Origin of the sequence: Psychrobacter sp. T6-4 (assembly GCF_052258425.1) — a bacterium.
Classification (GTDB): Bacteria; Pseudomonadota; Gammaproteobacteria; order Pseudomonadales; family Moraxellaceae; genus Psychrobacter.
Genome location: NZ_JBQQEZ010000004.1, coordinates 1 through 57,671, shown reverse-complemented (window position 1 = coordinate 57,671; position 57,671 = coordinate 1). Strand labels below are relative to the sequence as shown.

The following is a 57,671-nucleotide window of genomic DNA, read 5'->3' as shown; positions in this document are numbered from 1 at the left end:
CAGTGTCTGATTATCATTGCTTGTGGTGACAAGAGCGATATTTAGACAAATGGATTAGCAATTTTACTGGTTTATGGCAAACAAGGATGTGACTCATAGAGCAATCAAAACTATGAAACATTTAGCGTCTACCTCTGCATAGCATATGGGGTATAGCGCAAACTTAAGTTGGTGAGCAATGGCCCAATCACAGCTAAGTCTCAATCTAGACATCAAGCACGATGCAAGCCTTAGCGACTTTTCAGGTCCAGGTTGGATGTCAATTATCGATGCAGTACGGCAGTTGCATGTCGGTCTGATCGGGCAGCTGTATCTGTTTGGTAGTCCTGCTACTGGCAAGTCGCATCTGCTCTCCGCCATTTGTGAGTCGTTCATTGATATGGACAAATCTGCAATTTGCTTATCTTTAAACGAGCTGATTCATACCGATGTCAATGTACTGTCCTCTTTGGAGAATTTCGATGTCATTGCTATTGATGATCTAGAGGTGTTAGAGCAAAGCCGTCAGTGGCAAGAGGCACTATTTCATCTGATCAATCGTAGCCGTGAAGGACAGCGTCAGCTATTATTTGCAGCCAATAAGCCTGCAAGCGAGCTACCCTTTGAGCTCAGAGACTTGCTGACGCGATTGGCACAAGCGCCGACTTTCAAGGTACCTGATGGGCAAAACATATCGGATCGCCAAGCGCTATTGCAGTCCATTCTTCGTCGCCGCGGCTGGCAGTTTGATGAGCGTATACTCCATCATTTACTAAGCGAAGGCCCGCATCGTATCGGCGCGTTAATAGAGGTCTTGGTTTACATACAGCCCATGTTCTCAAATCTGGGTCGTAGTAATATATCAAAAGCGGTCATCAGTGATGCGCTGCGTACTATCGATGAGCAGACATTAGCCGCTGAGCTTGCTGATATCACTCAAGAGACGCAAACAGACAACCAAATTGCCAATCAAGATCAACATACTATGCCGCTAGATTTTTAATAGATTTAGGCTTTTTGAGTTGATGACATCTATTGTCATTGAATTTAAAGAGGTGGCATTTCACCCTTTTAACCCTTTATAGGACATATTATGACTCTCTCGACAGCCTTACTCAAAAAGCTAGCTGTAGGTACCTTAATCGCGGGCGTAAGCTCAGTATCTATGCTCTCGCACGCAGCAGTGACTTTACTTGTTGATGACAATATCAAAGTTACCGCAATCAACGGTCAAGAGATCAAGCAAAGCGTGTTTCAGCCTTTAACCAAGTCATTTACTCTACAACCTGGTCAGCATGCTATTACCGCCAAATACGATCGTCTGTACAAGCTGCCACGTGACGAGCATGACTATTTACGTTCAGGTAATGTCAGTGTTACGGCAAATCTAGCAGACAACCAGACGTATCGCCTCACTATGCCTAACCAGCCAGAAGAGTATACAGCTGCAAAGGAATATGCTGAGCGTCCAACGCTCGCGGTACAGCAAAACAATACGATTATTGCCAGTCAGCAAAGCATGAGCGGCAATCAAGGTGGAATATTTTCAGGGATAGGCAAAGCATTGGGCGGCGTCTTTGGTGGTAGTGGTGATGCAGAATTACAAAACCAGCAAGCCATAGCAGCTCTAGGCCAGCCTTCTGCTGCACCTGTGGCAGCGACGCGCAATACCACTAATACAAACGCAGTGGTAACGACTGCTCCAGCTGCAACGCTTAGACCAACTACGAGTACCTTAGATAACTTTATGCAAGTATGGTTACAAGCGACGCCAAGCGAGCGTGAAAAGATACGCCAGTGGATACAGCAATAAATTAACACCATTAGACGAAAAAAAGCACCTAGTATACTAGGTGCTCTTTTAAATGACGCTTTAGCTATCAAGTACAGCTTATTTGGCTAAAAACGCATTATACATCCAAATGAGTTTTTCTTGTTGTTGTACGTACTCATCGAGCAAGTCAGCAGTACCTTGGTCATCACTTTGCGCGGCTATTGCAGACACTTCGCGCTGCTCTTCAATAAGTGCTTGCAAACCAGTAACGACGCCTTGTACACAAGCGTTACCATCATGAACGTTTTTGTCCTCATTAATGCTAGCGTGCTGTGCAAAATCGCTATAGGCATGAAGTGGCGTTTTGCCTAGCGTTAAAATACGTTCAGCGATTTCGTCAATTTCAACTTGCAAGTTGGTATAAAGTTCTTCAAATTTTTCGTGTAAAGAGAAAAAGTGCTCGCCTTTAACGTTCCAATGATAACCACGAACATTAATATAAAAGACGTGATAGCTCGATAGTAAGTTGTTTAACTTGGCGACAATCTCACTCATATCTGCTTTTTCTAGACCGATTTGATTCGTTGTATTATTACTCATAATATTGTCCTTGTAATTGAGTGTTAATTTGCACAGCAAGAAATTTGGGATCTACTTCATATCTTTGCTATACAAGTTAGTTTTTACGATAAAAGTAAATAGGTTTAGCCTCTTAATGACTTCTACTATAGCAAGTAAACATCAATAAGTTAAATTGAATAAACTCACGTACACGATATGTTTTATAAAATTACAGTGCCATAAGTGTTAATATTACAGGCTTTTTATTTTGGCAGTTGTATATTTGCAGTTTGCAAACCGCGAATAGGCACTACCTCTTGCAGATGTTGGCGTACCGTATCAATAGGAAATTTTTCTGCCTTTAGGCGTTTGGGTATGATTTGGCTGCCTTGCTGACCCTTAAGCTCAAACATCATAATCAGATAATCATCCGTCTCATCCCAGCTCTTAATTGCGCTCCATGGAACAACCGCTTGCTGGGTCGAGCCTGCGCGCATTTGCATACCGCGCATTTGCGGGTTTTGCATCAGATTTGGCTGACTGACAGGCATCGCCATTACCAGGCCATGTTTTTGTACCCCAAGTTTCATCTGACGCATCTCATCAGGCATCTCTTGCTCAGCCACTTGTTTATCAAACTGCTTTTTGACGTACCATTTAAACCCAAGGGTACGAACCAGCATATAGATAGCGACTGAAACCAGCATAAGCCAAAAGATAATCGTTGAATAACCCGTCAAAAACACTAATCCTGCGAGTGCTAAGATGACTACAACTGCCATGATGATCCACTCTTTTGTCTTAAAGCTTGAGAGACCAAAAGAGGGGCTAGCACTGGCAAATAGCTCGTACTGTGCTTGATGGAATTCGGCCTCGGTCATGTTTAAGGCGATAGGTTGCAGCGTGTAGGGGTACAAAGCCATAAAAGTTTCTCAGATGCTTGATGGTTGGATGCTTGGGTTTGAGGGCTTGGCAACTAAAAGTGTGATGGTTAGATGACTCATTATCAGACATCTAAGCTTACGCGCCAAGCTTTGATGCGCTTATCTTACCGAAAAGCGCTCCTAAAAGAAACAGATTAGCTTATCTATAGTCAAAACGTGGTCAAATCTGTCATGGCTTGGTATCATAGCAGCTGTTTTTTATTTTTTGACATTCCTCTTTTACCACTTTTAGCGTTACAGGCACCCCTTATGATTGATCCAAAACTCTTACGCGGCGATTTGAGCGATTTACAACAGCAGCTGGCCACTCGTGGCTACGAGCTTGATATGGAGTTCTGGCAAACCATCGAAAATGAGCGTAAATCGCTACAAGTCAAAACCGAAGAGTTGCAATCGCGCCGTAATGCGGGTGCTAAGCAAGTAGGCGCGCTAAAGAAATCAGGCGAAGATGCCAGTAGTCTACTCAGTGAGATGCAAAGCGTTAGCGGTGAGATTAAGGCAGCCGAAGACGAGCTGCGCACCTTACAAGAACGCATTACCCAAGCGGCGCTACAAATCCCTAATCTGCCAGCTAGCGATGTGCCCGCGGGTACCTCAGAAGACGATAACGTCGAAGTACGCCAGTGGGGAGAACCGCGCCAGTTTGACTTTGACGTAAAAGACCATACGCATATCGGTGAGACGCTCGGTATGCTTGATTTTGAAGCCGCTGCCAAGATTACGGGTAGCCGCTTCAATGTACTAAAAGGTCAGCTAGCACAGCTGCATCGCGCGCTGATTCAATTTATGCTCAATACCCATACGATGAAGTACGGTTACACTGAGACTTATGTGCCTTATATTGTCAACAGTGAGAGCTTAAAAGGCACAGGTCAGTTGCCTAAGTTTGAAGATGATTTGTTTAAACTGACCAATCATACCAATAACGAAGATACGGACTTTTACTTGATTCCAACGGCGGAAGTACCGATGACCAATTTGGTACGCGGCGAGCGTTTGGATATCAAAGAGCTACCATTGAAGTTCACCGCGCATACGCCTTGTTTTCGTAGTGAAGCGGGCTCACATGGTCGTGATACCCGTGGTCTAATACGCCAGCATCAATTTGAAAAGGTCGAAATGGTCAATATTGCTACAAGTGAGCAGTCCGATAGCTTGCTAGAGGCGATGACCGAGCAAGCAGAATATATCTTACAGCAGCTAAATCTGCCTTATCGTACCATGCTGCTCTGTACCGGTGATATGGGATTCTCTGCGCAAAAGACTTATGACATCGAAGTGTGGTTGCCAAGCCAAGAGACATACCGTGAGATCTCTAGCTGCTCAAACTGTGGCGATTTTCAAGCACGCCGCATGGGTACCCGCGTCAAAGACGGTAAGCAAACCAGTCTTGCGCATACGCTTAATGGCTCAGGTCTAGCGGTCGGTCGTACTTTACTTGCGGTTATGGAGAACCATCAAAACGCCGATGGTAGCATCACCATTCCAGAAGTGCTGCGTCCGTTTATGGGCGGGGTTGAGACTATTTCGATTTAAAAACTCTTTTCATTTGAATACATACGCATAAGCCACACCATTTTTTGGCGTGGCTTATAGCTATTATGGTAACATTGCAGCTAAATTTTATACCTTATTTCTGAGTCTATCTCTTTATCCTCCATACTTCTTATTTGAATATTAGGACCCGCTATGCCCACCCCAATTAACGAACGCAAACTTGCCAATGCTATCCGTGTACTCTCATTTGATGCGGTGCAAAAAGCCAATTCTGGACACCCAGGCGCGCCGATGGGTATGGCTGATATTGCTGAAGTTCTGTGGCGCAAATTTTTGAGACACAATCCTGCTGATCCACAGTGGCACAACCGTGACCGCTTTGTGTTATCGAACGGACATGGCTCGATGCTGATTTATTCACTACTGCATTTATCAGGTTATGACGTCAGCGTTGACGACCTAAAGGGCTTTCGTCAATTGCACTCTAAAACCCCAGGTCATCCCGAGCTAGGTTATACGCCAGGGGTTGAGACTACGACGGGTCCACTAGGTCAAGGTATCGCTAACGCCGTTGGTTTTGCTATTGCTGAAAAGACACTAGCCGCGCAGTTTAATCGTGACGGACATAACATCGTTGACCACCATACTTATGCGTTCTTGGGTGATGGCTGCTTGATGGAAGGTATCAGCCATGAAGTTTGCTCACTCGCTGGCACGTTAGAGCTTGGCAAATTAGTCTTCTTTTATGATGACAATGGTATCTCCATCGATGGCGATGTCGAAGGCTGGTTCACTGATGACACCCAAATGCGCTTTGAGAGCTACGGCTGGCAAGTCATCAAAGTCGATGGCCATGATACCGATGCGATTACTCAAGCAACTGAGCAAGCGATCAAAGAGACTAGCAAGCCAAGCTTAATCATTTGCAAAACCACTATTGGCGCCGGCAGCCCAAATAAGCAAGGCTTAGCAGCCAGCCATGGTGCCCCACTTGGTGATGACGAAATCGCCTTGACTCGTGATGCGTTATCGTGGAAGCATGCACCCTTTGAATTAGATGACGAAATCTATGAAGCGTGGGATGCCAAAGCCAAAGGCGACGTCATGCAAAAGAACTGGGATGCAGACTTTGAAGCTTACGAAAAGGCTTATCCAGAGCTAGCAAGTGAGCTAAAGCGCCGTTTAGAAGGCGAGCTACCAGCCGACTTTGAGACTCAAGCAAAAGACTATATCCAGCAAACTCAAGAGCAGGGCGGCGATGTCGCTAGTCGTAAAGCCAGCCAAAACGCGATTAATACTTTGCAGCCATTATTACCAGAGCTGATGGGCGGTTCTGCCGATCTCGCAGGCTCAAACCTAACACTTTTTAAAGATGCCAAGGGTATCGAAACTGATAGCGATGGCAACTATATCTATTACGGCGTACGCGAATTTGGTATGACCGCGATTGCCAATGGTATCGCATTGCATGGCGGCTTTATCCCTTATGTAGCAACCTTCCTCATGTTTATGGAATACGCTCGTAACGCCGTTCGTATGGGCGCGCTTATGAAGCAGCGTATCATCCATGTCTACACGCATGACTCTATTGGTCTAGGTGAAGATGGCCCAACCCATCAGCCGATTGAGCAATTAACGAGCCTGCGTACCACACCGAATCTGCGTACCTGGCGTCCGTGTGATGCAACCGAATCCGCTACGGCTTGGGTTGAAGCGATTAAGTCTGCTAATAATCCATCGGCGCTGATCTTTAGCCGTCAAAGCTTGCCCCATCAGGCCCGTGACAGCGAGCAAGTCACTAATATCACCAAAGGCGGTTATGTCTTAGCCAAAGAGCAGGGTGAGCTAAAAGCAATTATCATCGCGACAGGTTCAGAAGTTGGCCTTGCGATGCAAGCGCATCAAACGCTTAGCGAAAATGGCGTTGGCGTCCGTGTGGTCTCTATGCCCTGTGCGGAGATCTTTATGGAACAAGACGCTGATTACCGCGACTCGGTATTGCCTGCCACTATCCGCGCCCGCGTCGCAGTGGAGGCCGCGCATGTGGACTACTGGTACAAGTTCGTCGGTCTTGATGGTAAAGTCATCGGCATGACCACTTATGGTGAATCTGCGCCTGCTAGCGATTTGTATAAAGAGTTTGGTATTACCGCGGATGCGGTGGTTGAAGCGGTAAATAGTTTGGCCTGATTTGTAGGCTGCGGCTTTAACCCAGTACTTAGCTATGATTCATAGTTAAATTGAAGAGATTGTAAGAGGAGGAGCTGCTGGATAATTCCGGTGGCTCTTTTTTTATATTTAGAATACTATTCTCTAGATTACTGTTTGGATATTTGAAACATCCAAATAGCTTTTTAAAACCTTGTTAACAAGATCTGTAGCGTGGAAGGAATATCTAGTGAAGAATAATTTTACAGTTGATAATGACACTGTTGCTTCAAACCCGAGTAATGCAGAACTCAAAAAACGGGTATGGTTTCGACATAATAAGATAGTTGTAGGTTCACTACTCTTGTTTGTAGTTTGGTCGCTACTAGCTACTGTGATTATCGATATCGTATATTTATTCGTTATTGTTGTAGCAGTTATTATAAATGTTTACTATTGGACAAACAAAAAAGAGCATTTCTTAAGTGGTCATTCAAACGGTGGTATCGTTGTGGGTACTTATCCTACTCTCGTTGCTGTGAATGGAGACTTGAGTAAAGGCTATGGTTACTTTCCAGTTATAAAGATAACAAAACGCAATTCATTAAAAAATGTGAACATCGGTGACAGGATTCCAACTGTTGCCCTTTATACTGCTTCATCAGATGAATTCTTATCACATTGGATAAACTTTAACCCAATTCCCTTATCTTATGCTACAGATGATCCAAAAGTACTTGAACAAGCTATGCAGAGCTATCCAAATGAACAGTGGGAACAGCTAGAAAACTACTTGTTAAATTTGGAGAAACCCTACAAAGTTGGTTTGTATCAAGTTGAGAAAGAGCATAGTAGTTGGAATGAGGTATCGAATGACTCCCTAAATGTTCTAAATCGTCTTGAGCTTGAAGAAGGGCATGAGGGTATAAACCTGACAAAAATTATTATCAGTGTGGTTGTGTTTATAGCTATTTTAAAAGCAGTAGAATTTTTTGTTTAAAAACGCTACAAATGGTTTGCCTATTCGGTTATTAAGTGTACATAAGCGTCGCTGATGAAATAATTTTTTATAGGATTCGCCCCATACTTTATACTAACCAAAAGATCAGTGCGCAAAAAGCAGTTTATGTTTTGCTATTTATCGATTATCGATATACAATAAAAAACGTTCGCAATACTTTGGCATAAATATGACGATTGATTTTAAATGTAGCGATACGCGAGCGCTTTTTGAAACAGGAAAAACCAAGCGTTGGTCTGCAATCAAAAATGTAGCAGAACGAAAGCTATTACTGTTAGATAATGCAATTATTTTAGAAGATTTGAAATCGCCGCCTGGCAATCGTTTAGAAGCGCTACGAGGTAATAGAGAAGGTCAACACAGTATTCGTATTAACGCTCAATTCAGACTATGCTTTGTTTGGACAGACAAAGGAGCTATAGAAGTAGAGATAGTTGATTATCATTAATTTTAAATATAGTAGAATAAATAGAGGTTATTATGACTAAAAATGGTATGCGCCCCATACATCCAGGCGAAGTATTGCGAGAGGATTTTCTTAAGCCCCTTGATATGAGTGCTAATGCTCTAGCTAATAATCTTGGCGTCACGGCGGCTCGTATCAATGAAATTATCCGCGAGAAGCGAGGAGTTACCGCAGATACTGCTTTACGTCTAGCTAAGTATTTTGGTGGTAGCGCGCAGTTTTGGCTTAATTTGCAATCAACTTATGAGCTACGATTAATTGAGACGAATGATCTACAGTTTTTAGATGATATTGAGCCTATTGAGTATGCCTAATGGGTGCAAGGTAAGCGTAGCTAATAGTATGAAAGGTTAAAAATCGTATTAATAGGTTATGTCTTATCGTCATTCTCTGTGAGAATTTAAAAGTTTAATACTACCTTATAGTGAATATCACACTTTGACTATCTGGCAATCCTTAGTTCGCCGCTACCAGCTGACCTGATATCTCAAGTGGTATGTCATTGCCAACGAGGTTTGGAAACGCGGTAACGCCGTAGTCGTATCTGTTAATGGTGCCTGTTGCCTTAAACTTGATAACAGGTTGACGGGTGGCAGGGTCATTTTGAACGTTGTTGAGTTTGACCTTGACGGTTAGCGGCTTGGTTTGTCCCAGCACCGTAAAATTGCCAGTAACGTTCGCTTCTTTTGCGTTAATCATGCTGACCTTTTTGGAGACAAAGGTCATTGTCGGATATTGCGCGGTGTTGAGCAGCTCTTTGCGGCGCAAAAAAGCGTTACGCAGAGTGCCACCTGCATCGATGCTGTCAGTTTTTACTGTAAAGTTGATGGTTGTGCTCGTAGGGTTTTTTGCGTCATAACGGATTGAGCCATTCATATTATGAAACTGACCTTCTACCATACCATTGCCAAAGTAGGCGACTTGAAAGTCTACTTGAGTTTTGGGTAGATCCAGTTGCCATTTTTGCGGAGTCGCGGCTTGAGATATCGTAGGTAGGGATAGCAATAAGCTAGCGGCGAGGGTGGTGTTCATAATTGCGGGGTTCATACTCATAGTCCGTGACGCACTGTAAAATGTGTTTGTATTGTAATAGGTAATAAGGGAGTAGCCTACTATATTTGGCACTTTACCCTGTACGATTAAAGTTATCAGTCATTGCGTGGGTAGATTGATAAAGTCATATAAGTGATAATAATGAAACGTTTTGGCATAAAAAAGAGCGACTAAAATAATTTAGTCGCTCTTTTGTTTTAAGGTAATTGCAAGGTTTATACCTAATTAGCCCTCAAAGGTACTGTACTCTTCGTTTTGACCGACAATCTCAATGAAATTTGGGTTTAGATCAGACAGTTTTTGAGCACCAGTGAGGAGCATGGTTGATCTTAGATCATTATTGATGTGCTCAATAACGGATTGTACGCCTTGTGCGCCGCCAAGGCCCAGACCATACATCATCGGACGACCGATAGCGACGGCGTCAGCACCCATAGCCACAGCGCGAACGATATCGATACCACGACGTACGCCGCCGTCTAAGATAACAGGGACGCGGCCAGCAACGATCTCAACGATAGGGGGTAGGGCAGTAATGCCAGCAGGGACACCATCGATCTGACGACCGCCGTGGTTTGAGACTTGAATAGCATTGGCACCTGCGCGGATGAATCTATCGGCATCATCAGGACGCAAAACGCCTTTGACGATAACGGGTAGTCCTGTGAATGTCTTAATAAATTGAATGTCTTCGGTTGTGAGTGAGGTTTTTTGATCAAAGAAGTTACCAAAACCGCCTTTTTTAGGATCATGGTTGGCAAAGGTAGCATCAGGACGGAATGGGCTGCCCATTGCTCTAAAGTCCTCTGGCTGACCTGGGCCTAGAGCGTCAGCGGTTAAGATAATAGCGGTATAACCAGCCGCTTTGGCACGACTTAACAGTGAGCGCGTTACTTTTATATCATTGTTCCAGTACAGCTGAAACCATTTTGGACCCGTAGTGGCCTTGGCGATCTCCTCTAGCGTTGCGTTTGAGGCACCCGATGAGCAATACAAGGTATTAGCAAGACCTGCGCCGCGAGCGGTGTCTTTTTCGCCTTGCTCATGCACCATCATATGTGCGCCCATAGGCGCTACCATGACAGGAGACGGCATATTTAGACCGAGCAGACGCGTTGAGATGTCGATATCATCGTTGGTTAAACCGACTAAGCGCTTGGCTGCAATGCGATAATCATTAAAGGCACGGCGGTTTTCACGTAGCGTCCACTCATCACCTGCGCCGCCTGATACAAAGGCATAGCCTGCTTTTGGAATAGCGGCGCGTGCTTCAACTTGCAAGCGATCTAAGCTAATAATATTGAGTTTTTTCTCAGCCGTGCTTGCCATATAAGGTACAGCGGGACGGCTAGCGTCATTCGCTGCGGCAAATACTTGCGTGCTCATTAATGGTATAGCGCCGAGGCCTATGCCCGCTGCGCCTAGTAACTTGCGTCTTGAAATCGTTTTTTGCTTAATTCGTGAGTGGTATTTACTGATGGTTTCATTATTCTTCCTTTAATTAATGAGAACTGATATGAGCATTTGTCAGAGCATTATAATAAATAATGAATGTTTGATGTTAACTATTTGTTAACTATGCGCTACGATAGTTAATTAAAACTTCAAATTACCGATTATTTGTTATATATTATTACAGGTTAGTAACTTCTTGTGATTTGATCTATCCATTCTCTAACTTTTTTTGTCGCCGAGTCAATACTATTATTATTTCAACTACATTAAGGACTATTATGACTTTATTCAAAAAATCTATGCTGACTCTTGCCAGTCTGACCCTGTCAGTTGCAGCGTCTGCGGCGTCCGATACGGGCATTAGTGTCGATAAATCCAACATCACGACTCGTGCTGTACTACCAGACTTTACTGTTGGCATGTGTGATGATGCCGCACCTACTTTAACCAAACTCAAAGATAATCTGTATCGTCATACCAATGGTTCAGGGCTTGCAGTCCACAGTGGTATCGTTATGATTACTGATGAAGGCGCGTTAGTTGTCGATGCAGGCGCGACTTGCGCGGCCCAGTGGCTTAGCAAAGAGATCCAAAGCCGCTTTGGTGTTCCTGTCAAATACAACGTCTTGACCCATGCTCACGCCGATCACATGGCAGGTAGCAGGTAGTCAAGTGTTTCAGCAGCAAGGCGCGACCATCGTCGCTCATAGAAACGCGATCGAGCCTGTCATTGGCGAGAGAATGCCGTATGCTATTCCAGATAAAGTGTTCGATGAAGACATGACCATTACCCTTGGCGGCGAGACCGTTGAGCTACACCGCGTCGATCCTAGTCATTCAAATAGCATGACCATGGTACTATTCCCGCGCCAAAAAGCCCTACAATGTACTGATGTCTGTCAAAACAAAACCATGCCATACAATGACTTTTTAGACTTTTACTATGATGGCTGGATTGACACTTTAGATTGGGTCATCGCACAAGACGTCGATATCATCGATATCGGTCATTACACGCCCGCGACCAAAGCTGAGCAAGTGGCGCTACGTGATTACATGGTCGATTTGCACAAGCAAGTTCTGACGCTTGAGCGCGCAGGTCAAAGCTGGGATCAGCTCTATCGCAATGTTAAGTTTAGCCCAGAGGTACAAAGCTGGACTAACTTTAGCAATATGAAAACTCTCAATACGCTTGGCATGCACCGCTGGGTAAAAAATCATCGCCGCGGTATGTGGTAGGCTACTGTTTATTAAAAGCCAAAAGCTAAAAGCTAAAAGCTAAAAGCTAAAATTTAATAGTGATAAATGAGTTGTTAGAATCATCTAGCAGCTCTTTTTTATGAGTTAACATATTCATAGGGTCACTCAAACTAGGATATATTATGAAAACTATCCATCATCCTGCAAATAAACGTGGCGGCTCCTATCAGGGTTGGCTAAAATCTAAGCATACCTTTAGCTTTGGCGACTATTACGATCGCGCGCGGGTCGGCTTTGGCGCACTTAAAGTCATTAACGATGATCATATCGAAGGCGGGCACGGACTTAGCTCACACTCTCACCGTAATATGGAGATTGTTAGTATTCCATTATCGGGCACGCTGTTGCACAAGGATAATATGGACAACGAGAGTATCATCAAAAGTGGTGAGATTCAGATCATGTCAGCGGGTACAGGCGTCGTACATTCTGAGAGTAATGTCAGCCTAGATATACCTGTGAAGTTCCTACAAATTTGGCTAGAACCTAACAAAAAAAACGTCACTCCGCGCTATCAGCAGGTCAGTATTATTGATTTGCTAAAGCATAACCAATTCGCTCAAGTGCTATCACCAAATGCAGATGACGCAGGCTTGTGGATTTATCAAGAGGCGTGGTTTAGTGTCGGTGAGTTTGATGCAGGCGTGACCAAAACTTATGCCTTAAATGACACCAGCAGTGGCGCTTATGTCTTTATGATTTCAGGCAGTGTGATTATCGATGGCACTGTATTGCAGCCGCGTGATGGCTTGGGTATTACCGAGACGAATAAGTTTGCGATGGATGTCATTAGCAAGGCGCAGGTACTGGTGATGGAAGTGCCAGTTAGATAACTATTCTAAGAATATAGGTTAAGGATAAAAACCATGTCTCTTATGTCCAGTTTCAAAGGTGTTTTGGGCGAAACCGTTATTAATGTCGCTATGTGGCTCAAGCTTGAAAAAGACATTTATCATCGTCTAAACAATATTACCTTGCCACTAGCTAATGACGGTAGTACCCAGATCGATCATATCATTGTTTCAGTGTATGGCATCTTTGTGATTGAAACCAAGAATTATAAAGGCTGGATATATGGTAGAGAAAAGCAGCGTCAGTGGACGCAAGCCTTCGCAAATGGTCGAAAATTTAAATTTCAAAATCCACTTCGGCAGAATTATCTACACATCAAAACGCTAGCGGATCTGCTTGAGCTGGATATGAGTTACTTTCATTCTATGATAGCCTTCATTGGTGAGTGCGAGCTTAAGACGCGTGATGAGCTGCCAGAGCATGTACTAACGAGCGGTATGGCCTCTTATGTAAAGAAAAAACAGGATAAGATACTCAGCGAAGAAGAGGTCAAGTCTATCGTTGAGCAGATTGAGACTAATAGATTTAATAAATCTTGGCGTACTAATCGGCAGCATAAAGCCTATTTAAAAAATAAACATAGCACTTCAAAGAAAAACAACTCTAACACTACCAAAGAGTCTGAGAGGCAATTAGACGTTAAATCATCCTCGAAACTAACAGCAAAAAAGACGCTTAAGAGTAGTGAGGTACATCAGTGGTCAGGTCAAGTTGAACAAGATGATCCGTCGAGAATGCCATTTACGAGCGAAAACGCGGTTTTTATGACGCCGTTTGAGGTTGTAGATGACAAAAGTGAGTCGCTTAGGGCGTTTGAGCAACCAATAGCGATTCTTGAAGACATTAAAAAGCCTACTATTTTGGCCCAAACCATGACTTGTCCAAAATGTAATAGCGAGATGCTCAAGCGCGTGGCTAAAAAAGGCGCGCGTCAAGGTCAGGTATTTTACGGTTGTAGCCAGTTTCCCAAATGCCGCGGGGTGGTGAATATCAACTAAGAATCATTCGACATCTACCGCACAAATCTCCGAGCGCACAATAAAACGCTTACCCTCTGGTATCTCAAGCGAAAAACTTGCGCCGCGACCATTGACCACATCGATAGTTAGATCGGTATGTTGCCACAGCTTATGCTGCGCACGACCCATATAAAACGGACAGCCTGCCAGCTCACCGACGAGCACATCTTGAGCGCCAGTCTTAAACTCGCCTAACGGATAGCACATCGGCGAGCTGCCATCACAGCAGCCGCCAGATTGATGGAACATGAGATCGCCGTGCTTGGACTTCAATAGCTCAATTAATTCGATGCAAGATGGGGTTGCTTCAAGTTTCATATCGGACTCCTTGTCTTTGCAATCTGATTTGTTCAACTTTTATTAAGAAAATATAAAAGGTCGTACCGTTTACGCGCATACTATTAATAGCACGGCACTGAAAACAATACGACCAGTTTTTAAGAATAAAGCGATAAGAGATAGCATAACTGATGTACGTCGTAACGCTACCTGCTGATCACTACATCGAATAGTCAATCACGATACGTCCCTCGATCTTACCGTCACGCATGCGCTCAAAGATATCATTGATATTCTCAAGTGGTTCAGCGGCAACGGTCGCTTTTACCTTGCCTTTAGCCGCCATATCTAATGACTCTTGCAAATCAAGACGCGTACCAACGATTGAGCCGCGAATAGTGATACCGTTCAGAACGGTGTCAAAGATAGAGACAGGGAAATCGCCTGTAGGTAGACCATTACAAACTAACGTACCGCCGCGCCGCAGCATACTAAGCGCTTGCTCAAACGCTTTTGAGGAAACGGCTGTCACCAGTACTCCATGAGCGCCGCCTATCTCTTTTTTTAAGAATTTGCCAGGATCAGTATCTTTGGCGTTGACAGTGACTGTTGCGCCGAGCTTTTTGGCGAACGCAAGCTTATCATCATCAATGTCGACCGCAGCTACGTTTAGTCCCATAGCCACCGCGTACTGTACTGCCATGTGACCAAGACCGCCGATACCAGAGATGACCACCCAATCACCGGCTTTGGTTTCGGTCATTTTAAGACCTTTGTACACTGTGACTCCTGCACATAACACAGGTGCAATCTCTACCGAGTCGACGCTTTCAGGGATAATACCGACATAGTCTGCATCTGCTAGCACGTACTCAGCAAAGCTACCATTGACTGAATAGCCGGCGTTCTTTTGACGTAAGCATAAGGTCTCCCAGCCGCCCAAACAATGGGTACAGTGACCACAAGCCGAGTACAGCCAAGGAACACCGACGCGATCGCCTTCTTTGACATGATGGACATTGTCACCAACGGCGGTGATTAAGCCGACGCCTTCGTGTCCAGGGATGAGAGGAAGTTTAGGTTTAGACGGCCAATCGCCTTCGATAGCGTGCAAATCGGTATGACAGACGCCAGACGCTTGCATTTTGACGACGATTTCCCCAGCGCCTGGGGTTGGAATGTCTACTTCTTCTATTTGTAATTGCTGACCAAATTCATGCAGGACTGCCGCTTTCATTTTATCAGTCATAACGTAACTCCTTGTCATCGTACTCAAGTCTAATGCTCCACGAGCATTAAGATTGCGCTTTATGATAATTGTCATAAAGCACGATAATTACCATAAAGCGCGTTGAAGGATAGGCTTAGAAAAAACCCATCGCTTTAGGACTGTATGACACCAGCATGTTTTTGGTTTGCTGATAGTGATCGAGCATCATTAGATGGTTCTCACGTCCGATACCTGATTGCTTGTAGCCACCGAATGCTGAGTGTGAAGGGTAGACGTGATAGCAGTTGGTCCATACACGGCCCGCTTGGATACCACGACCAAAACGATACGCCTTATGAACGCTACGTGTCCAGACGCCTGCGCCTAGTCCATATAGGGTGTCATTGGCGATACTCATCGCCTCATCATCGTCCTTAAAGGTAGTCACCGCAAGTACAGGACCAAAGATCTCTTCTTGGAACACGCGCATGTCATTGGTGCCCTCAAAGATAGTCGGCTGCACGTAATAGCCGTCGCCGAGATCGCCGTCATGCTGGGCACGCTCGCCACCAACTAAGACTTTAGCGCCTTCTTTTTTGCCAATATCTAAGTAAGAGAGGATTTTTTCTAACTGATCTGAGCTGGCTTGTGCACCGATCATGGTATCAGTATCGAGTGGATTACCCATCTTGATTGCCTTGACGCGCTCGATACAGCGTTTAATAAACTCATCATAAATACTCTCATGTACCAGGGCGCGCGATGGGCAAGTACAGACCTCACCTTGGTTCAGAGCGAACATAACCAGACCTTCGACCGCTTTATCCAAGAAGTCATCATCTTCATCCATAATATCGGCAAAGAAAATGTTAGGACTTTTGCCGCCCAGCTCTAGCGTTACTGGTATGATGTTTTCGCTAGCGTATTGCATGATAAGGCGACCAGTAGTGGTCTCGCCAGTAAAGGCCACTTTATTAATACGCGGATTGGAGGCAAGAGGCTTACCTGCTTCGACACCAAAACCGTTAACGACGTTGACGACACCTTTTGGTAGAATGTCAGCGATGCCAATGGTCTCAAGCATAAACAGGATAGAAGCTGGTGTTTGCTCGGCAGGCTTTAGTACCACACAGTTACCAGCGGCAAGCGCGGGAGCGAGCTTCCATACGGCCATCAGAATGGGGAAGTTCCACGGGATAATTTGTCCGACAACGCCGAGAGGCTCATGGAAGTGATAAGCAACGGTGTCTTCATCGATCTGGCTGATGCCGCCTTCTTGCGCGCGGATAGCACTGGCAAAATAGCGAAAATGATCAATGGCGAGTGGTATATCAGCGGCTAAAGTTTCGCGTACTGCTTTACCGTTTTCATAGGATTCAGCGATAGCAATGGCCTCGAGATTGGCCTCCATCTTATCGGCAATTTTGAGTAGTAGATTAGCGCGCTCAGTGACACTAGTTTTGCCCCAAGCATCTTTGGCGGCATGCGCGGCATCTAAGGCTTTTTCGATATCGGCTTCTTTTGAGCGTGCCACTTGGCAGATGGTTTTGCCATCGATAGGACTTGGGTTATCAAAATATTCACCATCAGTGGGCGGCGTCCATTCTCCATTAATAAAGTTGTCGTACTTGTCACGGAACTGAACGGTGCTATCTTGGGTGTTGGGATAGGGGTATAACATAAACGATTCCTTGTTAAGTTGGTGCTATCAGTACAGGCTAACTCTTGCCTGTGGGTCTACTTAATAGCGTATAAAAAATATAATAAAATTAAGTATTTATAAAATAGCTTTTACTCTTAGCGGTGTTTTATATAAAAGCTATTACCTTATCCTACTAAGCTTTTGTAAGGAGTGATAGTGACTAATAATAGTCATATGTTAGTGCTGCGATAACTTTAAGTTATCAATGCGCAAGTTGTTAAAAAGGTTCGCAAAGCCTGATGAGCTGTTATAATAATTGCCATTTATTTAGCCTACCGCGCCTTGGTAGCTCACTTATCTTTTAGACTACTGGTTTGGATCTATGCGTCAATCTTCTGCTCTTGATATCTTGCAAACAGGCCAAAATGTCTTTTTGACTGGCTCAGCAGGCTCAGGCAAGACTTATACCCTTAATCAATATATTAATTATCTGCGTGCACGCCGCGTCCCTGTTGCAGTGACGGCTAGCACTGGTATTGCTGCAACGCATATGAATGGCACGACGATACATAGCTGGTCGGGCATTGGCATCAAAGATGAGCTGACGGATCGAGATTTGACCAACTTATCGCGTAAGCAATTTTTAGCCGATAGACTCAAAGACACTGCTGTCCTCATCATTGATGAGATATCGATGCTCCATGCCAAGCAGCTCAATCTAGTCAATCAAGTGCTCAAACATGTGCGCAAAAACGATAATGCTTTTGGCGGGATTCAGGTCGTCGTCGCTGGGGACTTTTTTCAGCTGCCGCCTATTGGCAGTCGCGGCGAGAGCAATCGGGACAAGTTTGCCTTTATGTCTGAGGCTTGGCTTGATGCCAAGTTCCATATCTGCTACTTATCCGAGCAGCATCGGCAGGTAAGCGAGGCGGCAAATGGTGGTTTAGATTTGGATGACATTCTCAATCAAATTAGGCGTCAAGAAGTCACCTTTGAGGCTATCGAGGCGCTAGAGGCAACCTACGATCAAGACGTCGATATCAGTCGCACACGGTTATATACCCATAATCTCAATGTTAATAAGATCAATGACAAGGAGCTTGCCGCGTTAGAGGGCGAGACCATGCGCTTTGAGGCAAGTGCCACAGGGGATAGTAAGCTCGTTGATACGCTCAAAAAAACCGTACGTACCCAAAATGATCTGACGCTAAAGGTCGGTGCTAAAGTGATGTTTATCAAAAATAACACTGAGCTTGGCGTCTCTAATGGCACGATGGGCGAATTGGTTGGTTTTGCCGCAGTAAAAATCGATGACAAGGACAAAGCCCAAAATGATGCTTTAATAGCGAGCGATAAAAAAGCTATTGAAATCGATGATAATGATGGGGTCAGCACCGAGCAAAAAAGTGCAAAACAACAAGAAAGGTCTAAATCTAAACAACCTGCTACGCAAAAGATGCCCGTCGTCAGGCTCAACTCAGGGCGCGAGGTCGTCGCTGAGGTAGAGGAATGGATCATCGAAGATGAGAGCGGAGAGGTATTGGCAAGCTATGAGCAAGTGCCGCTGTGCTTAGCATGGGCGATTACTATCCATAAATCGCAAGGCATGACCTTGGACGCCGCTGAGATTGATCTGTCGCGTACCTTTGAGCTGGGTCAGGGTTATGTCGCGCTCTCACGCCTTAAGTCACTGGCGGGGCTACAACTGCTTGGCATGAACGATATGAGCTTGCAACTAGACCCATTAGCACGTGGAGCCGACAAGCGCTTTTTGACACTATCAGAAGAAGCGGATGCCAATTACGCGATGCTTGATGACAAAAGCATGAAACAGGCGCATGATAAGTTTATCCTAAAGTCAGGTGGCACCCTGAGTCAATCAGTAATCGATGCTTATGAGGGTCTACAAAAGCGTCGCCGCGAGCGCATAAAAGCGGTGCAGGACAAAAAGCAAAAACTAGGCAACCAAGTCGCTGATAAGTCAGAAAGCACGCTATTATTGACTAAGATGCTGCTGGAGGAGAGCTTGTCCATTGCCGAGATCGCGCAAGAGCGCGAGCTGGCGCAGTCGACAATCATGCGTCATATCAGTGAGCTCAAACGCCAAGATCCAAGCCTTGCCTGTGATCATCTGCGTCCTAATGATGAAGTCATGACCGCTGTTGGTAATGCTTATGTAGCGATTAAAGTGGCCAATAATCCTAATGACTTTAACGATGATGGTAGCGTCAAGATTAAGCCTATTTACGAGAGTCTTAAACAAAGCGTGGACTATAATACTATTCGCTTGGCACTCATATTTATCTCGCCTTAAATTATCGTGCTTTGAGTGTTACCGTGCTTTGGTTGTTATCGTGCTTTAAGTATTATCGTACTTTAAACAGTCGCTATGTCACAATGATAAGCGCTCTGTCCCTACCTTTTATAGCGATGCCTTTTTATGCCTGATTTTTCTAGCGCTATTTATCAATTGACGCCCAATCCTATCAAAAATACCGCTGTCACTAGCGCGCATGCTCAGCCACTGCGGGTGGCGATTAATGGTTTTGGTCGTATCGGGCGCAATGTGCTACGAGCCATGATAGAGCGCTTTGAGGTGCTTGGACGTGCTATCCACATCGTCGCTATTAATGACTTAGCGCCTGCTGATATCTTGTTGCATCTGTTAAAGTTCGATAGCACTCATGGACGCCTAAGCCGTCTTGGGGTGAGCGCCGATATCATAGAGGATGATAGTGAGACGCAGCTGTGCTTGACCAAAAACAGCCATACTTACTGTATTCGTATGCTTAGTGAGCCTAATCCTTCGCAATTGTTGTGGGCGACGCTTGAGATTGACGTTGTACTAGAATGCACAGGTCATTTTCGCTCTTACGAGCAAGCTAGCATGCATATTGACGCAGGTGCGCGGCAGGTGATCATAGGCGCAGCTCCCTTTGATACGGTTGATGCTTGTATCGTCATGGGTGTTAATACTGATATGCTTACCTGCAAGCTACCGATTATCTCAAGCGTCTCTTGTACCACACAAGCCCTAGTACCACTTATCGACACGTTGGACAAAGCCTTTGGTGTACGCTCAGCGATGATGACAGAGATTCATGCGGTGACTGCTGATCAAAACGTCCTCGATCAAGCGCACCGCGATCCGCGCCGCGCTCGAGCTTCAGGTCACAATATTATCCCAACTACATCAAGTAGTATCGCCGCCACCGAACGCGTCCTACCCGCAATGGTCGACAAGATTAATGGGCATTCTATTCGCGTACCGACTATCGATGTCGCTGCCATAGATGTTACCTTTGTTTTGAATACGCCCGATGTCAGTATTGACGCTATAAAGAGTGCACTACTAACAGCTAGTCAAACGCATCTATTGGGGATTATGGCTTATACCGATGAGCCGTTGGTATCGAGTGATTTTATCCATCAGCCAGAGTCGCTGATTATCGATGGTCAGCAGCTCATGCAGGTGGGCAGTCAGTACAAAGTGTTTGCTTGGTACGATAATGAATGGGGTTATGCTAATAGGCTGCTTGATATGTGCTTACATCTAGCATCGAGCAAACCACAGCGCCATAACTAAAAGCATCGGCAAAATAATTTGATTTTTTTGAGCTACGCGCTTGCATTCTCATATCATATCGCTATAATGATGCACAAATGGAGACGTGGCAGAGCGGTTGAATGCACCGGTCTTGAAAACCGACAAGGGTTCATAGCCCTTCGAGAGTTCGAATCTCTCCGTCTCCGCCAAATTTGATAGTTAATATTTTAAAGAAAAGCCCTAATCACTTGCTGATTAGGGCTTTTTCTTTATTGGACAAAAATTAAAATTAAGTAAACTTAATGATTGATTGTAAGTGAATTAATGTTTATTATTTTGATCTCTTTAAACTCAAGGTCGTAATAATGAAAAAAATAATACTGTTGGCTGTTATGAGTGCCAGTCTTTTGGGCTGTGGTAGTGATGACTCTAGACCAGGAGTAATGCCTGGTATACCAAAACCAATCAAACCTTCTACTCCTACCAATCCTTCTAATCCATCCAACCCTACAAATCCACCTACAGACTCTGGTAATCCTCCTAGCGAACCGGTTGAACCTGCTAGTGTGCTACTGTCAGGTATTTACACAGGTATCACAGGACAAGGTGAGATCGCGCAGGGCTTAGTAGATGACAACAAAAGAATATGGGTGGTCTATTCTGACAATCTGCCGGATGTGTATCCACTAGGATTTGTAAGTACCAATCAGAACGTAGTAGGTAATAGTGGCGAGTTTAGCGTCAATGGTAAGAACTATTCTTATGATGATAGAAGTTCTTTTGATGTGACGATTACTGGCAATTATAAAACAGCTAAGACAATAAAAGGGCGAATATTTGATGTACCCTCAAGATCTACTACCTATGAAGTAGACTACGACGACGCGTTATCTGCCAGAAAACAAAGTCTAGCTGCTATTAATAAAGTATTTACTGGTATCGCTTATATTACAGGTGATACAGACGCAGGTGAGCTCGTTCTTGATGTCAAATCAAACGGTTCTTTTACGGGTGAAGATGAATCGGGTTGTAGAATGAGTGGTAAATTCACCCTAGCGACGTCGCAAAGGTACTTTGATAGTACAGTGACATTTGGCGGTGCGCCTTGCTTTGCACCTAGAGAGACTATTACGGGAGTTGCGCTATTAGATGAGAACAATGAGCTAATAGTCATCGGTACAGACGCGAATAGAAGTAAAGGAATTTACTTTAGTGGTGAAGAATAATAAATAATTCTTAAAGAAATATATAATATTAATAAAGCCCTAATCACTTGCTGATTAGGGCTTTTATTGTGGGCAGCACTTTAAGACATTACTTAAAATAAATATTACTCTAACGCGTTATTGAACTCAATAGTTTGACCATCGGCCAAAGTTAGTGTGCCATCAACAATGCTGATAGTGACCGCCTGCGTGTTTCGAATAGCGCGCATGACGTTGATGTCCTCAATACTACTATCGATGATAATCTTGCCAGACTGTTCAGGCTCGATAGTCGGCACAAAACTCGTTAATGGAACATTAAACTTTTTGCCCTGAGTGAGCTTGGCGTCTTTCATCATCAGCGTACCTTCAAAGCTCTCGATAGGTACACTGCCGTGATTGGAGAGCATAAACTGCATTTTAACCTGATTGAGACTATCGCTGTCGCTGGTTTTGACAGGGAGCAGGGCAACGGGATAAGTTTGTGCAGTTACCGCGCTATTGGATTGATTGGCGACAACAGGGCTCTTTTCTCCCGTTGGATTATCAGGATGCAGGCGCTCGTACTCGCGCTGTTGTAGTAGTGCTTTTTCAATCGTAGTACGCGGCATCGCTCCTGACTCATAAGCGCCGCTAAGCTTCATACGTAGCATATAGCGACTCAAAACCTGCCTATCGCTCTCAGGCAATTGCTCAAAGGTATCACCCAATTGCGCCTGCCATTGATCCGAGTTGGTCGGTATGGTCTGTTTTGCTGGATCATTTTGCGGCATAGAGCAGCTAGTTATCATCGGTACAACCCCTAGCGATAAGGTTGCAAGTAGAGCAGTACTCAAGCGCTTTATCATGATTCACTCCTTATAAGCACACATGTTATGTCTTATTCTTAGAGCTTTAATATACCGCGTTTACTCAATGAATGGGAATGCTCATCACGTTATCTTTTGCAAGAGTTAGCTCAATTTAAAGTTAGCACAATAAAGGTAAGCCAGATTAATGGAAAATAGAATAAGCAAGCAAAAGGTAAGTATAAAAAAAGGCTAAGCACTCTAGTAGCGCTTAGCCTTTTGTATTTTGCCTTTTTAAATCTTAAGCCTTTATTCGTCTTTTTCTAGCTCAGATAGAGAATGAATAATACTGTTGTTGTGCGTAGTAATAATCGCCTGATCAATAATGCGCTGACTTACGCCATGTTTACGTAGGGTTTCGATAAAGACCTCATCGTGCGCAAGCGTGTAGTCTTGATGATCACGGTCAAGACCTTGACGGATGTAGAGACGTATTAACCCCTGAATACGTTTAAACCCTAGCTCCTCTGAGGTAGCCGTCAACAAACCAATCATCTCCTCAGACAAACGGATACTTACTGGGCGCATCACCTTTTGCGGATGATCTGAGAACTTATTTTTTATATGGACAGGTATCATAATAAACCATTGTTTGTAGTGATATTATAAGACAAAACACTAGGATGAAATCAATTAAGCAAAACTATGCTCACCATACAACAAATACTGCCAAAAGAACACCTTATTGTTCAACCGCTATAAAACCTATAAGCACAAAAAAACCTCTATCAATAATGGATAGAGGTTTTCGTTGTTTGTACAATTGAATAGGGTTCAAACAACTAAATATGGCTCCTCAACCTGGGCTCGAACCAGGGACACACGGATTAACAGTCCGACGCTCTACCAACTGAGCTATTGAGGAATAAGGGGTGATAACGACTGGTTACTATCAAGCGATAAGCTTGTTTGCGTTATGTGGAGCACATTTTAGCCAAGTCTCTTGGTTGTGTCAACCTAGATAAGCGAATAACACTAAAATTTATTAAATATGCGTAAGCTTATTCAGCGAGCATACTGGCATAAAAAAACCCTCATCAAAGTGATGAGGGTCTTGGCAAATGCCATAATCGAATCTAAAGAGTACTGCTAAAATTTGGCTCCTCAACCTGGGCTCGAACCAGGGACACACGGATTAACAGTCCGACGCTCTACCAACTGAGCTATTGAGGAATAAATCACTGCTGACAGTGAACTTAGCATCTGTTCTAATGAGTTCGTGCTAAGTGGGGCGTATTCTAACAAAGATAAAAAATACGTCAAGCTTTTTTGTCTATTTTTTTTATTTGGCTAAATATAGAGAATAAGCAGCTTGTCATCTTAACGGATGACTCTTGATGGGCTCTTTTGTCTATTTTTAATCTATGATAATAGTTTGTGTCAGTTGATTGCGAAGTTACAACAATAAAGGTGCAGCCTTATACTATAATTATTTGGACGCTGACTATTTAGATTTTATACAACAGCGAACGCCTTTAATAAGATAAAACCAATAAAAGTAGGGACTCTATTATGAATAATAACGCTAATAAACTAAGCATCGTTATTACTGGTGCAACCTCTGGTATCGGCAAGCAGTTGGCAAAAGATTATCTATCAGATGGTCATACTGTATATGCCGTTGGCCGCGATGATGAGGCGCTCGCTGAATTAAAAGAGTTGGGTGCCAATCCTATCGATTTGGACTTGATGGACCGCGATAAAGTGATAGACGCCTTTAATGATATCGATAAGATTGACTTAGCCATTTGCGGCGCGGGCATGTGTGAGTATTTAGACATGCCAAACTTTGATAGTGAAGCCTTTATGAAGGTAATGTCAGTCAATATGGGTACACTGTCACACGCTATTGAAGGCGCATTGCCAAAGCTAATTGAGTCCAAAGGTCGCTTGGTGGGTATAGGGTCGGCATCCGCTTATGTACCGTTTGCACGCGCTGAGGCTTACGGAAGCTCAAAAGCGGCAATTCACTATCTTATGAAAACCTTGCAAATCAGTCTTGCGCCTTTTGATGTTGCGGTCAGCCTAGTCGTTCCTGGTTTTGTCGAGACGCCAATGACCAAGCAAAATGACTTTCCGATGCCCTTTATTCAGACGACTGAGCAGGCAAGTCAAGCTATTCGTGATGGTATTAATAGCGGCGATGACGTTATTGAATTCCCCAAAAAGCTTACGCTACCACTCAAGGCGCTAGGGACGTTACCAGATATGGTCTGGCAGCAAGTTAGCGAAAAGCTCAATAAAAAGTAAGAGGCGTACGCTGCAAATATTAAGCCGCTATTTTTACATTTATCACAGATAATAAAGTTATACAAAGGAAAAGCCATATGTCGTTTATGCGTCGCAAACGAGCATCAAAAGAGCAGCTGACCCATAATAAGGACAGCAGTAAGACGGACACTAGTATCAGTGATGATTCAAAGGGATCAAATAAGACTCGCGTGGCTATTATTGGCTCAGGGGTATCAGGTTTGAGTTGTGCTCATTACCTAGCCGCGCATCATGACGTGACTATATTTGAAGCCAATGATTATATCGGTGGTCACGTCAATACCATTGATGTGGCGTTGCAATATGGCAAAAAGACCAACGACGACAACGTCGAAAAAAGTGCAATAGATACTGGCTTTATTGTCTTTAATGAGCGCACTTACCCTAACTTTTTTCGTCTGCTTCATGAGCTACAAGTCCCGTTTCAAGCGACTGATATGAGCTTTTCGGTTAAGAACATCGCTCGCAAGTTTGAGTATAACGGTCATACGATCAATACCTTGTTATCTCAGCGCAAAAACGTACTTAATCCAAAGTTTTGGCAGTTTGTCAAAGACATTGTGCAGTTCAATAAGCACATTCGCAAACTGCGTCAAGATTATGATAGCGTGCGCGTGCAAGGCGGCGATGTCAGTGCATTTACCGAGCAAACCTTGGGCAGTTATTTGGCAGGTGAGCGCTATGGTCAGCTATTTACAGACAACTACTTGTTGCCTATGGTGTCGGCGATTTGGTCGACTAGCCTAAAAGAGGTACAAGCCTTTCCATTAGTGTTCTTTGCTCAGTTCTTTGACAATCATGGCCTGCTCGATGTGGTTAATCGCCCGCAGTGGTTCACTATCAAAGGCGGCTCTAAGCAATATGTGAATAAGCTGGTCACAAAGTTCGTTAAGGCGGGCGGTACAGTGCGGGTCAATAGTCCTGTAGAGTCTGTCACTCGCCATGATGATAGCAGTGGTGGATCAGTTACATTAAACGTCGTGAGCTACGACGCAGCAGAGCAACAAGCCCATAGCGAAGAGCTGGTCTTTGACGAAGTTATTTTTGCTTGTCATGCAGATACCGCGCTCAAGTTATTAGCCGATGCAAGCCTTGATGAGCAAGAGGTGTTAAGTCACTTTCGCTTTACGGAAAACACGGCGGTTTTGCACACTGATAGTAGCGTCTTACCCAAAAAGTCACTAGCATGGGCCAGTTGGAACTATCTAATAGATAAGCAGACGAGCATTGCAAATCAAGAACAGATGGGCAAGGAGTCGCCAGCTAACAAACCGGTGCTGACTTACCATATGAATATATTGCAGCGCTTGACCAAGCAGCATAATTATCTAGTCACGCTCAACCATGATATCGATCCGGCGCAAGTGATCAAAAGCATCGATTACAGTCATCCAGTATTTGACAATGAGATGATTGCAGCGCAAGGGCAGTGGGCGCGCATCTCTGGTAGTGGCTTGCATACGCACTTTTGCGGTGCTTATTGGTTCAATGGCTTTCATGAAGATGGCGTACGTAGTGGACTGCGCGTTTGCCAAGCGTTAGGGAGCGCTATTGAGATCAAAGATGAGGTCGATGCCAGTCATATCCCTGATAGTGATAGCACCCATACGCCGTTTCGCTATAGAGATTTGCCCGTTAAAGCTGACAAAAAAACGCGCCAACTCAAAAAACGCCAAGTGCAGACGGCAACGACCAATCAAGAGCTGGTCGCTTATGTCGCAAGCTTGCAACTGACAAATGCGCCTAGTAAAGGCAAAACCAAAAAACGTGGTTTTTTCTTTGGCCGTAAAGCCTAACATATGAGAGAGTCATGAGCACAAATCCTGCTAGTGAACACAAGAGTATGACGAGTGATAAGGGTTTACCACATCAGCTGTTTAGTGGCACCACTTGGCACACCCGCTTATTGCCAAGCATACATAAGTTTGCTTACCCTTATCGCTATTGGGGCATCAATATCAGTGCGCTCGCAGCAGGGCAGGATCTACCTGAGATCAATCTATCAGTGTTAGGCAGTAAATGGCTCAAAAGACTGCCCCTGTTCTCAGCCAAACATAAGGCATTACAGCAGTTTTTTGCCGATGATTATTTGCAAGAAAAAGCAGATGATACTCAAAAAAAGACAGATGATAGTAAGACTAAAAGTAGTGATAACGCTATACAAGCGCTAAATGAGCGTCTGACTCAAGCCTTTGTGACTCAAACAGGTAGCAAGCCTACAGGCGATATGATGGGTATGCTTGTGTGCCGTAATGCAGGATTGTATTTTAGCCCAGTCAATTTCTATATAGGCTTTGATAGCAAGCAAACCCCTACGCACTTATTGGCAGAGGTTTCTAACACCCCTTGGGACAAGCGTCATTACTATGGGTTTTTATTACAAGGGCAAGAGACCGAATTTTGCCATGACAAAAACTTTCACGTCTCACCCTTTAACCCCATCGATCAGCTCTACCGCTGGCAGGTGAAAGTGACTGATCAAGATGACGACTGCTTGCACGTTCGCATTGCGATCGATATCAGTGACAGACGCGGTGAGGTGCTAAAGACTGGTATAAAAATGTCAGGCGTGCCAATGACGACGCGATCGATACAGCATAGCTTACGCAAAAACCCGCTAATGAATATGACCTCATTGACCCGTATCTACTGGCATGCTTTTAAATTATTTGCTATCAAAAAAGTGCCTTATATTAATTATGATGAAACGCTTGCTGATAGTAAGCAAGGGCGTGAAGAAAGTAGCAAGGACAGTAAGTACTATAAATAACCCCTTTATCTCTCTGCAACTGTATGAAAGGATGATTAAACGATGTCAGTACGACCGACCGAACGTCAGCCGACGACCCGATTAGAAAAGATTAATGCCCGCATGAGCCAAACGCTCAGTGACAGCGCTATCTTACAACCTGTCAATAAAGGCATGAATAACCTAGCTCGAAAGGCAATATTTCAGGCGCTCAAACGCGTTCAGTTTGGCGGCATTACCATTATTGAAGCGTTTACGCAGTCTATCGATACGCATAGTTTCGGTGATAAATCTTTGAGTCTAAAAAGTAGCTCAGCAGTAGGGCGTCATGCCCTGCATGTGACGTTGAGAATCTATGATATCAGTGTCTATCGTCAGCTATTGTTTGGCGGCTCTATCGCCTTGGCAGATAGCTACATCAATGGCGAATGGGACACCGATGACTTAACGGGGTTGATACGCTTAGCGGCGCGTAACTTAGCCGTACTCAATAAATTAGAGAACCGATTTGCTGGCATTAGTAAAGCGTTTGAAAAAGCCAAGCATCAGCTACGTAGCAATGATCAGTCTGGCTCTAAGTCTAATATCTTGGCGCATTACGATTTGGGCAATGATATGTATCAGCGCTTTTTAGATGAGACCATGATGTATTCATCTGCTGTTTATCAAAACTCCGAGGCGACCCTGAGCGAGGCGCAGCAGCATAAGCTTAAGCTGATTTGCAAGCGCTTGCAACTGACAGCCAACGATCACGTCATTGAGATTGGTACTGGTTGGGGCGGTTTTGCTATTTATGCGGCCAAAAATTACGGCTGCCAAGTCACCACGACGACGATATCTGACGCTCAGTACGATGAAGCCAAGGTGAGAGTAAAGGCTGCGGGCCTGTCAGATAAAATTACTTTGCTCAAACAGGACTACCGTGAGCTGACAGGGCAGTATGACAAGCTTGTCAGTATTGAGATGATCGAAGCGGTTGGTCATGAGTATTTGCCAACCTTTTTTGCCAAGTGCAATAGCTTACTTAAACCAACAGGGCTTATGGTGCTACAAGCTATCACCTTTAATGATCAAAACTATGAGGACTATATAGATTCCGTCGATTTTATTCAGACGCATATCTTTCCAGGTGGTTGCCTGTTGTCTAATCAAGAGCTAAATACCCAGTTTACTAAGCAGACGGATATGGTCATCAAGCAATTACATGATTATGGTTTTGATTATGCGCACACATTACGCGACTGGCGCATAGCCTTTATGTCGCAGCGTGAAGAGATCAAAGCTTTGGGCTATGATGAAGCCTTTATTCGTCTGTGGGAGTTTTACTTTTGCTACTGCGAGGGTGGATTTTTGGAGCGCACTATTGGTGTGGTGCAGCTTACTGCAGTCAAACCTGACAACATCGATATATTGCATTTTTCTGATTCGCCTGCAGCTGATCTGATAGATAAGCCTACTGACACTACAACAAACCTGCGCAGCGCTCCTAGCACTGCGGCTGCGTTTGGCTAAAAGTACACTACTGAGCGTTTTACCAGATTTACAATTAAATGACCTAAAGCTATAACGATTACTAAATCTATATACATCATATTAAAGTACAGTTAAAGCATAAAAAATAATTGGGACCTGTGTTTGGTTATTACAAAAGGATATTATTATGGGCTATACATTTGTTTATCTAGTTGCTGTTGCTATGTTTTTAGGCGTAGATTTTGTCTGGTTATCAACGATGAAAGGGCTGTTTTATGAGGAACGTATAGGTCATCTGTTGGCGGATGAACCTAATATGATGGCGGCAGCTGTGTTCTACATGTTCTATATCTTAGCGCTATGCATTATCGTCCTTTATCCGCAGATAAAAGCGAACGCCTCTATCGGGCACATTTTCTTATTAGGTGGTTTACTTGGCTTGATGGCTTATGGTACTTATGACTTTACTAATCTTGCGCTATACAAAGGGTATACACTTGATACTGCTTTGGTAGATTTTACTTGGGGTGGCTTTTTAACAGGTACAGTGAGTGCTGGCACGGCTTGGTTGGCTTATCGCTTTAACTGGCTAAATAAGACGGCATCAGCTTAGGTGTTTGAGCTACAAGAAAGAGCGGTTTAATTTAGGTTAAGCCGTTTTTTTGCTGTTATCAATTTGCACTAGATATCCGCCTGCTGTATAACTGACAGATAAATTTTGCAACGATAAACGTTACAACGACCAAGGACAACTATGGCTCAATCTAATACCTCATCTACTGCCAAAAAAGCACCGCTAAACCATGAGCTTTATATGTCGATACTGATGACGCCTGATATGGCAAACTTCATTGGTAATGTTCATGGTGGCGACTTACTTAAAATGCTCGACCAAGTCGCTTATGCTTGCGCCAGTCGCTACAGTGGTAACTATGTGGTGACCCTATCCGTTGATCAAGTAATGTTTCGTGAGCCTATCTATGTCGGTGAGCTCGTTACCTTTGCCGCTAGCGTTAACTATGTCGGCACCACTTCGATGGAAGTAGGTATACGAGTAGAAGCAGAGGACGTGCGCGCACGTACAGTCCGTCATACTAACAGCTGCTATTTTACGATGGTAGCTATCGATGATAATGGTAAACCTACGCCAGCCCCGCCGCTTGATCTAAAAGATCCTATGCGTCAATGCCGCGCCGATGCAGCGCTTGAGCGTAAACAGTTACGTATGCAAAGCTCACACCGTCCCAGCTGTGATCTAGACGCGCCAGTCGAGAATCCGACAGCTATGCAAAAGCAGGACAGCAAAGATTTGTAGCATTTTTATAAATAGCGGTAATTACAAATAGCGATAAGAACGATTAAGCATAAAAAAAGGTCACTTATAAAGTGACCTTTTTAAATTAGACATACGTGTTAATTATAAGTTATTTCTTTGGTGCATTAGCACCGATGAACCATGCATCTTTATCTACAACGCGGCTTACCTCAGTTAGCAAATCAGCGGTATCTTCATCGCCTGCGTCACCCGCAGTATCGATCGCTTCACGTAGCGTTTCAGCAATTTTCTTATAACGGTTAGTCAGCTCACGAACATGCTGATCCACTTCTGTAATATCAGTGGGATAAGTTTCTAATATTGAATCTTCAGCGACGCGTTTAGAGATACCGTTTGCTTTGCCGCCCAAAATGACAATACGCTCTGCTACAGTATCAAAGGCTTCAGTTAAACGATCATAGGTGTCATCTAGTAACTGATGCACACCAATAAAGCCAGTACCTTGCAGATTCCAATGGCACTGCTTGGTGTCCATGCTCAGATCCATCAAGTTTGCTAGGTTTGAATTAAGTAGGTCTACCATTTTTTTGGCAGTGTCGTCATTGATTCCACTCGCGTAACGTTCTCTCATATTATGCTCCATTATTTATTAGAATTTAGATTATTTATTTAGCTTAACTGATTTCGATTTGGGTGTTGCTCAATTTCAGTATCTATACTAACAGTTTGAATTGATGATTGAACCCTAGACTATTAGGCTTTGTTGAGTGGTCATGTAATAGCTTTGTTAATCGTGAAAAGCTTTGTAAATATATCGTCTAGCGTGTAAGTTTTATACCCAAATCTTGATCGATATAGAGGGGGTGAATCAATACGTCTATCCTCTATTCGTCTACAAATCAATCAAACAGCGCTTACTAAGTAACCTTCAATAAACGACTTCTGAATACTTAGCACAAATAACACGTTGTTTTAGCTCTTTTTGCTAAGTAAGACTTGGTGTAAATAGCCTTTAAAAATAGTGCTAAAACCCCATAATGTTATAAACCTATTGAATAAGACAGTTCTTATGCGTATGCCTGAACCGCGCTCGTCGCGTCAGTTAAATCAATTGGCCTCTCAGTTACAAGGCGAAGCTGAAATTGTTGGTGTCAATGCGTCTGGAACGCAAATATCGAGTCGCGCCTTTGAGATGGTGACTGACTTTGAGCCTGCAGGCGATCAGCCGCAAGCCATCGATAAGCTCGTCAAAGGGATTAATAGTGGTATGGATGAGCAACTGTTACTTGGCGTGACAGGCTCAGGTAAAACTTACACTATGGCAAAGGTCATATCCGAGTGTCAGCGCCCAACGATCATTATGGCGCATAACAAGACGCTGGCGGCGCAGCTATATGGTGAGTTCAAATCGTTTTTCCCGAACAACGCCGTTGAATACTTCGTCAGTTATTACGATTACTATCAGCCTGAAGCCTACGTCGCGGCATCCGATACCTTTATCGAAAAAGACAGTGCTATCAATGATCATATCGATCAGATGCGCCTGTCAGCCACCCGCGCGCTGCTTGAGCGCCGTGATGCAATCATCGTCGCTTCGGTCTCTTGTATTTATGGTCTGGGTGATCCTGAGAGTTATCTTAAGATGCTGCTCCACATTGTTGTCGGTGACAAAATAGATCGCACCGCAACGATCAAGCGTTTGGTTGAGATGCAATATACTCGTAACGAGCTGGACTTTGGGCGTGGTACGTACCGCTTGCGTGGTGAGCTACTTGATATTTATCCAGCTGAGTCTGAGCAATTGGCAGTACGCGTGCATCTGTTTGATAATGAAGTTGAAAAAATTACTTGGTTTGATCCGCTAACGGGTAAGACCGTGCGTAGCGTGCCGCGTATTACTATCTATCCTAAGTCACATTACGTCACCCCGCGTAATAAGTTGGATGCGGCTAGTATCACTATTCGCGAAGAGCTTGAGCCGCGCCTTGAGTATTTTCGCGATAATAACAAACTGATTGAAGCGCAGCGTCTTAAAGAGCGTACCCAGTATGATCTTGAGATGATACAACAGCTCGGCTACTGTAACGGTATCGAGAACTACTCACATCATCTCTCTGGTCGTCCGTGGGGTGAGGCGCCGCCAACACTGTTTGATTATATTCCAGAGGATGCGCTGCTGTTTATCGATGAGTCGCACGTTACCGTCTCGCAAATTGGAGCAATGTATAAAGGCGATCGCTCGCGTAAAGAGAACTTGGTCAATTACGGCTTTCGTCTGCCTAGTGCGATGAACAATCGACCTATGAAGTTTGAAGAGTGGGAGCGTATCAAACCCAAGACTATTTATGTGAGTGCGACGCCTGCACTGTATGAGTATGAGCACAGCGAGCAAGTGGTCGAGCAGGTCGTGCGTCCAACGGGACTTATTGATCCTGAGATTGAGATACGTCCCGTGCTGACCCAAGTCGATGATGTGTTATCTGAGATTACCAAGCGCCGCGAACTTGATGAGCGTGTGCTGATTACCACTTTGACCAAGCGTATGTCCGAGGATTTGACCAGTTATCTTAAAGAATACGATGTCAAAGTCGCCTATCTGCACTCAGACATTGATACCGTTGAGCGTATGCAAATCATTCACGAACTGCGTACAGGCGTGCATGATGTTTTGGTCGGCATTAACCTCTTGCGTGAGGGTCTAGATATGCCCGAGGTGTCACTGGTGGCGATATTTGATGCCGATAAAGAGGGCTTTTTGCGCTCAGAGCGCGCGCTGATTCAGACCATTGGTCGCGCCGCGCGTCACTTAAACGGCAAGGCCATACTCTATGCCGATCGCATCACGCCAAGTATGCAAAAGGCGATAGATGAGACCGACCGTCGCCGCGAAAAGCAAGTGGCATTTAACCTTGAGCACAACATTACGCCAAGGGGCGCGCGCCGCAGTATCACGGACAAGATCGATACGGGTGATGATCTGGACGCTAACGACAATCAAGCGATTCCGGTCAAGAGCAATCTGCCAGATGTTGATATCAGTATTTTACGCAGTCCTGATCTGCTCGCCAAAGAGATCAAGCGCCTAGAGAAACTTATGAAGCAGTTCTCTCGTGATCTCAAGTTTGAGGACGCCGCAAAAACCCGTGACAAAGTGCTAGAGCTAAAAGCGCATCTGCTTTAGGTGTTTTAATCGGGGCGCACCCTGTGCCCAAACCTGTGTTTATTTATCTACACTGAAAAAATAAATGATGTTTTCTTGTATGCATCTATTTAAAGGTTTGGTAACGAAAAAAGAAGCTTCATCAGACTTTAATATTTCTCCTACAGTGCCACCGCCCTCTATTATATCTCCAATTTGAAAGACTTTACCATCTACAGTTAACGCATGATTATTTAAATCGAAGGTTGTAGTGCCATGTTCAAATATCGGGTTCATTATATAAGTACCATTATAAGCCAGTAGACAGCCATCTTGATACAATAATGTTGCAGATGTTGCAGAAGCTATTACAGGTATTTGAGGATCTCGAGGAGGATAGCTAAAAAATAAACCAGCTCCTAGTTCAGTTTCGCTATAAGCACTAGGTACACTCGTGGTTTGGTAGCCTGTGGTCAATAATGTTGAAGCAAATAACACCACTATAACGTATATTGTTTTAGTCATTGGGCAATATCCTTTTACTAAATCTTAATATGGAGTAGTTAATAACTGAGCACCCGTATAATGAACAAACCTTAGAGGTGAGTACATTAGAGCAGCATTGCCGCTATTGCTTACTACGCATGAACTTGCTATTCCATATGGCACAGAGCCATAAACTGGTCCCCCACTATCTCCTACTAAACAATTCAGTCCCTTACGTTCAATCCTAACAAAAGTATTGCCACAAGGTAAAGATGATGCGCATCCTTTATTGGCGCCACCAGATGCCGAATTATTAAAATTCGCATAGGCAACATCTATTACATTGCCACAAGAAGTCCCCGTTGTCCGACCGTAATGACATAAATATGTGTCAACTTGGGCGCTTCTATAGGGATAAGCTTCTTCTGTATAGCTACTGATATCTGGATAATAGTATGGCAACGCTTTTACTGTTTTATCATTTGTCTCAAAAAATGCAAGATCATGATATTTACCAGAATCAGGATTTGTATCGTATCCTGTCAAGGTTAGCTGGTGTATCTCATTATTTCGACCGACATAACGTGATTTTGTGCCAAGTTCCTTATTGAGCGTTCCACAATGGGCAGCTGCGATGACGCCAGCTACACCATTCTTTGTGGCTGGAAAGCCAGCTGTACACATAGGCTTGTTCGGATAAGAAGAGCTAACTGGTGATGTCTCCAAGAATCCCCCACCGATAAGGCTTGTTGTTTTGACAGGACCATCATCGAATACTATCTCTGTTTCCATTCCTGATAATTTACTTAATTGCTGGTTGTTCAACCAAGACTGTTTTTTTGAATCATCAGGTTCATACACATAAATGGAGATTATATCTTTTCTTGGGTTATAACCTAAACCTTGTATACCTTCGATACTTCTCATTAATCTTGAACTTTGATTTTGCAAAATATTTTCAATTGACTTAAAGTTTCTAGGAGAATTGGCAACAACATCTATAGGTAGCTTATATCTTGCTGAAAGTTGATTAGATAAGGCTAGAACATCTTTTTCTAATCGTCCTTTCTTAGAGGTGCGAACTACAAGTTTGAATTCGTTACCCTCGTTATCAAAATATATTCCTGCAATGTCATCTCCAAATTTTCCTTTTATTAGGCGGATAATTTCTTCTTGATCAGCCATGATTTTTAATCTGTAAGTCGCCTCCTGTATCGTAACATTATAGCTTTTAGAGTATTCAACAGCAGCCTTCTCAATGAAAGTATCATTTGCATTAACATTGAATGAAAAAGTAGAAAATGTGAGAAGTAATAAGATAGAGTATTTATACATATTTTCTTTACATTTGTTTGGTCATTTAATTGTAAATTTAATAATACATGAATAATTTTCTAAAATAAATTATTTCCTTACTATTTGTTCAAATCAAATGACTATATGGAATTTAAGATAAATTGTAAGTTTAAAATAATACGAAAATTCTACTGGGATTTTTAAGTTTGAAAATGGCCATATAGAGATGCTTAGTCGAATTTTAAATGGGCTATTTTTAAGGGTTTACTAGCTTATATAGAATTTATTCCTTACCAACCATAAACGTACCTTTACACATCACATCTTAAAATTTTTCAGTTTCTCTTATAGGCTTAATAAGTACCTTTTAGAGCTACTTAAGCTTATTAAATTTATAAATTTTAACCCATAAGGATATAACTATAATGGACGTTACATCGTTATTCAAAAAGGGAGTAGAAAAACAACTACTTGATGTAGATGATTATATTTTTACGCCTGAGCGCATTGATATGGTGGTAGATGAGGGCAACCTGAACTGTGTGCTTAATAGCGATGGTTCAGTCAATATTTTTTATAGCAAAGAAGGTATCACTGACGTGAGAGCTGCTGCACGCAAGCATCCTTTTACCGATTTTGATACCGAGCTCCATCATGGTATTTATGACGATGTCATCGAAGATTTGATCGATGGTGTCAATGAGATTATCAATAGTCATTCTAAGTACTTTCGCATGAATAAAGTGTTACCTATGACTGCCGCTTTAGGTGACACTGACTTGATAAGCGAGAACGACAAGTACTAATAAGTAAGTACTAGATTTTAATGAATAGTTATCAAACCAGTTAAGAGATTTTAGTAGTCATTTGGAGCATTATTATGGATGTCGCAGCACTGTTTAAAAAAGGCGTAGAAAAAGAATTACTAGATGTTGATGATTACATCTTTATACCTGAACGTATGGATATCGTCGTCGATGAAGGCGATCTGGTTTGCGTATTAAATAGCGATGGTAGTGTCAATATATTCTATACCAAAGAGGGCATTACTGACGTAAGAGCGGCTGCGCGTAAGCATCCTTTTACCGCTTTTGATACTGAATTGCATCATGGTATTTATGATGATGTTATCGAAGATTTGGTTGAGGGCGTTAATGATATTATTAATACCAGCTCAAAGTACTTTCGGCGCAGTAGAGTATTACCCGTTGCTATGCAGCCTGAACCAATAACTCAAAATCATATCTAAACTTTACTGGCGCAATCTCAGTCATATTACCTAAAAAGCACCCCATACGCTAAATTGACGTATAGGGTGCTTTTTTAGTTTTGTATATTTTAATAGTATCTTGACTAGCGGCTTATGGCGTAACGATACTGCCATAGCAGCTTTGTAGTGACTTTGCGACCACTCGTGCGACTAGCTGCGTGCGGTAGCTTGCATCAATAGCGGCATTACCTAGCTCAACGATAGTTACTTGCTGCGGGGCTTGTTCGCTAACGCAGCCACATACTCGAGATTTGACCGCTTCTTCTTGAGCCTCGGTCATAGCGGCACTCGCAATCTGCCACGTCTTTTGACTCTCGATTTGACTGCGGCACTGATTGTCGATAGCGGCTTTGAATACGTTCATGCCGATCTCATTAGCTGCTCCTATAGCGTCACCTGAATTGTTGGTTCCACCCGTTGTGGTACAGCCTGCAAGTGCAAAAGCTGTAAGCATCGTAGCTGACAGTAATAGTTTTTTCATAACAGTATCCTTTAGGTATTAATAAATAAGCACTAGCGCATAATAACTGATCTTATGACTAAAAGTGCGGCTCTAATACTTAAAAACATCGCTTATCTTTATTACTAAATCAACAGTAGATGCATTATTTAGACATTCAGGACACTTTAAGTAGGTGAGCACGCAGTCATTTAAATCAGTTATCATATGTAGTATGAGTCCGAGTCCAATTATCCTAAAAGGTCTACTCATGAATAACATCGCCAAGTAGACGATCATAGCGTAGTAAGTATGGAGAGGATGAAAGTTGATACTACAGCGATTAGGCGAAAATATTGGCGTGGCTAGTAAATGGTCTAAATCAACGAGCATAGTAGCAAGCAAAATTAAATAGACGCGTTTGTAGTCTTTACGGAAGAATACGTAAGCTATGGGTAGCGGCAGACCAAAATGCAAAAAGTAATGGATAAGCGTCTGATTCATTGCTTTTGGGTTCAAATAGACATGAGCGCTCAGTATAGCGCTAATTAGTAATCAATTGCCGCTCGCAACAAACAAAAAACCAGCTAAGACATAAGGTCCAAGCTGGTTTTGACAGATAATAAGATAGTTGTACTTAGTAGTCTCTAGACATTTTTACTATGCTGCTTTGACTGAATGTCTTTTGCTAACTTATAGCACTCATCGACATGATCGGTAGCGATTTTTTTGAAAATAGTATAGCCCATAGTCGCGGCAACCAATTGACCACCTAATGGAATAAACTTGGTAACTTGCTTAGCAGCAATTCGACCACCAAAACCCTGAATGGTCTTTTTAACGATACCACGCGTAGCCATAAGACCTGCAAAGTCTACTGTACGATCTTTTAGGGCTTTCCAATGAATCTCACGCGACTCAAGATCAACTGCTGACTGACGGCCTTCAATGAGACCAAAACGTTCGCTAATCTCTGGAATGAGCTGAGTGAGCATACCTGCATCAACAGCTACGTCAAAAAAAGGCACTGGTATGACTGCCACGCCAGCTGAATATTTAGCGCGTTTTTTGACCAATTTATAGCAGTCTTTTTTGATTTGTTCTAAATCTAAATTTGGGTCAATGGTATTAGGAAGTTTTTCAGGTTTTGGCGTCGTTTTCATAAAATATCCTTTTAAGTTACACAATTATTAATACATATATAGAAGTAATTTGCTGCCTAACAGTGTAGTCAATTATGAGCGTTATACCATTATAGCTTTGTAGCGAAATGCAGAATATTGGCTTAAGATTGCACAGTTTTTGTAAATACAATGACCTATTTTAGGTCTATCTCATTTACGGTAATACCAATTAGTTAAAGTCACAGCACTAGAGCGATATCTATAATTATCATTGTGACCCTTTATAAAAGCCAGTAGAATACGCTCATGCTAAATTTAACTCCCCGTTATACGGGTACTCGCATCGACGAGCTACCCGCCGCACTGCAGCCACTTGCTGCTCACTCTTTTACTCTAGCCAGACTATACGCAGGTCGCGGTATCACTGCGCCTGATGAGCTAGAGACTGGCCTTTCGGGTCTACTGCCAGCAGAGCATTTGCATGGTGTTAGTCAAGCCGTTCGTCTCTTAGATAAAGCTATTGATGAGGGTTTACGCATCCTTATCGTTGGCGACTTTGATTGTGATGGCGCAACCAGTACCGCGCTTATGGTGCGGGCGCTGAGCGCTATGGGCGCGGTCGTTGATTTTATCGTGCCTGATCGCTTCAAGTACGGTTATGGGCTGACGCCTGAGATTGTCGAGTTGGGTATTCAGACGTATCATCCTGATATGATTGTGACCGTTGATAACGGCATCTCTAGTCATGAAGGCGTGGCGCGCGCGCAAGCTGACGGTATCATCGTTATCATAACCGATCATCATCTAACCACCAAGACCGTGCCGCCTGCTGAAGCTGTGGTCAATCCTAATCAGATAGATTGTAACTTTGCTAGTAAAGCACTTGTCGGCGTCGGCGTAGCGTTCTATGTCCTAGGACGCTTGGCGAAATTGCGCCGCGCGGCAGGCAAGTCTACTGTGCAAGTCAGTCAATATTTAGATCTAGTCGCGCTTGGCACTATCGCTGATGTCGGCGTACTCGATAAAAACAATCGCACGCTCGTACATCATGGGCTTACTGCGATTCGCCAAGGGCGCTGTAGCCTTGGAATATTGGCGCTTCTTGAACAAGCAGGGCGCGATCCCAAGCAGATGCAAGCGCAGGACTTTGGTTTTGTATTAGGGCCACGTATCAATGCCGCCGGTCGCATGGATAACATGCGTATCGGTATTGACTGCCTGCTGACTGAGGATTGGAGTACCGCGCAGCGCTTGGCTCATGAGCTTGAACAGCTCAATCGCACGCGCCGTCAAGTCGAAGGCGAGATGCGCGCGCAAGCGGATACTATCGTGCAAACCTTGATTACCGACAATGGCGATGATGAGGCAGTAGATGATAATGATGACGATACCATCTGCCGTGATCGCACACATAAAGAGAGTGCTCGCAACACAGAAACCAATGACGGTGCAAAAACTAAGGCGAGCCGTAGTATCATTTTATATAAAGATGACTGGCATCAAGGCGTTATCGGTATCGTCGCAGGGCGGCTAAAAGAGAGCCATTACCGTCCTAGCATCGTCTTTGCGCCCGCCAATACAGAACGTACGGGTGATGATGATCCTATTAAAGGTTCAGCGCGCTCTATTGCTGGCGTGCATATCCGTGATGCTATTGAGCAAGTAGCTGAGCAGCATCCTAATCTGATTAGCCATTTTGGCGGGCATGCCATGGCGGCAGGTTTGACTCTAAAACGACGCAATTTTGAAGGCTTTGTCAATGCTTTTGATGCGGTCATGGCACAATTAGAGGATGAGGTATTTGCTGAGCAAAAATTTACCGATGGGCCTTTGCAGGCTTGCGACTTTAGCTTAGGATTCGCTGAGCATTTAGCCAATGCCAGTATTTGGGGTCATGGCTTTGCGCCGCCGATATTCGACGGTGTCTTTGAGGTGCTTAGTTTTAAGATACTAAAAGATAAGCACCTAAAGCTATCTCTGCGTTATCCTGATGTGCAATATCCTATTGAGGCGATTTATTTTAACTTCGATAACGAGGTGTGGGATTACCGCGCGCAAAAAGTGCACCTGCTGTTTCAGTTGGATATTAATGAATGGAACTCTAAGCAAAGCTTGCAGTTGATGGTTAGAGATTTGGCTATAGTGGCATAGCTTGTCAAAATACAGCTACACTTATCAAACCAATACACATAAAAGCGTCAACGTCATGCGAAGTTGGCGCTTTTTAGTATCGCCACTCAAGCGTTGGAAATTGCCAATCAAAGCGAATCGCTAGCATTCGTAGCGTAAAGATAGTCGCCATCGTAACGATATCAGTGATCCAATCGCTAAACCCTAAGTTACGCAGCGCAAAATAGAGCATACCGCCTGTTAAAGCGGCGGAGATATAAATCTCTTGCTGCAACACCAGCGGAATCTCATTGCAGATCATATCGCGGATGATACCGCCGACGATGATCGTGATGACGCCGAGCAGTAGCGCTACAGGGACATTGGCGCCCATGCTATCCGCGACCTTGATACCGATTAAGGTAAAGGCAGATAGACCAATAGTGTCAGAGAGTTTGAGGAACTTATCGACTCGTACGGAGTTTGGGTGAAAGAAAATCTGCATAACCAGTGATGAGATAGTAATGACGGTCAAGTAGCTCATATCGACCATCCAAAACAGCGGGTGACGATCTAAGATAACATCGCGTACTGTACCGCCGCCGATTGCCGTGACGATAGAGACTAGCAAACAGCCAAAGACATCGAAATTTTTGTGCTTAGCCAGTATCGTCCCTGAAATACTACAAGCGACGATACCGATCATATCGAATAAATACAGCAAAGAGCGCGGATCAAAAGTGGTTATCACTGCCGTGTCTAGGGCAATAGTTAGCATGAGCGACTCTCATTTTTAATCATTTTAATATGCAAAGCGTTTTACTTGTCACTTGACCAAGCGGATAGAAGGTAGATGCCAGTCGAACTTTAAGGCAAACATACGTACCCCAAAGATAACCAGAAGCATAATAAATTCGTTAATACCCGCGCTGATCCCTAGGTACTGAAGGCACAGATAAGTCACTGAACCTATGACGCTGGCGGTAATATAAATCTCACGCTGCAATACCAGCGGTATCTCATTACAGATAATATCACGTAGCAACCCGCCAAGAATCGCTGTCCATACGCCCATCATTACTGCAATAAAGGGTGATGCGTCCATGTTTAACGCCACCTTAAACCCAATCACGCTAAAAGCGGCCAGACCAATAGCATCAAAGAGTTTGAGAGCATTATCGATCTTGTGATACAAATGAAAAAATATCTGCAAAATAAGGGAGGTCATGGTAATCACAATGACATAGGTCAAATCCGTCATCCAAAACAGCGGATGTCGATCCAATGCCATATCTCTTAAAGTACCGCCGCCGATAGCGTTGACCATCGACACCAAGATACAGCCAGCAATATCAAAACCCTTGTGCTGCGCCAGTAAAGTTCCAGCAATGGCGCAGGCAATGACCCCAACCATATCTAACAAATACAATAAAATATCGGGGAAAATTAAATCATTAACCATAGTGATATTGCCAGTTGTTGACGTGTGGAGTATTAAAAATAAGAGTGCATACCATGTTTCAAATCAAGGGTTTACGCTAAAAACTTTGACAATGCAGGGCGCTAACCATCCTTTGCAAATAATATCAGCCCAACAACAATCAATCCGATACCTACTAATCCCATCACTGATGGCAGCGCATTACCTAGCAGCAAGATACCACCTATCAAGGCAAATATCACTTCGCTTGCCTGCGTTGAGTCGACGCCAGCCACTTCGCTGGAGGTCACGGCTTGATCACGAGCATACAAAAATATAGTCGTTGCCGCGACCCCTGCCAATAAAGCCACTAATAGAGTATTAAACAGCTGCGAGGTATCGGGTAATTTGGGACGCACTATAATGCCTAAAGCGAGCCAAAATGGCAAACTCCCAAGCGTCATCAGCCATACTTTATTAAAGGCGTTTTGTAGAAGCGTAGTCTCAATCGTTGGAATACGAGCAATTAAGCCTTGGAGCACAGTAGGATGCGCCGCGAGTGAGTGAGCACAAACATCCTCTGTAATCATATCTGCGCCTGATATGACATCATCAAAAGCAGGTCTAGCGGCTAACGTTGGTACTGTATCATCAGCACTACCTTGTTTCGCCTCGTCTTTTTTAACGTTGCTATTCTTAGCCTTGATGCTTTTGGCATTGATGCTCTTAGAATTAATGCTCTTAGAATTAAACGACACTTGCCAGACGAGCTGATTACCAATGGGATAACAAAAGGCGGCTAGGAGGGCAGGCAATGCGCCCAGCAGAAGCATCTCAGCCATATTGATATCTGATACGGTAGAAGCACGCAAACCTTCGCTGACATTGACCAGTACTACGCCGATAAACACCAGCAAGGCATAAATGATAAATTTCCTATCAAAGCGTTGACCAAAGGCGAGCAGCACCAATAAACTGGTCACAACTGTAAACATAAAGGTCGCAGCGACTACCCAGCCGGCGACGTGATCCGCGGCGTAGCAGATGCCAGTGTAAAAGACACCAAAACCGATACTGCCTGTGATACACCAAAAGCCCCAGTGCTCAATAAATAAAACGCCAAGCGCTTTAATACGTCCAAAACCAAATTGCAGAACAATAATGGAGGTGATAATGAGCCACATGAATACGTAGCGTAGGCTCGCTGACCAAAACCAATGACCACCAGCATCACTCATCAGCTCATTTAAGATGAAAGTTGAGCTAAAAAACGCGCCCGCCAATAAGCCTAGTAAAATCAGTTTGACCATCTCACATCCTTTACCTAAGCTTGTTTGTCTATACTCAGTTCAGTAATAGAAGCGCTATTTGCCTTTAGCATCCGCCCAAATAATCTTGTGCAGTTGCAACTGAAAGCGAACGGGTAAGGCATCAGCGAGCATCCACTCGGCAAGCTCGCGGGCGAGCACTGGCACCTCGGGGCTGAGGTCTTCATTGACATCGTCTGCAACATTAAACATCGGAGAGAACCAGACGGTACCGACCAATTCGTTAAGTTGATACTCAATGAGTTTGGTCTTTGCCCAGTCATAATCAGTGCGGTTCATAATCACAAACTTGATCTGATCATGCGCGGTTAAGTGGTTTAGGTTTGACCATAGATTCTTATCCACCTCGCCTGAGCTTGGGGTTTTAAGATCCATAACTTTGCTCACTGCTGTCGGTACGTCCTTGACACTCAATGCGCCCGCGGTCTCAAGTGATATCTCGTAGCCTTGACTCAATAAGCGCTTCATCAGCTCAATAGCATTGGGCTGCGCGAGCGGCTCACCACCTGTAAGACAAATACGGGTGCAAGGGTAGCTTTTGATCGTATCAATGATAGCCTCAAGCGACTGACGTACGCCTCCTGTAAACGCATATTCAGTATCACAGTAGACACATCTGAGCGGACAGCCCGTTAAGCGTACAAATATCGTCGGCAAGCCTGAGGTGATGGCTTCACCTTGCAAGGAATAAAAGATCTCAGTCAGGCGTAGACCGGCTTCGGGGTCAGTGACAGGTATCGATGAGTTGCGGAGTAGGGTCTCAGTCATAAGATTATCTAATGTGTTTAATGGTAAATTAAGAGAATTATAACGTAAGCGGCGCTATTAAAGGATGCTGTAAAACTAAAAAGAAGATGCTAAAGGTCGCCCTTCGCATCTTCTTTATGCTTAAGTAGTCGTCAGCGGCTACTACTTAAAGTGTCATGATTAATCTAAACGAAGCAGCTCATTAACTGCTGTTTTAGCACGAGTTTGCGCATCGACCTTTTTGACGATAATAGCAGCGTATAGACTATATTTGCCACACTCAGAAGGCAAGCTGCCTGGCACAACGACTGAGCCTGCTGGCACGCGACCACGATGAATCTCGCCCGTTTCACGATCATAAATCTTGGTGGATTGACCGATATAGACACCCATAGAGATGACCGCGCCTTCTTCTACAATGACGCCTTCAACGATCTCAGAGCGCGCGCCGATAAAGCAGTTATCTTCAATGATGGTCGGGTTGGCTTGTAGTGGCTCAAGCACGCCGCCGATACCTACGCCGCCTGATAGGTGGACGTTTTTACCGATTTGTGCGCAGGATCCAACCGTCGCCCATGTATCTACCATCGCACCTTGATCGACATAAGCGCCAATGTTGACGTATGACGGCATCAGTACCGCGCCTGCTGCGATATACGAGCCCTTGCGAGCGACTGCTGGTGGTACGACGCGTACGCCTGCTTCTTTAAACTGCTCCTCACTCCAATCAGCAAATTTGGTTGGGACTTTGTCATAGAACTGGATATGATCGCCCGCTGCTTGCACATAATTGTCGTTTAAGCGAAACGAGAGCAGTACTGCCTTTTTTGCCCACTGATTGACGACCCATTCGCCATCCTTTTTTTCAGCCACGCGCAAGCTGCCATTGTCTAATTGCTCAAGCACTTGCTCAATAGCATCGCGCACGTCCTGTGGCATGGTCGCTGGGCTGTACTCGTTACGGTTTTCAAAGGCTTGTTCGATAGTTTGTTGTAATGACATAAAAATCCCTAAAAATTAAATAAAAACGGCTTAGTAAATAAAATTTTGCCTGCTGTATTGTCGCCAATTTAGCAGCTTTTAGCAAATAAGTTCAGCATAAGCGCCTAAAACATTAGGCATCTGACGTATGACGCTCTATCCATGCCAAGATATCTTGATAAACGGTTTGGTTGTCTTGCTCATTTAATGGCTCATGGCGCATATTGGGGTAGAGTTGGATGTCTACTTGAGTAAATTTTTGCTTTTTTAGATGACGAACAACGTTATTGACGCCGCTACCCATATCGCCGATAGGATCGTTTTGACCACTGACAAATAGCATCGGAAAGTCTTTGCTAATAGTAGTCGCCCAAGTTTTGCGCAGACCAGTATCCATCAAGCTAAACAAGGTCAAAAAGCCATTATTGGTAAAGTCAAAACCAGTAAGCGGATCAGCTTCATACGCGGCGATATTGTCAGGATTTTCGCTAATCCAAGCAAAAGGCGAGGAGGATATGCGATTATTTAATTGACTATTAAGAACTTTGTTCATCACTTTTGCAAATATAGGGTTGGGCTTTTTCGGCGCCGCTTTTGCGAGTAGTTTGTTAATAGGTAGCAGAACTTTAGTCAAGGGGTTAGCGTCAGCAGTTCCCATAAGGATCGCCCCTGAAAAATCATGCGCGTGGTGCTTGAGTACATTACGGATGATAAATGAGCCCATCGAGTGACCCATAACGAAATGCGGTACCTCAGGATGACGCTCTTTTAGGTTATCTGCCATAACGATGACGTCTTTGAGTAGCGATTGAACCGGATGCTCCTCACCGAAAAACCCCAACTCATCTGGCGACTTGACCGTTTTGCCGTGACCAAGCTGATCGTAAGTGGCAACTGCAATACCCTGATCTGCCAAGAACTGCGCAAAGTCGCTATAGCGCGCGCTATGCTCACACATACCATGTACGATAAGCAGTGTTGCTGTGATTTTGGTACTATTATCGCTCGGCTCAAAAAAGGTGTGATGCAGATAATGGCTATTGTCCGATGAGGTGATTTGTCCAGTCGTACTCATAAAGATTCCTTGATAGATTGAGTGAATAATATAGTGTTCTTGTCAGCTTATTGTAGGTTGGAACTAGGCTTTGCATGATCATAATTAGCTTGAGCGCCTTTGATGGTTCTTACCACGAATGTTATCTGCTTTTGCGGTTAAAGGGTTGCTATCCAAAATGACTAAGTCGGCTAATACTAAGGTATAGGCGTATGCTAAAACTAATTTAACGACAAAGCTATGTGTGGTCAAACCTATTTATGTCGTTATCTTACAGTAGACTCACTCAGTAGCGCGCCTATTTATGCTTTACTAGCGCATCTATGAAGTAATTACTATCTATCATTGTTTATCGTAAAAGTGCTTTTATCATTATGAAAAAATTACCTATAAAAAAACTACTCTTAGCAGGAGGCGGTCATGCTCATATTGGTCTGCTACGCCGTTTGCGTACCAAACGCCCTGATCATTTAAATATAGCGATGATTAGCGAGCAGTCGCAAAGTCTGTATTCTGGCATGTTACCTGGCTGGATGGCAGGACATTATAGCCTGTCTGATATTAGTATCGATGTCTTATCTTTATGCAAGCAGGCAGGTGTCAACCTCATCAAGAGCGCGATTACCAGCGTAGATGCTGACGCGCAAAATGTGGGAACGGCTGATGAGGGTCATCACAGTTATGATGTGCTGTCACTCAATACAGGAGCGGATACTGATTTGAGCTGGCTTGTACGCGCCCAATTGCCTTTGAATCAAGACTCTTTTGATCAGATGCCTAAAGCCGACACCCCAAATAATAGTGTCATTCCTATACGGCCACTCCATCATTTTGTGCAAGCATGGGAGGACATCCTAGCAGACGCGCGGCAACGAAATCATTACCAATTGGCTATCGTTGGCGCAGGAGCGGCGGCGACCGAGATCGTTATGGCAGCAAAAGTTGCCCTACAAGCGATTAATCCCAATCATCAAGTCTATCTGATCTGCGGGCATGATTTGCTATCAGGGTTCGATACCAAATTCACTCAGCGCGTGATCAAGCAGCTTGAGCGTTTGGATATCCCAATCATTTATGAGCGCGCGCAAGATTACGTAGGCGGCGAACTCGTCATCGAAACCAAGTCTATGCCTATCAATAGCGTCATTGCCGCAACTGGCGTGATGGGAGCGGCGTGGACGCAGAGTACCACTCTTGAAACAGTGGATAAAGGCTTTATTGCTGTGAATTCAGTACAACAAAGCAGATCACATGCCAATGTGTTTGCGGTAGGTGATGTCGCCAGCCGTACCGATACGGATATGGCGCATTCGGGCGTACATGCAGTACATGGCGGCGCGATAGAGGCTGATAATCTAATGGCGTACTTAGCTGATGAGTCCCTAAAAACGTATAAACCGCGCTCGCGTACTTTGTATTTGCTATCCTGCGGCGACAAATACGCTATCGGTAGCTGGGGCAGTTATAGTCTACAAGGTCACTGGATTTGGTACGTCAAACGCTATATCGACAAGCGTTTTGTCGACTCATATAAATAAGATTCTATGAGGATGACACTAAAAAAATTGATTTATAAAACAATAGTTTATATATATCAATTATTAAGTTACACGGACTATCACCCTGCGTCACAATAGAAAAATTAAATAGTGTAATAATAAATGAGTTATCACTCAAAAATACTATTTATCTTTAAAGTTTTCATATATTCTGCTTGTATAGTCAATACGAAACAAAATGGATACGTTACTTAATAACGCCAAACTGGTATAAATTTTTCTGGCTTGCTGTGTCTACGCAGACAGAGGCTGTGAAAAATTCATCCCAGTCCCGCTGTATCATTTTTTATACTGAACTGACTATATGTGTAGAGAAAAAACATCTATAGATAAGATGTGCCACTCTATAATTAAAATATTTTAAAAATCACAACTGTCATCACTCAAAGGTCATACGCTATGAAATCAACTATTGAGCTGCTTGAACATACAGACTTTCCAGCAATCAAACGGCGTAAGCTTACGACACTACAAGTGAACATGGGCTATCTATGTAATATGTCTTGTGTGCACTGCCACGTGGCTGCAAGCCCTTATCGTACTGAGATGATGTCACGTGAGTTAGTTGAGCTGATATTAGAGGTTCTACAAGCACAAAATATGGACACGCTTGATCTCACAGGCGGCGCACCTGAGATGCATGACGACTTTAAATACTTAGTCGTCGAGGCTCGTAAGCTTGGCGTTAAAGTCATTGATCGCTGTAATTTGACGATCTTGATGGAAGAGGGTTATGAGGATATGGCGCAGTTCTTGGCGGATAATGACGTCGAAGTAGTCGCCTCACTGCCGTGCTATTCGCTTGAGAACGTCGATAAACAGCGCGGCAAAGGCGCGTTTGATGACAGTATTTTAGGGCTACATAAGCTTAATGCTTTAGGTTATGGACGGATGGATTCAGGTTTGACTTTGAACTTAGTTTATAATCCACAAGGCGCCACTTTGCCGCCCAATCAGCAGATGCTAGAGGCGGACTATAAACGTGAGCTCAAAGAACACTTCGATATCGAATTTAATCAATTGTTCGCCCTAACCAACATGCCCATTCAGCGCTTTGGCGCCGTCCTTCTTGCCAAAAACGAGTTCCATTCTTATATGGATCTACTCAAAGATAACTATGATGCGCAAAATCTCAAAGAGGTTATGTGTCGCTCGACCATTAGTGTTAATTGGCTCGGCGAGTTATTTGATTGTGACTTTAATCAACAGTTAGAGATGCCTGTACCCAATAAATCACGCCAGCATTTGCGCGACTTACTCACCCAAAATCCTACTGGTGACGATATCGCTATCGGTGATCATTGTTACGGCTGCACAGCAGGACAAGGTAGTAGTTGCGGCGGCGCTTTAGAAGACGAAAAGGTAAGTGCGGCTTAGAGCTGGTTCTAAGCACTTTTACTAAAATACTTATCACTACACTATTAGCTATTATTAGCACTAACGGAGCTCATCTCATGCTTATAACTAAAACTCCATTTTCTAAAGCTTTAACGATAAAAGCCATTATTGGCGCTAGCCTAGTGTTATCTGGCGCTGCTTATGCTGATTTTAACCATAGCAGCTGGGATAGCTTATTAAATAAAAACGTCACTATGACCAACGGGGGCAAAGCATCTGTCGTTAATTACAACGGCATGAAAGCTGACCAAAGCAAGCTTGATGGCTATTTGGCAGCAACGGCTAAGGTCAGTCAATCCGAATTTAACCGCTGGAGCAAGGATGAGCAATTGGCATTTTTGATTAATGTCTATAATGCGGGTACCGTAGATCTCGTGCTAACGAAATACCCTAATCTAAAATCTATCAAGGATATCGGCGGTATATTTGGCTCTCCTTGGAAACAAGACTTCGTCAACGTACTGGGTAAAAAGCGCTCGCTCGATGATATTGAGCACAATCTCATTCGTGGCTCTGGGCGCTATAATGAACCGCGTATACATTTTGCAGTCAACTGCGCAAGTATTGGCTGTCCTGCATTATTAGATGATGCCTACAAGGGCAGTAAACTCGATAAACAATTAGAGCAGGTCACCAGTAAATTTTTGGCCGATAGCAGTCGTAACCGTCTCAAGGGCAGCACACTTGAGGTCTCACCCATATTTAAGTGGTATAAAGAAGACTTTGAGAGCAATTGGCGCGGCACCAAAGATTTAGAAGGGTTTTTGGCGCGTTATAGCTCACCGCTCGGACTTAATAAATCACAAACTGCTGACTTAAAAAGTGGCAAGACCAAGATCAGTTATACCAATTATAATTGGAATCTAAATAAGAAGTAGTGAGATAGCATGTCCACGGTTTCCATTATCGTTCCTATACTCAATGAGGCAAATAATCTGCCTCACTTGTTTACTCATATCGCTAGGCTAAACCCATTACCGCAACAAATTATCTTGGTTGATGGCGGCTCACATGATGACTCTTTGGTATTGGCTCAAAAGTTTATTGCAGATTTAAAAAACGATAATCAATCAGGTATCGACTGGCAAGTGATTAAGTCACAAGCAGGTCGCGCGCGGCAGATGAACAAAGGCGCGTCCTTAGCGACAGGCGACATACTACTATTTTTGCATGCTGATACTAAGTTGCCGACTCAAGCTGTTACTGATATAACCACTGCTATCCAAGTTAAAGGATGGGGTCGTTTTGATGTACGTCTAGACAGTCCTGATTGGACGCTAAAGCTAGTCAGTAAAATGATTAACTATCGCTCGCGGTTGACTAGTATTGCCACTGGCGATCAAGCTATTTTTATTAAACGAGAGTTGTTTGAGCAAATTGGAGGCTATCCCAATCAAGCCTTGATGGAAGATGTCGAGATCAGCAAACGCTTAAAATCTATCGGCAAACCTGTTTGCTTAAAAAGCAAAGTCATTACCTCAGCACGGCGCTGGGAGCAGCACGGCACTTGGCGCACGATAGTTCTGATGTGGCAGCTGCGCTTTGATTATTGGCGCGGCGTATCCGCTGATAATATCTGGCAGCGGTATTACCAATAAAAGAATAAACGTTCACCATGAATCAAAAACGATCCACTTGTATTATTCTCTTTGCTAAGTTTCCCGCTCGCGGCATGGCAAAAACACGCTTGCAACCTGCGCTTGGAGTTGCAGGCGCGGCAATTATGGCGCGGCAATTGCTATTACATAGTATTAGTCAAGCGCTAGCAACGGGCTTTAGCGTTGAACTATGTGTCAGTCCACCTCCTAATGATCCGTGCTGGCAGACGCTAGGTTTGCCTGAGTCATTAATGTGGTCAGCACAAGTCGATGGTGATTTGGGAGAGCGTATGTATACGGCTAGTACGCAAGCTTTGGCAAAGTCTAAAAAGGTGTTGTTGATAGGAAGCGATTGTCCCAGTTTGACAGCGGCAGTGATTCAAGATGCCGCGCAGCAGTTAGACAACTCAAATAGCGTGATGATTCCAGCCTCAGATGGTGGATATGTGCTGTTTGGTTTTAAACAAGCTGATGCTAGCTTGTTTTCAAACATTGAATGGAGTACCGCAAGCGTTGCCTGTATTACCCAGCAGCGCATACGTGACTTAGGATGGTCACTTACAAAACTAGATACTTTGCATGATATCGATGAGCCAGAGGATTTACAGTATCTGCCTAAAGGTTGGCTTGATGGTTATAGGTAATTCAATATAAAAACGATGCAGCGAGATGAAAGTTTATTTTTTGCAGCATCGAGCGGCGTAGGCACAGCACGCAAGAAAAACAAATTTTGATTGAGCGACTTGATAGCTACATATCTAATTTATTTGGATTCGACTATATAAGCTAAATAACGATTAATTTCTGATGATTTGAAATGCAAAAGCCATCAAATAATTTGATGGCTTTTTTACGCAATAGCGATTGATACTATTTAGGCAATAGCGCGCTAATCTTTGCTTTTACCTCATTGCTCATAGCGTCCACCGGCGTCACTAGTGCTTGTGCTAGCGCATTATGAGCAATAGAGTCAGGCTGCTCGCTTGCGAGTAGGGTGACGGCCTCTTTGATAACTTGCTGCGCATTATCCGCGTTTTTCATCAGGTTCTGAATCGCATAATCGGCACTAACGTCTGCCTCAAAAGGATGCCAAGAGTCAAAATCGGTGACTAGCGCAAGCGTAGCATAAGCGATGCTAGCTTCACGCGCCAGCTTAGCTTCTGGCATGTTAGTCATGCCGATAATATCAGCGTTCATTTGGCGATACCACTGCGACTCAGCACGAGTAGAAAATTGCGGCCCTTCGATACAAACGTAAGTCGCTTTTGGATGACACTCACCCTCAGATATCTTTGCTATGTCATAAGCACGAGTCAAAATATCAGCAACTTTAACGCATAAAGGATCAGCCATCGAAACGTGAGCAACTGCGCCTGTACCAAAATAAGTACTAGCACGATGCTTAGTCATATCGATCATCTGATCAGGGACGACCATATCTAACGGTTTAAGAGTTTCTTGCAATGAGCCGACCGCTGATACTGAAATGATGTAGCGTACCCCTAAAGTCTTCAGCGCATAGATATTAGCGCGATAAGGCACTTTTGACGGTGTAAACTTATGCCCTTGACCATGACGTGTCAAAAAAGCAACGGTCACGCCATTTAATTCACCTAAGACAATATCATCGGATGGCTTGCCATAAGGCGTCGAGATGCTGACGCTACGCTGGTTAGTCAAGTCTGCCATTTGATATAGACCGCTGCCGCCAATGATAGCGATGTCAGCCGAGTGTTTTACAGTGTCTTCTTCTTTTGAAGTCATAGAACGTTTCCAGATGTTTAACAATAAGTATTTAACTAAAAAACTCAATAAGACAGATAACTAATTTTTGAACAGATACTGCTAGCGTTTAGTAACTCTCTGAAACACACCCTGAGCCAGTGCTTTAACAATCATCGTCTGACTTTGTGCAAAGCCTGTATACTTGGGTAAATCGTCTTCTATATCTTCTACTCGGCTATCATAGAATAGATGCATCGTCGGATCAAGCAGGGCATCGACATTAGGATAGTTGTCGGTTGGCACTAGCATAAGCGCGCCGCCCATCGCCTTCTCAACACTTGGTTTATGACAGCGTTTGCAAAGTCCACGGTTGATATTTGGCGGTAATTTCCAACGGCGAAAACGGGTTTTGTTAATATCTAATTCGCTAAGATCTGACTTAAATAAAACTGTCACATCATTGTAGGCTTTACCCGTATATTCTTGGCAAATGGTGCAATGACAGATAAAGCGGCCGATAGGAGCATGATTTATCGTATAAGTATTACTATAACAAGAGCAAGAGCCTTCTTGCGGTGTAAATGCTTGGCTCATAAGGTGATCCTTTTTCGGTAGGCAGTTTATTATTGCTTCAAAATATAACACTATTATGGCCTGTGAATGTAGCTGCTTTGCACAAAGGTGGTAAAAGCGCTTTGACAATAAAAAAAGAGACCTAAGTAGATCTCTTTTAATCACTAGCTTATCTGATTACTAGCTAGCAGCCCAATTTACCCTCAGCCTCAAGCGCCTTTTTGCTACGGATAGGTGCTGGACAATCCTCACCATAATATTGACGATCGGCAAAGTAGCTTGAGCGTACCATGGGACCGGCCCAAATACTAAAGAAGCCAATTTTTTTGCCATAGTCCATATAGCGTTGGAACTCGTCTGGATGCACATAACGATCGACTGGTGCATGGTTTTTACTTGGCTGCAAGTACTGACCAACCGTTATCATATCGACATCATGCGCCTTTAGATCATCGAGTAGCGCATAGACCTCTTCTTCTGTCTCACCAAGACCAACCATAAACCCGCACTTGGTAGCGATATCAGGGCGACGCTCTTTATACAACTTGAGCAAGTCTAGTGAATGCTGATAGTCAGAACCGGGACGGAAGGCTTTGTATAGACGGGGCACGGTTTCGATGTTGTGGTTAAAGACATCTGGCGGTGTTTGTGTCAACAAATCTAAAGCCACTTCCATGCGACCACGGAAATCTGGTACGAGTATTTCAATTAAGCAATTCGGGCTAAGCGCTCTTGATTCATTGAGCACTTCAACGAAATGCGCCGCGCCGCCATCTTTGAGATCATCACGATCGACAGAGGTAATGACCGCATATTTAAGACCTAGGCCTAAAATCGTCTCAGCGGTATGACGCGGCTCGTCTTTATCTAGCTCGTTCGGACGACCGTGTCCGACGTCGCAGAATGGGCAGCGACGGGTACAGATATCACCCATAATCATAAAGGTCGCCGTACCATCAGCGAAGCACTGGGGTAGGTTAGGGCAAGCAGCTTCTTCACAGACGGTATAAAGCTTTTGCTCGCGCAGTGTGGCTTTGATACGTGCCACCTCGCTAGGTGACGACATCTTAACCCGAATCCAATCTGGCTTTTTTTTGGCCTCGACTGTCGGGATTACTTTAATTGGGATACGGGCAACTTTATCGTAGCCACGCAATTTTTCGCCTTGCACCGCTTTTTTGGGTTTGGCTTTGGCAGCAGGGACATAACTTTGAACGGCATTTGTCATAATCAATGATCTCTTAACCCTTGATAGGATAAGGGTTTATGGAATTATCGGCATGCTTTGTAAGTGCCTTTATTATAGCAGATATTGCGCTCAGGTTTTATTATTCAACCCTTTACTCTATAGCTTGTTGTGGTTTAAATTATCGATATCTATGCCCAAATCGCTAAATACTTCAATAGCCGCGCGAAAGGCTTCTTGGGTGGCGGGCGCGCCGCAGTAAGGCAGACTGTGCATGAGCACTTCTTGAATCTCGGCAACACTTGCGCCGTTATTAATCGCGCCGCGGATATGACCTTTTAGCTCGTTTGGGCTCTTTTGTGCAATCAAAAAACCTATCGTAATGAGTGAGCGGTATTTGCGAGGTAGGACGGACTCATCTTGCCACGTTGTACCCCAAGCGTGCTCGACGATCCAGTCCTGTAGCGGCTGGGTAAAATCTGTCGCCGCTTCTAACGAGCGCTTTACATGCACTTCTCCCATGACTTCAGTACGTACTTTGAGACCATTGTTATAATTATCTGACTTATCTTTGTTGTTCATGATTTGTCCTATTGCAGCGGTAAAGTTTCGATTTGCTCTAGATGTCGAAGTAAACTTCTAAATATATAAGCGCTTAACTATTTAAAAACAGTATAACAAATAACTAAAATCTGTTTAATACAGGTTCAATTCGTTCAATGATGAGACCATTTTTATAATAAATGTTCAATATCGCTATCGTATGAGGTCTTTTGTTGGCTGAGCCATTAACTTTTTAGTCGTTTTAGGCTATATTAGCAGGAATAATTACTCCGCTTATTATTCAATAATATAGTCACTCAAAATCACCCTTATCCAAAATTGCACACGAATGCAGGCAGTCACACTGACTACCCACGCCGTGTGCTCACTCCAACTGACAAGGAAGACCTATATGTTAGAAGCTTATCGTAAACATGTCGCAGAGCGTGCTGAGCTAGGAACGGTACCACTACCGCTTAGCGAAAAACAAGTTGCTCAATTGGTAGAGATTCTAAAAAACCCACCAGCAGGCGAAGATGAGTTCCTAATGAACTTGCTAGAGAACCGTATCCCAGCTGGCGTTGACCAAGCGGCCTACGTAAAAGCTGCATTTTTAGCTGCTATCTTAAAAGGTGAAGCATCATCACCACTTATCAGTAAGCAAAAAGCCGTTGAAATCCTAGGTACTATGCAAGGTGGCTACAACGTACAGCCATTAGTTGCGGCACTAGATGATGAAGAGGTTGCTCAAGACGCGGCGACCGCGCTTAAGAAAACTTTACTCGTATTTGACGCGTTCAATGACGTCACTGAAAAAGCCGAAGCGGGTAATGACATTGCCAAAGAAGTCGTTCAGTCTTGGGCTGATGCCGAATGGTTCACGGGCCGTGCCGAGGTACCACAGAAATCGACTTACACAACGTTTAAAGTGACTGGCGAAACCAACACCGATGACTTGTCACCAGCGCAAGATGCGTGGAGCCGCCCTGACATTCCATTGCATTCATTAGCCATGCACAAAAACTCTCGCGACGGCATCACTGCTGACGAAGAGGGCGTTGTTGGCCCAATGAAGCAGATCGAAGAATTGAAGCAAAAAGGCCATCCACTCGCTTATGTTGGTGACGTCGTTGGTACGGGCTCTAGCCGTAAGTCTGCAACCAACTCGGTACTGTGGCTGATGGGTGAAGACATCCCGAACGTGCCAAACAAACGTGGTGGCGGCCTGGTATTAGGTAACAACATCGCTCCTATCTTCTTTAACACTATGGAAGATTCTGGCGCATTGCCAATCGAAAAAGTAGCAGTTGATAACCTAAACATGGGTGACGTGTTTGACATCTATCCGTACGAAGGCAAAATCACTAAACATGACTCTGACGAAGTATTGTCAACGTTCAAGCTAAATTCACCGACACTTCTTGATGAAGTTCGTGCTGGTGGCCGTATTCCATTAATCGTTGGTCGTGGCCTGACTAACCGTGCTCGTGAGTACATGGGTCTTGGTCATTCAGACGTATTCGCTAAGCCAGAAGAACCAGCCGATACTGGTAAAGGCTTCACGCTTGCACAAAAAATGGTTGGTAAAGCTTGTGGCCTGCAAGGCGTACGTCCAGGCATGTATTGTGAGCCGAAGATGACTACAGTTGGTAGTCAGGATACTACTGGTCCGATGACGCGTGATGAGCTAAAAGATTTGGCATGTCTGGGCTTCCAAGCAGACCTAGTCATGCAGTCATTCTGTCATACAGCGGCTTATCCAAAGCCAGTTGACGTTGAGACTCAGCACACACTACCGGATTTCATCATGAACCGCGGCGGCGTCAGCTTACGTCCGGGCGATGGTATCATTCATAGCTGGTTGAACCGTATGCTACTTCCAGATACCGTTGGTACTGGTGGTGACTCGCATACTCGTTTCCCAATGGGTATCTCGTTCCCAGCCGGTTCTGGTCTGGTTGCATTTGCTGCCGCGACTGGTGTGATGCCACTCGATATGCCTGAATCTGTCCGTGTTCGTTTCGTCGGTGAGCGTCAGCCTGGTATCACTCTACGTGACTTAGTTCATGCGATTCCTTATCAAGCGATTAAAGAAGGTTACTTGACTGTCGATAAGAAAGGCAAAATCAACGAGTTTAACGGTCGTATTCTTGAAATCGAAGGCTTAGAAGACCTAACGGCTGAGCAAGCGTTTGAGCTATCTGATGCCTCAGCTGAGCGTAGCGCTGCTGGTTGTACTATCACCTTGTCTGAAGAGTCAGTGACTGAGTACCTGAACTCAAACATCACGCTACTTAAGTGGATGATTAGTGAGGGCTATGGCGATGCGCGTACTATCAGCCGTCGTATCGAGCAAATGCAAGAGTGGTTGGCGAACCCAAGCCTCATGCGTGCTGACGAAGATGCAGAATACGCTATCGATATGACTATTGATATGAGCACGATTAAAGAGCCGATTCTTTGCTGCCCGAACGATCCAGACGATGCAAAAACCTTGGCTGACGTTGCTGGTGATACCATTGATGAAGTATTCATTGGTTCATGCATGACCAACATCGGTCATTTCCGCGCTGCGGGTAAACTGCTACAAGACGTACCAGCAGGTAGCCTCAAAACTCGTCTATGGATTGCGCCACCTACTAAGATGGATGCACGTCAATTGATGGAAGAAGGGTATTACAACATTTACGCTCAAGCGGGCGCTCGTACTGAAATGCCTGGCTGTTCATTATGTATGGGTAACCAAGCACGTATCGCACCGAACTCTACTGCGGTATCGACTTCTACCCGTAACTTCCCGAACCGTCTAGGTCAAGGCGCTGATGTATACCTAGCCTCTGCAGAGCTTGCTGCAGTGGCCGCGGTACTTGGTAAATTGCCAACTAACGATGAGTACCAGCAATACGCTGGCATGCTCAACAGTATGGGCGAGGAAGTGTATCAGTACATGAACTTCGACCGTATGGAAGAGTACACTGAAGAAGCGGATAAAATTAATGTTGCTCAGTTGACTTAATATTTGCTCTAAAATATTTTTATAAAGAAAAACCCCGTATCTAAGTGTGAACTGACCCCCATAAGTTGGACACCACTTTTGGGGGTTATTTTATGCGTTACGATCTAGACTTTAAGATCAAAGTCATAGCATACTACGGAGAAGGACATAC

Annotated in this window: 53 protein-coding genes, 3 tRNA genes and 1 pseudogene; 30 read left to right on the top strand and 27 right to left on the bottom strand. The window is 44.0% G+C overall.

Going from position 1 to position 57,671, the window contains the following annotated elements; genetic code table 11:
• Positions 1-178 precede the first annotated feature (178 nt).
• Together hda and ACTXGE_RS04085 are read left to right on the top strand one after the other, a co-directional pair.
• Positions 179-982: a DnaA regulatory inactivator Hda gene (gene hda, locus ACTXGE_RS04090; RefSeq protein WP_435949350.1), complete on the top strand. Its 804-nt coding sequence runs from the start codon at positions 179-181 to the stop codon at positions 980-982.
• A 90-nt stretch (positions 983-1,072) separates the two neighbouring features.
• Complete coding sequence (locus ACTXGE_RS04085; RefSeq protein ID WP_435949349.1) at positions 1,073-1,792, top strand: DUF2057 family protein; 720 nt, start codon at positions 1,073-1,075, stop codon at positions 1,790-1,792.
• 78 nt (positions 1,793-1,870) lie between these two features.
• Here ACTXGE_RS04085 and ACTXGE_RS04080 read toward each other — a convergent pair whose 3' ends face one another.
• Entirely contained in the window at positions 1,871-2,353 is a 483-nt protein-coding gene (locus ACTXGE_RS04080) for a Dps family protein (RefSeq protein ID WP_317198634.1), read from the bottom strand.
• Between the two features lie 224 nt (positions 2,354-2,577).
• Positions 2,578-3,237 carry a YcxB family protein gene (locus ACTXGE_RS04075; protein ID WP_435949348.1) on the bottom strand — a complete coding sequence of 220 codons (660 nt, stop codon included), beginning with the start codon at positions 3,235-3,237 and terminating at the stop codon, positions 2,578-2,580.
• A 270-nt stretch (positions 3,238-3,507) separates the two neighbouring features.
• Between ACTXGE_RS04075 and serS the strand changes: the two genes are divergently transcribed.
• From serS to ACTXGE_RS04050, 5 genes are all read left to right on the top strand, one after another.
• Entirely contained in the window at positions 3,508-4,794 is a 1,287-nt protein-coding gene (gene serS, locus ACTXGE_RS04070; protein WP_435949347.1) for a serine--tRNA ligase, read from the top strand.
• Positions 4,795-4,947: 153 nt separating this feature from the next.
• On the top strand, positions 4,948-6,945 hold the full coding sequence (gene tkt / locus ACTXGE_RS04065) for a transketolase (RefSeq protein ID WP_443542015.1): 1,998 nt from the start codon (positions 4,948-4,950) through the stop codon (positions 6,943-6,945).
• A gap of 208 nt (positions 6,946-7,153) precedes the next feature.
• Positions 7,154-7,903, top strand: a complete 750-nt coding sequence (locus ACTXGE_RS04060; protein ID WP_443542014.1) for a DUF3239 domain-containing protein — start codon at positions 7,154-7,156, stop codon at positions 7,901-7,903.
• Between the two features lie 190 nt (positions 7,904-8,093).
• Positions 8,094-8,372 carry a type II toxin-antitoxin system RelE/ParE family toxin gene (locus ACTXGE_RS04055; protein WP_443542012.1) on the top strand — a complete coding sequence of 93 codons (279 nt, stop codon included), beginning with the start codon at positions 8,094-8,096 and terminating at the stop codon, positions 8,370-8,372.
• 32 nt (positions 8,373-8,404) lie between these two features.
• Entirely contained in the window at positions 8,405-8,704 is a 300-nt protein-coding gene (locus tag ACTXGE_RS04050; protein ID WP_443542010.1) for a HigA family addiction module antitoxin, read from the top strand.
• A gap of 142 nt (positions 8,705-8,846) precedes the next feature.
• Here ACTXGE_RS04050 and ACTXGE_RS04045 read toward each other — a convergent pair whose 3' ends face one another.
• Entirely contained in the window at positions 8,847-9,437 is a 591-nt protein-coding gene (locus ACTXGE_RS04045) for a YceI family protein (protein ID WP_443542008.1), read from the bottom strand.
• A gap of 231 nt (positions 9,438-9,668) precedes the next feature.
• Positions 9,669-10,829, bottom strand: a complete 1,161-nt coding sequence (locus ACTXGE_RS04040; protein ID WP_443542006.1) for an alpha-hydroxy-acid oxidizing protein — start codon at positions 10,827-10,829, stop codon at positions 9,669-9,671.
• Between the two features lie 368 nt (positions 10,830-11,197).
• Between ACTXGE_RS04040 and ACTXGE_RS04035 the strand changes: the two are divergent.
• The 3 genes and pseudogenes from ACTXGE_RS04035 to ACTXGE_RS04025 all read left to right on the top strand — a co-directional run bounded on the left by ACTXGE_RS04035 (position 11,198) and on the right by ACTXGE_RS04025 (position 14,008).
• A pseudogene (locus ACTXGE_RS04035) lies at positions 11,198-12,137 on the top strand (MBL fold metallo-hydrolase).
• A 143-nt stretch (positions 12,138-12,280) separates the two neighbouring features.
• A complete protein-coding gene (locus tag ACTXGE_RS04030; RefSeq protein WP_435949332.1) occupies positions 12,281-12,991 on the top strand; it encodes a pirin family protein in 711 nt (236 codons plus the stop codon).
• A gap of 33 nt (positions 12,992-13,024) precedes the next feature.
• Positions 13,025-14,008: an NERD domain-containing protein gene (locus ACTXGE_RS04025; protein ID WP_443542003.1), complete on the top strand. Its 984-nt coding sequence runs from the start codon at positions 13,025-13,027 to the stop codon at positions 14,006-14,008.
• Between the two features lie 3 nt (positions 14,009-14,011).
• On the opposite strand, the gene ACTXGE_RS04020 is transcribed toward ACTXGE_RS04025, so the two are convergent.
• From ACTXGE_RS04020 to exaC, 3 genes are all read right to left on the bottom strand, one after another.
• Positions 14,012-14,347, bottom strand: coding sequence for a DUF779 domain-containing protein (locus tag ACTXGE_RS04020; protein WP_443542001.1), 336 nt, complete (start codon positions 14,345-14,347; stop codon positions 14,012-14,014).
• A gap of 181 nt (positions 14,348-14,528) precedes the next feature.
• Positions 14,529-15,557, bottom strand: a complete 1,029-nt coding sequence (gene adhP, locus ACTXGE_RS04015) for an alcohol dehydrogenase AdhP (protein WP_443541999.1) — start codon at positions 15,555-15,557, stop codon at positions 14,529-14,531.
• Positions 15,558-15,672: 115 nt separating this feature from the next.
• Positions 15,673-17,199 carry an acetaldehyde dehydrogenase ExaC gene (gene exaC / locus ACTXGE_RS04010; RefSeq protein WP_443541997.1) on the bottom strand — a complete coding sequence of 509 codons (1,527 nt, stop codon included), beginning with the start codon at positions 17,197-17,199 and terminating at the stop codon, positions 15,673-15,675.
• Between the two features lie 343 nt (positions 17,200-17,542).
• Between exaC and ACTXGE_RS04005 the strand changes: the two genes are divergently transcribed.
• The 4 genes from ACTXGE_RS04005 to ACTXGE_RS03990 all read left to right on the top strand — a co-directional run bounded on the left by ACTXGE_RS04005 (position 17,543) and on the right by ACTXGE_RS03990 (position 21,933).
• Positions 17,543-19,474, top strand: a complete 1,932-nt coding sequence (locus ACTXGE_RS04005) for an AAA family ATPase (protein ID WP_443541995.1) — start codon at positions 17,543-17,545, stop codon at positions 19,472-19,474.
• A 126-nt stretch (positions 19,475-19,600) separates the two neighbouring features.
• Complete coding sequence (locus ACTXGE_RS04000) at positions 19,601-20,746, top strand: type I glyceraldehyde-3-phosphate dehydrogenase (protein ID WP_443541993.1); 1,146 nt, start codon at positions 19,601-19,603, stop codon at positions 20,744-20,746.
• Positions 20,747-20,825: 79 nt separating this feature from the next.
• A tRNA-Ser gene (locus tag ACTXGE_RS03995) sits at positions 20,826-20,916 on the top strand.
• Between the two features lie 156 nt (positions 20,917-21,072).
• The gene (locus ACTXGE_RS03990) at positions 21,073-21,933 is read left to right on the top strand and encodes a hypothetical protein (RefSeq protein ID WP_435949326.1); all 861 of its coding nucleotides are present in this window, start codon (positions 21,073-21,075) and stop codon (positions 21,931-21,933) included.
• A gap of 104 nt (positions 21,934-22,037) precedes the next feature.
• Here ACTXGE_RS03990 and ACTXGE_RS03985 read toward each other — a convergent pair whose 3' ends face one another.
• From ACTXGE_RS03985 to ACTXGE_RS03970, 4 genes are all read right to left on the bottom strand, one after another.
• Positions 22,038-22,760, bottom strand: coding sequence for a hypothetical protein (locus tag ACTXGE_RS03985; RefSeq protein WP_435949325.1), 723 nt, complete (start codon positions 22,758-22,760; stop codon positions 22,038-22,040).
• A gap of 249 nt (positions 22,761-23,009) precedes the next feature.
• Positions 23,010-23,339: a CopG family transcriptional regulator gene (locus ACTXGE_RS03980; RefSeq protein ID WP_435949323.1), complete on the bottom strand. Its 330-nt coding sequence runs from the start codon at positions 23,337-23,339 to the stop codon at positions 23,010-23,012.
• A 210-nt stretch (positions 23,340-23,549) separates the two neighbouring features.
• Positions 23,550-23,625 (bottom strand) — tRNA-Asn (locus tag ACTXGE_RS03975).
• A gap of 232 nt (positions 23,626-23,857) precedes the next feature.
• A tRNA-Asn gene (locus ACTXGE_RS03970) sits at positions 23,858-23,933 on the bottom strand.
• 339 nt (positions 23,934-24,272) lie between these two features.
• On the opposite strand from ACTXGE_RS03970, the gene ACTXGE_RS03965 reads away from it, so the two are divergent.
• The 6 genes from ACTXGE_RS03965 to ACTXGE_RS03940 all read left to right on the top strand — a co-directional run bounded on the left by ACTXGE_RS03965 (position 24,273) and on the right by ACTXGE_RS03940 (position 30,568).
• Positions 24,273-25,010 (top strand): SDR family NAD(P)-dependent oxidoreductase, encoded by a 738-nt coding sequence (locus tag ACTXGE_RS03965; protein ID WP_317198614.1) that lies wholly within the window; start codon positions 24,273-24,275, stop codon positions 25,008-25,010.
• Between the two features lie 77 nt (positions 25,011-25,087).
• On the top strand, positions 25,088-26,827 hold the full coding sequence (locus ACTXGE_RS03960; protein ID WP_435949320.1) for an NAD(P)/FAD-dependent oxidoreductase: 1,740 nt from the start codon (positions 25,088-25,090) through the stop codon (positions 26,825-26,827).
• 14 nt (positions 26,828-26,841) lie between these two features.
• Entirely contained in the window at positions 26,842-27,801 is a 960-nt protein-coding gene (locus ACTXGE_RS03955) for a DUF1365 domain-containing protein (RefSeq protein ID WP_435949319.1), read from the top strand.
• A 42-nt stretch (positions 27,802-27,843) separates the two neighbouring features.
• The gene (locus ACTXGE_RS03950) at positions 27,844-29,292 is read left to right on the top strand and encodes a class I SAM-dependent methyltransferase (RefSeq protein ID WP_443541989.1); all 1,449 of its coding nucleotides are present in this window, start codon (positions 27,844-27,846) and stop codon (positions 29,290-29,292) included.
• Between the two features lie 148 nt (positions 29,293-29,440).
• Positions 29,441-29,866 carry a DUF2177 family protein gene (locus ACTXGE_RS03945; RefSeq protein ID WP_317198610.1) on the top strand — a complete coding sequence of 142 codons (426 nt, stop codon included), beginning with the start codon at positions 29,441-29,443 and terminating at the stop codon, positions 29,864-29,866.
• A 141-nt stretch (positions 29,867-30,007) separates the two neighbouring features.
• The gene (locus tag ACTXGE_RS03940; protein ID WP_435949317.1) at positions 30,008-30,568 is read left to right on the top strand and encodes an acyl-CoA thioesterase; all 561 of its coding nucleotides are present in this window, start codon (positions 30,008-30,010) and stop codon (positions 30,566-30,568) included.
• 109 nt (positions 30,569-30,677) lie between these two features.
• On the opposite strand, the gene dps is transcribed toward ACTXGE_RS03940, so the two are convergent.
• Complete coding sequence (gene dps / locus ACTXGE_RS03935; protein WP_317198608.1) at positions 30,678-31,160, bottom strand: DNA starvation/stationary phase protection protein Dps; 483 nt, start codon at positions 31,158-31,160, stop codon at positions 30,678-30,680.
• A 438-nt stretch (positions 31,161-31,598) separates the two neighbouring features.
• Here dps and uvrB point away from each other — a divergent pair, with 438 nt between their 5' ends.
• A complete protein-coding gene (gene uvrB, locus ACTXGE_RS03930; RefSeq protein WP_435949316.1) occupies positions 31,599-33,710 on the top strand; it encodes an excinuclease ABC subunit UvrB in 2,112 nt (703 codons plus the stop codon).
• Between the two features lie 39 nt (positions 33,711-33,749).
• Here uvrB and ACTXGE_RS03925 read toward each other — a convergent pair whose 3' ends face one another.
• Both ACTXGE_RS03925 and ACTXGE_RS03920 read right to left on the bottom strand, forming a co-directional pair.
• Positions 33,750-34,193: a hypothetical protein gene (locus tag ACTXGE_RS03925; RefSeq protein ID WP_443541986.1), complete on the bottom strand. Its 444-nt coding sequence runs from the start codon at positions 34,191-34,193 to the stop codon at positions 33,750-33,752.
• 24 nt (positions 34,194-34,217) lie between these two features.
• Complete coding sequence (locus ACTXGE_RS03920) at positions 34,218-35,489, bottom strand: chymotrypsin family serine protease (RefSeq protein WP_443560275.1); 1,272 nt, start codon at positions 35,487-35,489, stop codon at positions 34,218-34,220.
• A 386-nt stretch (positions 35,490-35,875) separates the two neighbouring features.
• Between ACTXGE_RS03920 and ACTXGE_RS03915 the strand changes: the two genes are divergently transcribed.
• Together ACTXGE_RS03915 and ACTXGE_RS03910 are read left to right on the top strand one after the other, a co-directional pair.
• Positions 35,876-36,256 carry a hypothetical protein gene (locus tag ACTXGE_RS03915; RefSeq protein WP_317198604.1) on the top strand — a complete coding sequence of 127 codons (381 nt, stop codon included), beginning with the start codon at positions 35,876-35,878 and terminating at the stop codon, positions 36,254-36,256.
• A gap of 74 nt (positions 36,257-36,330) precedes the next feature.
• Entirely contained in the window at positions 36,331-36,699 is a 369-nt protein-coding gene (locus ACTXGE_RS03910) for a hypothetical protein (RefSeq protein ID WP_435949314.1), read from the top strand.
• Between the two features lie 112 nt (positions 36,700-36,811).
• Here ACTXGE_RS03910 and ACTXGE_RS03905 read toward each other — a convergent pair whose 3' ends face one another.
• The 3 genes from ACTXGE_RS03905 to ACTXGE_RS03895 all read right to left on the bottom strand — a co-directional run bounded on the left by ACTXGE_RS03905 (position 36,812) and on the right by ACTXGE_RS03895 (position 38,322).
• Positions 36,812-37,201: a hypothetical protein gene (locus ACTXGE_RS03905; RefSeq protein ID WP_443541982.1), complete on the bottom strand. Its 390-nt coding sequence runs from the start codon at positions 37,199-37,201 to the stop codon at positions 36,812-36,814.
• A 72-nt stretch (positions 37,202-37,273) separates the two neighbouring features.
• On the bottom strand, positions 37,274-37,663 hold the full coding sequence (locus ACTXGE_RS03900; protein WP_443560277.1) for a DUF6122 family protein: 390 nt from the start codon (positions 37,661-37,663) through the stop codon (positions 37,274-37,276).
• Between the two features lie 143 nt (positions 37,664-37,806).
• On the bottom strand, positions 37,807-38,322 hold the full coding sequence (locus tag ACTXGE_RS03895) for a hypothetical protein (protein WP_443541980.1): 516 nt from the start codon (positions 38,320-38,322) through the stop codon (positions 37,807-37,809).
• Between the two features lie 267 nt (positions 38,323-38,589).
• Here ACTXGE_RS03895 and recJ point away from each other — a divergent pair, with 267 nt between their 5' ends.
• Positions 38,590-40,434 (top strand): single-stranded-DNA-specific exonuclease RecJ, encoded by a 1,845-nt coding sequence (gene recJ / locus ACTXGE_RS03890; protein ID WP_443541978.1) that lies wholly within the window; start codon positions 38,590-38,592, stop codon positions 40,432-40,434.
• A 73-nt stretch (positions 40,435-40,507) separates the two neighbouring features.
• On the opposite strand, the gene ACTXGE_RS03885 is transcribed toward recJ, so the two are convergent.
• The 6 genes from ACTXGE_RS03885 to ACTXGE_RS03860 all read right to left on the bottom strand — a co-directional run bounded on the left by ACTXGE_RS03885 (position 40,508) and on the right by ACTXGE_RS03860 (position 45,943).
• Complete coding sequence (locus tag ACTXGE_RS03885) at positions 40,508-41,170, bottom strand: trimeric intracellular cation channel family protein (protein WP_435949309.1); 663 nt, start codon at positions 41,168-41,170, stop codon at positions 40,508-40,510.
• A 48-nt stretch (positions 41,171-41,218) separates the two neighbouring features.
• Complete coding sequence (locus ACTXGE_RS03880) at positions 41,219-41,854, bottom strand: trimeric intracellular cation channel family protein (protein ID WP_435949307.1); 636 nt, start codon at positions 41,852-41,854, stop codon at positions 41,219-41,221.
• A gap of 101 nt (positions 41,855-41,955) precedes the next feature.
• The gene (locus ACTXGE_RS03875) at positions 41,956-43,122 is read right to left on the bottom strand and encodes a multidrug resistance efflux transporter family protein (RefSeq protein ID WP_435949306.1); all 1,167 of its coding nucleotides are present in this window, start codon (positions 43,120-43,122) and stop codon (positions 41,956-41,958) included.
• Positions 43,123-43,176: 54 nt separating this feature from the next.
• Entirely contained in the window at positions 43,177-43,908 is a 732-nt protein-coding gene (gene queE, locus ACTXGE_RS03870; RefSeq protein WP_443541975.1) for a 7-carboxy-7-deazaguanine synthase QueE, read from the bottom strand.
• A 159-nt stretch (positions 43,909-44,067) separates the two neighbouring features.
• On the bottom strand, positions 44,068-44,889 hold the full coding sequence (dapD, locus tag ACTXGE_RS03865; RefSeq protein WP_443541973.1) for a 2,3,4,5-tetrahydropyridine-2,6-dicarboxylate N-succinyltransferase: 822 nt from the start codon (positions 44,887-44,889) through the stop codon (positions 44,068-44,070).
• A 112-nt stretch (positions 44,890-45,001) separates the two neighbouring features.
• Positions 45,002-45,943 carry an alpha/beta fold hydrolase gene (locus tag ACTXGE_RS03860; protein WP_443541971.1) on the bottom strand — a complete coding sequence of 314 codons (942 nt, stop codon included), beginning with the start codon at positions 45,941-45,943 and terminating at the stop codon, positions 45,002-45,004.
• A gap of 353 nt (positions 45,944-46,296) precedes the next feature.
• Here ACTXGE_RS03860 and ACTXGE_RS03855 point away from each other — a divergent pair, with 353 nt between their 5' ends.
• The 5 genes from ACTXGE_RS03855 (at position 46,297) to ACTXGE_RS03835 (ending at position 51,121) form a co-directional block, all read left to right on the top strand.
• Positions 46,297-47,460: an FAD-dependent oxidoreductase gene (locus ACTXGE_RS03855; RefSeq protein ID WP_443541969.1), complete on the top strand. Its 1,164-nt coding sequence runs from the start codon at positions 46,297-46,299 to the stop codon at positions 47,458-47,460.
• A 420-nt stretch (positions 47,461-47,880) separates the two neighbouring features.
• Positions 47,881-48,858 carry an arsenosugar biosynthesis radical SAM (seleno)protein ArsS gene (arsS, locus tag ACTXGE_RS03850; RefSeq protein WP_443541967.1) on the top strand — a complete coding sequence of 326 codons (978 nt, stop codon included), beginning with the start codon at positions 47,881-47,883 and terminating at the stop codon, positions 48,856-48,858.
• Between the two features lie 77 nt (positions 48,859-48,935).
• A complete protein-coding gene (locus tag ACTXGE_RS03845; RefSeq protein WP_443541965.1) occupies positions 48,936-49,757 on the top strand; it encodes a DUF547 domain-containing protein in 822 nt (273 codons plus the stop codon).
• 9 nt (positions 49,758-49,766) lie between these two features.
• Complete coding sequence (locus ACTXGE_RS03840; RefSeq protein ID WP_443541963.1) at positions 49,767-50,477, top strand: TIGR04283 family arsenosugar biosynthesis glycosyltransferase; 711 nt, start codon at positions 49,767-49,769, stop codon at positions 50,475-50,477.
• A 17-nt stretch (positions 50,478-50,494) separates the two neighbouring features.
• Entirely contained in the window at positions 50,495-51,121 is a 627-nt protein-coding gene (locus ACTXGE_RS03835; RefSeq protein ID WP_443541961.1) for a TIGR04282 family arsenosugar biosynthesis glycosyltransferase, read from the top strand.
• A 226-nt stretch (positions 51,122-51,347) separates the two neighbouring features.
• On the opposite strand, the gene mtnP is transcribed toward ACTXGE_RS03835, so the two are convergent.
• From mtnP to ACTXGE_RS03815, 4 genes are all read right to left on the bottom strand, one after another.
• Complete coding sequence (gene mtnP, locus ACTXGE_RS03830) at positions 51,348-52,241, bottom strand: S-methyl-5'-thioadenosine phosphorylase (RefSeq protein ID WP_443541959.1); 894 nt, start codon at positions 52,239-52,241, stop codon at positions 51,348-51,350.
• 81 nt (positions 52,242-52,322) lie between these two features.
• Positions 52,323-52,796, bottom strand: a complete 474-nt coding sequence (locus ACTXGE_RS03825) for a GFA family protein (protein ID WP_443541957.1) — start codon at positions 52,794-52,796, stop codon at positions 52,323-52,325.
• A 163-nt stretch (positions 52,797-52,959) separates the two neighbouring features.
• Positions 52,960-54,003 (bottom strand): lipoyl synthase, encoded by a 1,044-nt coding sequence (gene lipA / locus ACTXGE_RS03820; RefSeq protein ID WP_443541955.1) that lies wholly within the window; start codon positions 54,001-54,003, stop codon positions 52,960-52,962.
• A gap of 117 nt (positions 54,004-54,120) precedes the next feature.
• Positions 54,121-54,543 carry a carboxymuconolactone decarboxylase family protein gene (locus ACTXGE_RS03815; RefSeq protein ID WP_443541953.1) on the bottom strand — a complete coding sequence of 141 codons (423 nt, stop codon included), beginning with the start codon at positions 54,541-54,543 and terminating at the stop codon, positions 54,121-54,123.
• 373 nt (positions 54,544-54,916) lie between these two features.
• On the opposite strand from ACTXGE_RS03815, the gene acnB reads away from it, so the two are divergent.
• The gene (gene acnB / locus ACTXGE_RS03810; protein ID WP_443541952.1) at positions 54,917-57,520 is read left to right on the top strand and encodes a bifunctional aconitate hydratase 2/2-methylisocitrate dehydratase; all 2,604 of its coding nucleotides are present in this window, start codon (positions 54,917-54,919) and stop codon (positions 57,518-57,520) included.
• Positions 57,521-57,671: the final 151 nt, after the last annotated feature.

Bases quoted from the DNA above. Each gene is read 5' to 3' on its own strand.
- arsS (WP_443541967.1), top strand. From the start codon at position 47,881: ATGAAATCAACTATTGAGCTGCTTGAACATACAGACTTTCCAGCAATC.
- ACTXGE_RS04085 (WP_435949349.1), top strand. From the start codon at position 1,073: ATGACTCTCTCGACAGCCTTACTCAAAAAGCTAGCTGTAGGTACCTTA.
- ACTXGE_RS04075 (WP_435949348.1), bottom strand. From the start codon at position 3,237: ATGGCTTTGTACCCCTACACGCTGCAACCTATCGCCTTAAACATGACC.
- ACTXGE_RS03895 (WP_443541980.1), bottom strand. From the start codon at position 38,322: ATGAAAACGACGCCAAAACCTGAAAAACTTCCTAATACCATTGACCCA.
- serS (WP_435949347.1), top strand. From the start codon at position 3,508: ATGATTGATCCAAAACTCTTACGCGGCGATTTGAGCGATTTACAACAG.
- ACTXGE_RS03845 (WP_443541965.1), top strand. From the start codon at position 48,936: ATGCTTATAACTAAAACTCCATTTTCTAAAGCTTTAACGATAAAAGCC.
- queE (WP_443541975.1), bottom strand. From the start codon at position 43,908: ATGACTGAGACCCTACTCCGCAACTCATCGATACCTGTCACTGACCCC.
- ACTXGE_RS03880 (WP_435949307.1), bottom strand. From the start codon at position 41,854: ATGGTTAATGATTTAATTTTCCCCGATATTTTATTGTATTTGTTAGAT.
- ACTXGE_RS04020 (WP_443542001.1), bottom strand. From the start codon at position 14,347: ATGAAACTTGAAGCAACCCCATCTTGCATCGAATTAATTGAGCTATTG.
- ACTXGE_RS03965 (WP_317198614.1), top strand. From the start codon at position 24,273: ATGAATAATAACGCTAATAAACTAAGCATCGTTATTACTGGTGCAACC.
- ACTXGE_RS03985 (WP_435949325.1), bottom strand. From the start codon at position 22,760: ATGATAAAGCGCTTGAGTACTGCTCTACTTGCAACCTTATCGCTAGGG.
- uvrB (WP_435949316.1), top strand. From the start codon at position 31,599: ATGCGTATGCCTGAACCGCGCTCGTCGCGTCAGTTAAATCAATTGGCC.
- dapD (WP_443541973.1), bottom strand. From the start codon at position 44,889: ATGTCATTACAACAAACTATCGAACAAGCCTTTGAAAACCGTAACGAG.
- ACTXGE_RS04055 (WP_443542012.1), top strand. From the start codon at position 8,094: ATGACGATTGATTTTAAATGTAGCGATACGCGAGCGCTTTTTGAAACA.
- ACTXGE_RS04080 (WP_317198634.1), bottom strand. From the start codon at position 2,353: ATGAGTAATAATACAACGAATCAAATCGGTCTAGAAAAAGCAGATATG.
- ACTXGE_RS03875 (WP_435949306.1), bottom strand. From the start codon at position 43,122: ATGGTCAAACTGATTTTACTAGGCTTATTGGCGGGCGCGTTTTTTAGC.
- dps (WP_317198608.1), bottom strand. From the start codon at position 31,160: ATGAGAGAACGTTACGCGAGTGGAATCAATGACGACACTGCCAAAAAA.
- ACTXGE_RS03980 (WP_435949323.1), bottom strand. From the start codon at position 23,339: ATGATACCTGTCCATATAAAAAATAAGTTCTCAGATCATCCGCAAAAG.
- ACTXGE_RS03955 (WP_435949319.1), top strand. From the start codon at position 26,842: ATGAGCACAAATCCTGCTAGTGAACACAAGAGTATGACGAGTGATAAG.
- ACTXGE_RS03950 (WP_443541989.1), top strand. From the start codon at position 27,844: ATGTCAGTACGACCGACCGAACGTCAGCCGACGACCCGATTAGAAAAG.
- recJ (WP_443541978.1), top strand. From the start codon at position 38,590: ATGCTAAATTTAACTCCCCGTTATACGGGTACTCGCATCGACGAGCTA.
- ACTXGE_RS03940 (WP_435949317.1), top strand. From the start codon at position 30,008: ATGGCTCAATCTAATACCTCATCTACTGCCAAAAAAGCACCGCTAAAC.
- ACTXGE_RS03920 (WP_443560275.1), bottom strand. From the start codon at position 35,489: ATGTATAAATACTCTATCTTATTACTTCTCACATTTTCTACTTTTTCA.
- ACTXGE_RS04005 (WP_443541995.1), top strand. From the start codon at position 17,543: ATGCGTCAATCTTCTGCTCTTGATATCTTGCAAACAGGCCAAAATGTC.
- ACTXGE_RS03855 (WP_443541969.1), top strand. From the start codon at position 46,297: ATGAAAAAATTACCTATAAAAAAACTACTCTTAGCAGGAGGCGGTCAT.
- exaC (WP_443541997.1), bottom strand. From the start codon at position 17,199: ATGTTATACCCCTATCCCAACACCCAAGATAGCACCGTTCAGTTCCGT.
- ACTXGE_RS04030 (WP_435949332.1), top strand. From the start codon at position 12,281: ATGAAAACTATCCATCATCCTGCAAATAAACGTGGCGGCTCCTATCAG.
- lipA (WP_443541955.1), bottom strand. From the start codon at position 54,003: ATGACAAATGCCGTTCAAAGTTATGTCCCTGCTGCCAAAGCCAAACCC.
- ACTXGE_RS03960 (WP_435949320.1), top strand. From the start codon at position 25,088: ATGTCGTTTATGCGTCGCAAACGAGCATCAAAAGAGCAGCTGACCCAT.
- ACTXGE_RS04040 (WP_443542006.1), bottom strand. From the start codon at position 10,829: ATGAGCACGCAAGTATTTGCCGCAGCGAATGACGCTAGCCGTCCCGCT.
- ACTXGE_RS04050 (WP_443542010.1), top strand. From the start codon at position 8,405: ATGACTAAAAATGGTATGCGCCCCATACATCCAGGCGAAGTATTGCGA.
- mtnP (WP_443541959.1), bottom strand. From the start codon at position 52,241: ATGACTTCAAAAGAAGAAGACACTGTAAAACACTCGGCTGACATCGCT.
- ACTXGE_RS03945 (WP_317198610.1), top strand. From the start codon at position 29,441: ATGGGCTATACATTTGTTTATCTAGTTGCTGTTGCTATGTTTTTAGGC.
- ACTXGE_RS03825 (WP_443541957.1), bottom strand. From the start codon at position 52,796: ATGAGCCAAGCATTTACACCGCAAGAAGGCTCTTGCTCTTGTTATAGT.
- ACTXGE_RS03900 (WP_443560277.1), bottom strand. From the start codon at position 37,663: ATGAATCAGACGCTTATCCATTACTTTTTGCATTTTGGTCTGCCGCTA.
- hda (WP_435949350.1), top strand. From the start codon at position 179: ATGGCCCAATCACAGCTAAGTCTCAATCTAGACATCAAGCACGATGCA.
- ACTXGE_RS03910 (WP_435949314.1), top strand. From the start codon at position 36,331: ATGGATGTCGCAGCACTGTTTAAAAAAGGCGTAGAAAAAGAATTACTA.
- ACTXGE_RS03885 (WP_435949309.1), bottom strand. From the start codon at position 41,170: ATGCTAACTATTGCCCTAGACACGGCAGTGATAACCACTTTTGATCCG.
- ACTXGE_RS03905 (WP_443541982.1), bottom strand. From the start codon at position 37,201: ATGAAAAAACTATTACTGTCAGCTACGATGCTTACAGCTTTTGCACTT.
- ACTXGE_RS04045 (WP_443542008.1), bottom strand. From the start codon at position 9,437: ATGAACCCCGCAATTATGAACACCACCCTCGCCGCTAGCTTATTGCTA.
- ACTXGE_RS03840 (WP_443541963.1), top strand. From the start codon at position 49,767: ATGTCCACGGTTTCCATTATCGTTCCTATACTCAATGAGGCAAATAAT.
- ACTXGE_RS03860 (WP_443541971.1), bottom strand. From the start codon at position 45,943: ATGAGTACGACTGGACAAATCACCTCATCGGACAATAGCCATTATCTG.
- ACTXGE_RS04025 (WP_443542003.1), top strand. From the start codon at position 13,025: ATGTCTCTTATGTCCAGTTTCAAAGGTGTTTTGGGCGAAACCGTTATT.
- ACTXGE_RS03925 (WP_443541986.1), bottom strand. From the start codon at position 34,193: ATGACTAAAACAATATACGTTATAGTGGTGTTATTTGCTTCAACATTA.
- tkt (WP_443542015.1), top strand. From the start codon at position 4,948: ATGCCCACCCCAATTAACGAACGCAAACTTGCCAATGCTATCCGTGTA.
- ACTXGE_RS03915 (WP_317198604.1), top strand. From the start codon at position 35,876: ATGGACGTTACATCGTTATTCAAAAAGGGAGTAGAAAAACAACTACTT.
- acnB (WP_443541952.1), top strand. From the start codon at position 54,917: ATGTTAGAAGCTTATCGTAAACATGTCGCAGAGCGTGCTGAGCTAGGA.
- ACTXGE_RS03990 (WP_435949326.1), top strand. From the start codon at position 21,073: ATGAAAAAAATAATACTGTTGGCTGTTATGAGTGCCAGTCTTTTGGGC.
- ACTXGE_RS03815 (WP_443541953.1), bottom strand. From the start codon at position 54,543: ATGAACAACAAAGATAAGTCAGATAATTATAACAATGGTCTCAAAGTA.
- ACTXGE_RS04000 (WP_443541993.1), top strand. From the start codon at position 19,601: ATGCCTGATTTTTCTAGCGCTATTTATCAATTGACGCCCAATCCTATC.
- ACTXGE_RS03835 (WP_443541961.1), top strand. From the start codon at position 50,495: ATGAATCAAAAACGATCCACTTGTATTATTCTCTTTGCTAAGTTTCCC.
- adhP (WP_443541999.1), bottom strand. From the start codon at position 15,557: ATGACTGATAAAATGAAAGCGGCAGTCCTGCATGAATTTGGTCAGCAA.